This window comes from Arthrobacter sp. 1088 (genome assembly GCF_031455315.1).
In the GTDB taxonomy this organism is placed as follows: Bacteria; Actinomycetota; Actinomycetes; order Actinomycetales; family Micrococcaceae; genus Arthrobacter.
This window is the reverse complement of record NZ_JAVDSM010000002.1, coordinates 172,454-229,071: the sequence shown is the minus strand read 5'-3', so window position 1 is coordinate 229,071 and position 56,618 is coordinate 172,454. Positions and strand designations below refer to the sequence as shown.

The following is a 56,618-nucleotide window of genomic DNA, read 5'->3' as shown; positions in this document are numbered from 1 at the left end:
GCTTCAACCAGTCCGTGCATTCCACCCGCTGCACCAGCTTGCCCGGCCGAAAGCTGGCCTCCGGAGCTGTTGACCGGCAACTGGCGCGTGGCAATTCGGTGTTCGATGAAGTAGGCCGGGTCGTCCTGCTCTGAAAGAATGCCCAGGTCCGCCAATTGCGCGACCACCATGGCCGGGTAGTCGTCATAGACGCAGGCGAGACCTACGTCGCTGGGACCGATCCCCGCCTGCTCCCAGCCGCTGGTTGCGCAGGCTTGCAGGCCCGTAGCGAGGCCGTCGCCGGACTGTTGGTCGGAGTTGTACGAGGCCTTTGCGGAAAGCACCTTGGCGCGGGGAGTTCCCTTGCTACGATCTGCCATTAGGACAACCGCGTCCGCCCCGGTAACGGGAGGTACGCAGTCGTACCGGCCCAAGGGGGTGGCAACCATTGGAGCGTTAAGGTATTCGTCCATGCTCAGGGATGTGCGGTAGACAGCAGCTGGGTTATGCATGGCCCATTGGCGCTGCGCAACGGCGATGCGGCCGTAATCTTCCCGGCAGAGTCCCAAGTGCTCCATCTGGCGGGAAGTAAGCATTGCAAAGAGCGCATTCGGTCCGTTCATCGGCAGGGGCGTCAGATGGACTTCCGTCGCCTTGTTGTAACTGGCAACAAGGCGGGAGAACGCGGCCTGGTCCATGAGGTCACCGGCGGCCAGGACGATAACGTTTGCGTCGCCTGCTTCAATGGCACGGATGGCATGCTGGAGCATTCCACCTGCGCTGGCGCCGCCGTTGGTGTCCTGCATCAGCCAGGAGAGTCGAAGGCCCATGCGCCATGCCAGATCGATGGCGTGATCGGGTGCGAGCGTGAAGCTGGATACCGCAAACCCATCCACGTCACTGGTTTGGAGGCCGGCATCATGCAATGCCTTGCTCACGGCCCCGGCAATAAGCCGGGACGTGGTGGTACCTGGTGAAGGGTGCCTGGTGTAGGGGGACTGTCCCGTCCCGATGATGGAGACCGTCATGGCCATCCTTTCCAAAGAATGAAAGCAGTAGCAGAAGGACTTTGGGTGCCTACAAGAGAACCTGTGCCTGATGGCCAGCCTTTTCCTTCTGTGCGGCTTTGATGCCATGGCGCGAGAAGACCAGTGCTACGAGCGTGACCAGGACCAGGCCAATCACATAAAGGGACACCGGTATGGAGGAACCGTATTGCAGCAGCAAGGCTGTGGCGATCAAAGGGGCGAATCCGCCGGCGAAGACCGCTGCAAGCTCGTGGGCGATCGCCATCGCGGAATAGCGGACCTCGGCGGAGAACAGTTCGTGGAAGAATGCCGGCTGCGTTCCGATCATTGCTCCGTGGCAGAGGCCATTGCCCAGGAGGAAGGCAAACATGACGATGGCGGGAGTGTTGGAATCAATCATGGAAAAGAACGGGAAAGCCATGGCGCCCATGCCAACTGCCCCGAGGGCGTAGACAGGACGCCGTCCAATCCTGTCCGAGAGATGGCCGAAGAAGATGTACGTGCCAAATGAGACAAGCATGGATACTGCCACTGCCATCAACAGCAGGCCCTTGTCCACGCCCACGTGAACTCCATAGGCAATGGAGAAGGAGAGGAAGATGTACGAGCCGCCGTTCTCTGCCACACGAAGTCCCATGGCGACGAGGATTTCGCGGGGGTGGGTTTTGATGGCCGCAAGCACGGGGAGGCGGTGTTGTTTGCTGTGGCTGACGGCGGTGAACTCCTTGCTTTCCGGTAGCCGGAAGCGAATGTACGCGCCCACTGCCAGCAGCACAACGCTCAGGAGGAACGGAACGCGCCAGCCCCACGCCAGGAACTGGGCGTCCGGCATCAACTGGACCAGGAAGAAGACCATGGACGACAGCACGAAACCGAGCGAAATTCCTCCCTGGCTGAAGGCAGAGAGCATGCCCCGGCGGGCATTGGAGGAGTTCTCGCTGATCAGCAGGACGCCTCCGCCCCACTCACCACCGGCCGCGATGCCCTGAATGACCCTGAGCAGGATCAACAAGGCAGGGGCCCACAGCCCTACTTGCGCATATGTGGGTAGCAAGCCCATGAGGGCTGTGCTGATTCCCATGATGGATAGCGTCATGACCAGGGCGCGCTTGCGCCCCAGCCTGTCGCCGATGTGTCCGAAAATGATTCCGCCCAGAGGACGGGCTGCAAACCCGACGGCGAAGCCGGCGAAGGCGGCCATGGTACCAACCAGGGGGTCGACGTCGGAGGGGAAAAACAACCGTCCAAAGACGACTGCCGATGCAGTGGCGTAGAGGAAGAAGTCATACCACTCCAGCGCATTGCCCACGAGGGAGGCAACAACGTACCGACGGACTCCGGGACGTTGTCCGGGCAAGGTGTGCTGTGGATGGGACATTGTTGCTCCTTAGGGCGAAAGCTCCGGCAATCGTGCGGCCAATTGGACGTACCGTCCTGGCTGCAACTCTGCGGATCAGGTTGTCCGCTTCATGATCGAAACGGTCAATTGTGATGGGCGTTACAGCTGCTGATTTCAGTTTCCACCGAGGGCAGGGGAACGTCGAATGCCGGTTTTGCCAGGGGCTATGCCTTTCCGGGTAACCCTTGCAATTGGGATGAAAACGCTGTTCCGGTGCGTATGAATGTGCTGCTAATGTCGCAGCCACAAGTCCTGTTGCGCACCGCCACGGGACCCTCAACGCCCTCATCGACGGCGGACCCATCCCCAAGGAACTCTCATGGATACCAGCAGCAATATTGACGTGCGCCAAGGCAGCGTAGCCCAGGTGCTTGCCGGCCTCGCCGCGGGCCGGATCGATGTCATTGACCTGACCACCAGGCTCTCGAACAACACTCCAACCCTCGAACTACCCGAGCCCTTCGCAAACCTCATCGACTTCAGCCTCGAAGAGGTCTCCGCCTATAACAGCCCCGGGCCCTTCTGGAAGCATCACAATATCCACACCGGCGAACACATAGGCACCCATCTGGACGCGCCCGTGCACTGGATCACCGGGCGCAACGGCAAAGACGTCGCCCGGATAGAACCAAACCGGCTCGTGGGCCCGGCCATCGTCCTTGACGCGACCGGGGAAGCTACTGCGGACCCGGACTTCCTCCTGGACCTCCACCACATCCGCCGATGGGAGGAAACCTACGGACCACTGCCCGACGGCGGCTGGCTCCTCATTCGAACGGGATGGGACAAGCGCTCCCATGACCGACAGCTCTTCCTGAACAAGGACGAGTTTGGGCCACATTCTCCTGGGCTCACGGTCGAATGCGCTCGATGGATTGCCGAGGAGTCTGCGCTGTCCGGCATTGGCGTGGAAACCGTTGGTATCGATGCCGGGGCCGCCGGTGGACAGGAACCGCCCTTTCCGGCCCATCACTTCCTGCTGGGTAACGACAAGTACGGAATCACCTCACTGCAAAACCTCGACCAACTGCCCCCAATCGGAGCCGCGCTCATCGTTGCGCCCTTGCCAATCGTTGGCGGAACCGGAAGCCCGGCCCGCGTGTTCGCGCTCAAAGAAGGAGAAACACGATGACCGTCAGCACCAGCACCCCGGTTCTCAAAAAGGACTCCACCGCGTTGGCACCCGCATCCCGCTCCGTCAATGTTGCCGAACTCGTGGGGAACACCCTCGCCCGGCTTGGTATCGGCCACGTCTTCGGAGTAGTGGGCAGCGGAAACTTCGTCGTGACAAACGCACTGCGCAGGGCAGGAGTTCCCTATACCGCAGCAAGGCACGAAGGCGGCGCCGCCACCATGGCCGATGCCTACGGGAGGATGTCGGGCAAGGTCGGGGTCGTCACTACGCATCAGGGTTGCGGGCTGACCAATGCTGTAACTGGAATCGGGGAGGCAGCGAAGAGCCGAACTCCAATGATCGTCCTAACCGCGGACACGGCGGCATCCGCCGTCAGGTCCAACTTCACGATCGATCAGGATGCCCTTGCCCGAAGCGTCGGGGCAGTGGCTGAGCGGGTCCACTCGCCGCAAAGTGCAGTAGCAGACACCCTCCGCGCCTACCGGACGGCCGTAAATGAACGCCGCACGGTGGTCCTTTCACTGCCGACAGACATCCAAAGCGCAGAGGCGCCGGCTGGAACCGGCCACGTGGATCCTTTGGAACCCCGGCAGCGGATCAGGCCATCACGGGCGGCTGGCAGCAAACTGGCAGAACTCATCCAAGCTGCGAAGAAGCCCGTCTTTGTGGCTGGCCGTGGAGGCCGCGATGCAGGGCCGGACATCGCAGCGCTCGCCGAAACCGCGGGCGCGCTGCTGGCGACGTCCGCAGTCGCTCACGGACTCTTCAACGGCGATGCGTTCAATCTGGGAATTTCCGGTGGATTTTCCTCGCCATTCACTGCGGACACCGTGCGGGACGCAGACTTGCTTGTCGGTTGGGGTTGTGCGCTGAACATGTGGACGATGCGCCATGGTTCGCTCATTGGCCCTGGAACAAAAGTAGTGCAAGTGGATCTTGATGACTCGGCCCTGGGGGCGAACCGGCACATTGATCTGGGGGTTCTGGGGGATTGCGGCGAGACGGCCGTTGCTGTGCTCCATGAACTGCGCTCTGCCGGACACCAGGCGGTTGGCCTGCGTACCAACCAGATGGCTGACCGGATAGCCGTGCATGCGCGCTGGAACTCGGTGGCCACGGAAGACCTGTCCACTGCGGGGACCATCGATCCCCGGGTGCTCAGCCGCGAGCTGGACCGGATCCTGCCCCACAATCGAATCGTTTCCGTTGATTCCGGCAATTTCATGGGGTACCCGAGCGCCTACCTGTCCGTTCCCGATGAGTATGGCTTTTGCTTCACCCAGGCTTTTCAGTCCATTGGGCTGGGGTTGTCTACTGCGATCGGCGCGGCGGTCGCCCAACCCCTGCGCGTACCTGTCCTGGGCACCGGCGACGGTGGCTTCCTCATGGCCATTTCCGAATTGGAGACGCTGGTCCGTGAGCGGATTCCGATGGTGGTGATTGTTTACAACGATTCCGCGTACGGGGCCGAGGTCCATCACTTTGATGCAGATGATGAAGACCTGGAAGTGGTTCGATTCCCCACGACAGATATCGCCTCCATCGCCGCCGGCTACGGTGCTGCCACCGTGACGGTCCGAAGCGTCGCGGATTTGGCTCCAGTGGAGGAATGGGTTGCGGGTCCCCGGAATATGCCGCTCGTCATTGACGCCCGCATCGCTTCCGACGGTGGCGCGTGGTGGCTCGCCGAGGCCTTCAAAGGCCATTGAAGCCGACCGTCGCGCAGGGCATCAGGATCCTGGACGCCCTGGCCATTCCTTGCCGGCCCAGGGATCGTAGTCCGCGATGAGCTCCTCCTGGGCCGGGCGCTTTGCTTCGGGGATGTGCTGCAGGTTCACCCGGACCCGGTACCAGAGCGAACTCGAACCCCGCATCCCATCGATGAGTACATCGGCGGGGTGCAGGTCCGGGACAAGGTCCGCATGCCGGGCTTTCCATTCATCGAGGGCGGCCTGCGCTTCGGGCTTGGTCTTCGTGCGGGCTACCTCAATGAGTGGCATTGTTGAGACACGGCGGCCCGACCCATCGCCGGCGCGCGGTGCCTTCTCGGCGGGACCAAGTTCCTTGGCCAAGGCCAGCAGGCCCTCGAGGGATCCAACGGCGCCGTCGATTCCAGCGTGGGGATCGCCCAGCTCCGCGAAGCGTTCTGGCACTGAGCGGACGGTGAATTGTTCGGGCCTGGTGGTAGTGACCTCGGCCCATGTCAGGGGAGTAGAAACGCGGGCATCGGGCCGGGGCCGGACAGAGTAGGCGGAGGCGACAGTCCGATCCTTCGCGTTCTGGTTGAAGTCGACGAAGACGCTTTCGCCGCGTTCCTCCTTCCACCACCGCGCCGTGGCAAGCCCGGGGGCCCGGTTCTCGACCTCCCGGGCAAGGGTCTCCGCGGCGAGCCGCAGCTCGCTATAGGACCACTCCGGGGCGATCCGCACCAAAATGTGCAGTCCCCGGGACCCGCTTGTCTTGGGCCAACCAACCAGCCCGACGTCGTCAAGCACCTCGCGCGCCACATAGGCGACGTCGACGATCTGCGACCAATCCACACCGGGCATGGGATCAAGATCGATCCGGAGCTCATCGGGATGATCCAGATCCTCGGCACGGACGGGGTGGGGGTTGAGGTCCAGGCAGCCAAGATTCACCACCCACGCCAAACCGGCGGCGTCCCGGATTACAGTTTCTTCTGCTGATGTCCCCGATGAGTAGTGCAACGTTGCCGTATCAATGAACTCCGGATGGTTTTCGGGTACGCGCTTCTGAAAGAACGGCTCAGCGTCGATGCCCTTGGGGAAGCGCTTGAGCACCATGGGGCGGCCGCCCGCGCCCCGCAGCGCACCCTCCGCAACTGAAAGGTAGTAGCGGACCAAATCCAGCTTCGTTAGCCCGGGTTCGGGGAAAACCACCTTGTCCGGATTCGAGACGCGAACTTCGGCGTCGCCAATGTCCAGAATCTCTGCCGGAGTCTTCGACGGGTTCATGCCGCCACGCTAGCAACGATCGGCGGTCCCAGCCAGACCAAGGGCGAGGGCGCGACTATATTGACCATGTCAGTCCACCACCACAATCGCGGGAGTCTGCACACTATGGCCAAGGAACTTGCTACCCAGCTCATCGAACAACTCCAGGCTGCCGGTGTGCAGCGCATTTACGGAATCGTCGGTGACAGCCTCAATCCAATAGTGGATGCCGTACGTCAAACGGGAGGGTCGGCCAAAGGTGGTATCGATTGGATCCATGTCCGCCACGAAGAAGCGGCCGCTTTTGCTGCGGCCGCCGAGGCTCAACTGACTGGCAAGCTTGCAGTCTGTGCCGGCTCCTGTGGACCGGGCAACCTCCATCTGATCAACGGACTCTACGACGCCAACTGCACTGGCGCGCCCGTACTTGCCATCGCTTCGCACATCCCCAGCAAGCAGATCGGCAGCGGGTTCTTCCAGGAAACCCATCCTGACCGGCTCTTCACCGAATGCTCAGTGTATTCGGAACTGGTCAGCACGGCCGAGCAGGCACCCCGCGTAATGCACAGCGCCATCCAGAACGCTGTAGCCCTTGGGGGAGTCGCCGTCGTGACTCTTCCCGGCGATATCGCCGGACTTGAGGCCACCGCGCCGACGCCGTTACCCGCTACGTTTCGGCCCGCCCGCCTGATCCCGGACCAGTCGAGCGTCCAGGAACTGGCTGACGCCATCAACGACGCCGGAAAAGTCGCCATTTTCGCGGGGGCGGGCGTCCAGGGAGCCCACGACGAACTGATCGCTTTGGCGGAGCTGGTCAACGCCCCGATTGGCCACTCGCTGCGAGGCAAGGACTTCGTCCAGTACGACAACCCGTTCGACATCGGAATGACCGGGCTCCTGGGCTATGGTGCTGCTGCGGAGGGCATCGAGGACGCCGATCTGCTGATCCTTCTTGGAACCGATTTTCCCTACGACCAGTTCCTGCCGGACACCCGGACGGCACAGGTTGACCGGGCCGCACAGCGGCTGGGGAGGAGGACCGACGTCGACATTGCCGTCCATGGCGACGTCCTGCCTACCTTGGCCGCTCTTCTGCCCTTGGTCAATCCAAAGAAGAACCGCCGCTTCCTGGACCAGATGCTGAAGAAGCACGACCGCCTGATGAACAAGGCTGTGGGCGCGTACACGCGGAAGGTCGAAAAGAAGCAGCCCATTCATCCTGAGTATGCTGCTTCCCTGCTGGACCAGGTAGCGGCGGAAGACGCCATCTTCACCGCGGATACCGGAATGTGCAACGTCTGGACGGCTCGCTATATCAACCCCCTGGGCACGCGTCGGCTGATCGGTTCCTTCCTTCACGGGTCAATGGCCAACGCCCTTCCACACGCCATCGGTGCACAGATGGCCTATCCCGGGCGCCAGGTGGTTTCTGTCTCTGGTGATGGGGGCTTGTCCATGTTGCTTGGTGAGCTCATTACGGTGGCTGCACATCAACTGCCGGTCAATGTAGTGGTCTTCAACAACTCAACACTGGGCATGGTAAAGCTCGAAATGTTGGTGGACGGGCTGCCCGATTTCGGCGTCGACGTACCTGACGCAAACTATGCCGCCGTCGCGAAGGCCTTGGGCTTCCATGCTGTCCGGGTGACGGATCCTGCGGACATCGAGGAAGCGTACCGGGAGGCGTTCGCCCACCCGGGTCCTTCTCTGGTGGAGCTCATCACTGATCCGAATGCGCTGTCCATCCCGCCGAAGATTTCGGGGCAACAAGTCATCGGGTTCGCGACGGCCATGTCCAAAGTGGTCTTGAACCGCGGCGCCGGCGAAGCTGTGAGCATGGCCCGCAGCAATCTGCGCAACATTCCCCGGCGGTGACGGGAGTCTGTGCCGGCGGCAGTTTCAAACGGAACGCAGGAATTCCCTGGCTTACGGATGCTCGTCGAGTAGGGTGCCCAGGATAGCGAGGGCTTTTGACAGTTGGAGGTCGGACACTGCGCCATACCCGACGACCAAGCCGTTCACCGGTGGGCGCTCAGCGTAATATCCGGCAAGGGGGATGAGCCGTACACCCCGTTCCAGCGCCTTCCCAGCCAGATCCGCCGCGTCAGGGTGTTCGAAGCGGATCACGGCATGCAACCCGCCGTCGAGTCCTGCAAGCTCCACATCGGTCCGCGGGCCCAAGCGTTCAATGAGCAAGGACCGGCGGTGCGAATATTCCCTCCGGGCCCGGGCAATGTGTCGGGAGAGTCCGCCGCCCTGAAGGTAATGGGCGAGGGCCGACTGCAGGACCCCGGCCACCGGAGTGTCCAAGGCTTCACGTACGGCCTTGAGGCGCTGGCCGGCATCGCCCCGGACCACCAGATAACCGCAGCGCAGCCAAGGACTGAGGTTCTTTGAGAACGTTCCAAGAAGTACGACGTCGGCGGCTGCTGGCAGGGAGGCGACGGCAGGCAGGGGCATTCTGCTGTGACGGAATTCGCTGTCGTAGTCGTCCTCCAAAACGAGCACGCCATGGCGGTCCGCCCACTTCAGCAGGCCGAGCCGTTCCTGGACTGCCATCCTGCCACCGAGAGGGTACTGGTGGCTGGGGGTGATGAGGACGGCGTCGGGAATGACGTTGAGTCCGGCGAGTTGGGAGCTCTTCAGGCCGTCCTCGTCCACGGGAAGCAGCTGAAGATGGGCACCGGCCGCGCTCATCACCCGCCGCGCCGTGGGGTAGCCCGGGTCTTCAACCAGGATGCGCGGATTGTTCCTCCTGCCGCGAAGCATGGACACCACCAGATGCAGTGCATCACTGGTGCCGGCAGTAATGATGACGTCCTCCGGGTCGACGGCCAAACCCCTGGACACCGCCAGATGACCGGCCACGGCTTCCCGAAGCTCCAGCGTTCCAAGGGCTGGTGGCAGATGCGTGTTTCCTTGCTCCGCCAAGGCCCTCTTCCACGCGTTGCGCCACTCCCTGTCTTGGAACGGCGATCCCGAGGGGCGGCCGGGGGTCAGGTCAATCACCTCGGCGTTGGCAGGGCTGCTGCGCTGCGCTTTCACTTCGTCCGGGCGCTTTTGAATGTCCGGCCGGACAGCCACTCTGGTCCCACCAGTACCGTTGCTTTCCAGGAAACCTTCCCCGGAGAGCTGCTCGAAGGCCCGCACCACCACGCCACGGGATATCCCCAAGACCTTGGCCAGGCGTCGGGTTGCGGGGAGCGTGTGCTCAGGCTGGAGGAGTCCGCTGAGGATGGCGCTACGGAGCTGGCTTGCAACTTGGGCGGACAGGGAGGCCGGACTCTGCCTATCCAGCTCGATGGGTATTTCCGATTCGCTCATTGGACCTCCGGAGTTGTTCATTCTTGGATCTAGTGTAGGACCAAGCCCTTTGGCAGCATGAGACGCGTACTCACCCATTTGCTGTGCTCGCACCCGGCCACAGCCACAAGAAAGCAGGACTGTAGTGTTCAACGGCCTCAGCGCATTCCCCCTGACACCCATGAACGGTGAAAGTGTCGATCTGGACGCCGTTGCCCGGCTGGCGGCCCGCGCGGCACAGTCAGGGGCGGATTCACTCGGTGTTCTTGGCTCGACGGGGAACTACGCCTACCTCTCCCGTGAAGAACGACGCATGGTCCTTGAAGTGTCCGTTCAGGCTGCGGGGGGCGTGCCGGTTTTGGCCGGTGTTGGGGCAGTGCGTACCCGCGACGTCCTCACGCTTGCCGGCGATGCCCATGCCGCTGGCGCCTCGGCACTGCTCTTGGCCCCGGTGTCCTATCAACGCCTGTCGGAAGCGGAGGTTTTCGGGTTGTTTGAGGACCTTGCGTCGGAGTCAGACCTTCCGGTCGTCGTCTATGACAATCCCGGCACCACGGGCTTCACCTTCACGGACGAACTGCATGCCCGGATCGCACGTATCCCGGGAATAGCTTCCATCAAGATTCCGCCGCCGGCTGCCACTGACATTGAGAGCAAACTCGGCAAGCTCCGCGCAGCTTTGCCCGGGCAAACATTTGTGGGTATCAGCGGAGATTGGATTGCCGCCGAAGCACTGCTTGCTGGTTGCGATCTCTGGTACTCGGTGATTGGCGGGATCCTTCCCCGCCAGGCCCGGGAAATCGTTGATCACGCTTTGGCTGGCCGGCGCGATGATGCGATGGCAGCTTCCGCCGCGCTGGAACCTGTCTGGTCCCTGTTCCGAACCTATGGGAGCCTTCGGGTCACCGTCGCACTGGCTGAAGACCTGGGGCTTATTCCGTCGTCAGCCTTGCCGTTGCCGCTGCACGGCTTGGATACCGAAGGACGCACCAGAGTTACCGAAGCCATCCGCCAGTGTGGATTGGAGGCCTAGGTGGTTTGGAGGGCTGGCCACCTGGCTGGAAACAACGCAAATGAATGGGGTCGGGCCAAGAACGGGGGAGAGGGACATGAGCCTCATCGACGGGCGCACAACCAACCGTGCTGCCAGGGGTAAGGAGACGTCTCCGGGCGGATTGGCCCGCTATGTCGCTGCCGCCACCCTGGCCCGCAGCGCCGATGGGGGTGCGGTTGTCGCCATTGTCCTGCTGGTGACAACCAGTGGGGCGCCGGGTTGGCTGGCCGGAATCCTGGGTGCCTGCATCACGGCACCGCACCTTTTCGGTCCGTTCGTTGCCAGGACACTGGACACTGCCCGGGACGGCAGAACGGTGATCGCCTGGGCGTGCCTGATGCACGGCGTTACCCTGGCCGCCGCTGTCCTGCTGTACCCGCTGACTCCTCCAATCGTGCCGGGTCTTCTGCTCATTGCGTCCGGACTGGTCGGTCCATTATTGACGGGCGGCATTAGCAGCCGGCTCTCAGCGATCGCTGGGGGCAGCAGAACCAGTCAGCGACGCGCACATGGATGGGATGTAGCTACATATGGCATCAGCGGAACCATTGGTCCCTCTTTGGTCGCAGCTGTTTCGGGCTGGGCGAATCCGGCATTGGCGGCATTGATCCTAGCCGGACTAACGTTTGTCGCCGCCGCCCTGGTCAGGCTTTTGCCCTCTTCTCCTCAAACTTCAGCTCCCTCGGAGGTACCGCGCCCGGGTTCCACATTGCTAATGATGCTGTCCAGCGGTCCTTTGCGTCGCACGCTCTACCTGACGGTCGTCGTCGCCTTGTCGGTCGCTTCGCTGCCTGTCACCGCAGTGGCTTCGACGACACAACTGGGGGTCGGGCCAGCCGCGGCAGGGGTCCTGACTGCCGCATATGGTCTTGGCGGGCTTCTAGGATCCGCTGGTGTCATGATCCGGCCGTTGCGAAGCGATGCGGACCACCTCATGACCTGGCTGGGAGCTGCTGTTGGGGTTGCGCTGTGTGGGGCGGTCTTCGCCGGGATCTTCCCCGTGGCAGCGGTGGTCTATTCCCTGGCCGGAGTGCTCAACTCCTGCTTTTTCGCCGCAACATTGGCCGCCCGCAGCGAATATGCACCAGCCGGGGCACGAGGTCAGGTCTTCGTGTGGATTGGAGCCTTAAAGATCGCAGCGGGTTCTGCCGGCACAGCGTTGGCAGGGGCCATGGTTGTACCCATGACACACCTGCCCTTGCTTTTGGCGTCCGCCCTTATTGCGGTGGCCGTGAGCGCTTCCCTGTTTGACCGCCGTCGTGAACGGTCCCAAACAGCGGGATCGGCCCTGAGGCAGGCCAAGCCGTAAGACATATCAGTGTTCTACTGGAGCAGAAAGCGGGTCGCCGCACTGCTCCACAGCAGGGCACCTTCACCTTTTCGTGTCACCTTGACGCTCTTGGGTTCGGGGGACTGGACCAGGTCCGGCAGGCCCACACGAGCACCGAATAAGGTCCTGCCAACTATGCCCGAAGAAGCAACAGATCAATGGGATATGTTTGAACCGGCCAACTCGCCGGACACGGTAGCCGCAGCGGCATTCCTGCTTCGAAGGGCGTTGTCCCCAAACACATGTTCACATCCCCTCAGACAGGAGCGTCCGTGCCGAAGAGTCCACGTGATGAGATAGATGCGCAGATTCTGGCCGAGCTGCGGCGCAATGCCCGTATCAGCCTTGCCCAGTTGGGCGAGAAGGTGCTGCTCTCCCGAAACGCAGTGAGGCAACGGATTGAGCGGCTTGAACGGGACGGGTATATCCACGGGTACACCATCAAGGAATCAGCCGGGGAAGGCTCGGCCACGGTCAATGCGGTGCTCCTGATCCAACGGCATGACAGGATGCGGGGCGGAGACGTGATTGCCGGACTCAAGGCCATTCCTGAGATCGCCACTTGTGATGTCGTCAGCGGCGAACTGGATATCGTGGTCAGGGTGGAGGCCCCCGACGCTGCACGGATCCAGGAGATCTGGAGGCAGGTCTCAGAGTTTCCTGGAGTCCGCGACATCACCACTGCCTTGTCCCTCTCCACAGTCATCGACAGGCAGTCACCCCGCTAAGGCGGCGCGAACCATACCGGGCTTTAATGATTCCGGCGCTGCGGAACCGAGGAGGTTACGCAGCGCCGGACAGACACGGCCTGATTTATTGACGGTAACGCCAGGCGATCATCATGACGTGATCGCGATGACCTTGGGCTGCGTCATTTCTTCGTAGGCGAAGCGGACGCCTTCCCGGCCCATGCTGCCGTATTTCGAGCCGCCAAAAGGCATCGCATCGAGGCGGTAGTCCGAAGAATCGTTGATCATCACTCCGCCTGCGTCGATTGCCTTGGCGGTGGCCAGCGCCCGGGCCAGGTCCTTGGTGAATACCCCCGCCTGCAACGCGTATTCGCTGTCGTTGGCCAGTTCGATGGCTTCCTCGGCGGAGTCGAACGGTTCCACCAGGACCACGGGTGCGAACAGTTCCTCGCTCCATGCCTCACAACTGCGCGGTACTTCGGTAAGGACAGCAGGTGTCAGGAGCGCGCCGTCCAAGGTGCCGCCAGTGAGCAGTCGCGCACCGGCCGACACCGCTTCGTCGATCTTGCGCTTCGCTTCTGCGGCAGAGGAGGCGCTGATCATGGGTCCGACGTCGGTCTGCTCCCTTCGGGGATCTCCTGTCGTGAGGGCGGCCGTTCGGGCGACAAAAGCGTGAAGGAAGGTGTCGAAGACTGGCCGCTGGACGAGGATCCGCTGGGCGCCGATGCAGTTCTGTCCCGCGGCCCAGAAGGAACCGGAAGCACTGGCCTCGACGGCGGCAGGAATGTCCGCGTCGTCGAACACGATCACGGGCGCGTTGCCGCCAAGTTCCATCGACAGCCGTTTTATACCGGCGTTGGCGGCGATGGCCCGGCCGGTGGAAAAGCCGCCCGTGAAGGAGACCATCCGAACCAGTTTGGACGAGATGATGGTTTGCGCGATGGTGCGATCGCCCAGGACAACGGTGACGAACTCCGTCGGCAGGCCGGCCTCACGGAGTAGGTCCACGAGGAGGATGGCCGTCAAAGGTGTCAGCTGGGACGGCTTGAGGATGACGGTGTTCCCTCCGGCAATCGCCGGCCCCAACTTGTGCGCCACCAGGTTCAGGGCATCGTTGTAAGGGGTAATGGCAGCGATTAGACCCAACGGCTCGCGGGTGAACCATCCCTGGCGGTTTTCGGAGCCGGAGAAGGAGTCGAAGGGAACTACTTCGCCAACGTTACGGCGGGTTTCCGCTGCAGAGAGCTTCAGCGTATTCACTGCACGGGAGACCTCTTTGAGCGCCTGTGTGATGGTCTTCCCGGCCTCGGCGACGATTAGCCCGGCGACTTTCTGCGTCCGTTGCTGGAGAAGGTCTGCAGCCGTATCCAGAATCCGCCCACGTTCATGACGCGGCATAGCCGCTGCTGCCGGAGCGGAGGCCGCTGCGCGGATGATCTCCACGCGCACATCTGCCTCGGTGCACTGTGGAAGTGTCGCCAGGATGGAACCGTCAAACTTGTCGTAGACCGCCAGATCGGTGGTAGCGGCTGCGGTTGTGGCGTCGGCGATGGCTGACTCAGGCACGGACCGCTCCTTTGGCGAATTCGTTGACGGCGATGATGTCCGAGATGAGGGCGTAGGCAGTTTCCACGCGGCCGGCCCCAGGACCCGATACTGTGACGGCTCCCAGCAAATCCGTGCTGAAGGACACGGCATTGGTGGCACCGGAAATACCAGCCAGCGGGTGTTCACCCGGAAGGGCGATGGGCTGGACGGTAGCTACGATGCCGCCGTCCTCTTGCCGCCGGGCTTCGCCAATCAACTTCCAGCGGTAGCCGCTTGCCAGGGCCTGGGCCACGTCTTCGCTCTTGATGTCCTGAATACCGGTGGTTTCCACGTCATTGGGGTGGATGTTGGCACCGAGCAGCTCGTTGGCCAGGATGGCGACCTTCAACCGGACGTCCGAGCCGCCGATGTCAGCAGTGGGGTCCGCTTCGGCGTATCCGCGGTCCTGGGCTTCGGCAATCGCTTCCTCCAGGCCCAGCCCGGCCTCCATCCGGCCCAGGACGTAGTTGCTGGTTCCGTTCAGAATGCCTTGAACGGAGTTCAATTCGAGGCCGCCCAGCATTTTGTGTGCTAGTCGAATGACGGGCGTGCCACTCATGACTGAACCCTCGTACTCGAAACGGACACCATTGTCTGCCGCAAGCCGGCCCAGTTCCATGCCATGCAAGGCCACCGGGCCCTTGTTGGTGGTCACCACATGCTTGCCGGACTCGATGGCCCACTTGACGTGCGAAACTGCGGGTTCGCCGTCGATCGGACTGGTGAATGTAGCCTCAACGACGATGTCGGCCGGACTGTTCTTGATGACGTCTTCATTGCGGGGATCCGGGCTGCCACCTGGCAGTCCCTCGAACGAGGACCCACGGGGCATCGCCAACACGGCGGCGAGATCGATGCCGTCTACCTGTACGAGTGAGCCGAAGGCAAGATCGGTGATGGCCACGACGCGAAGCTCGAATCCGAGTGAGGCAAATCGCCGGGGTTCATCACGGATGAGTTCGGCCAAAGCGCGGTTGACGCCTCCGAAACCGATGAGGGCCAGGTTGTAGGTAGTCACGTGATCTCCTTGGTAGGGCGGTGGTGCTGTCCTATAAGCCTCGGTTCCAGGCGTGTCAGTTCCCTAGATGCGAATCGCCCGCCAAGGATGACGAAACGCCCAAAAAAGCCGCGAACCATGCCTAAACGCCCGCGGTGCTGCCCCCAGTTGGGATTGGATGGAGAATCTTCCAATGCAATGGCCTTCTTTACCGCTCGACGGCGGCTACCGCACTGATCTCCACCAGCGCCCCGGGAACGCCCAAACGGGAGACAAACGCTGCTGTCACGAGCGGCGGCTCGTCGGCGGCGAGGTCCGATGCAATGGCGCCATACCCTGCGGCGAGGTCCGCGCCGTCCACGAAGAGGACCGTCCACTGCACGACGTCGCGAAGGGTTGCCCCGGCAGCCGCGAGCGCGGTCTTTGCGTTCGCCAGGGCGCGGGCAGATTGCACTCCAACATCACCCTCGCCGACGAGCGAACCACCGCTGTCGACGGAGTTCTGGCCGCCGACGTAGATGGTGGTGGCGTTTGGAGGGACGACGGCTACATGGCTGAATGCCGGGCTGGAGACAAGTCCCTCGGGCCGGATGCGCTGGATAGGTGACATGACTGTATGCTGCCATCCCCGGCCAATTGCCAAAAGGGGGTGCACCCCAATGCTCCGGTTGGCCCCGCCTCGTCAGTCGCGTATTCGCACTCAGGTGCTTGTGACTCAGGTGTTCGTCACTCAGGCGAGGGCCGCCGTCGTTGCTGTTTCGTTGCTGCCCTCTGTACTTTTGCGGCGCGGTGCCGCTGGGCGGACCCGCGTGTGGGTTTCGTTGCCCTGCGGACAGTCCGTGGGGCAAGGCCCGTCACCACAATGCCAGCGAGCTTAGCCAGGGCGCTCTCGCGGTTGCGTAACTGCGAGCGCTGTTCGGAGGCTGTAACTGTGATGACTCCGTCGACGAGTCGCTTCTCCAGGCGACGCAGCAAGATCTCCCGCTGGCCTTCTGTTAATGCCTCAGACGTGGCTACGTTCCAGGAAAGCTCAGCCTTGCTGTCGGTCGTGTTGACGTGTTGACCGCCCGGTCCCGATGAACGCGAGAACCGCCAACCGAGTTCCGACGCCGGAATCGTGAGGGAGGGCGAGATTTCCAGGTCCATTGAACAAGCGTTGCACGTCGGGGCGGGTCTTCCCAGACGGGCGGTGCTTCGGCATGCGTGTCAGAGCAGGTTTGCTGCGAGAGCGGAGGCGATGAACCGGCCGTACCGCCAGGCGCTCCACCCTCGTTTCAGGACGAGGCTTTCGAACAGTTCGGGCGTGGTGCACGCGAACATGATGTCGGCGGCCTCTTCAGCGCCCAAGCCCGGACGGAGCAGGCCGCGGGCAATCAGTTGACGCGCGTTGTGCAGCATCCGGCGATGCCGGGCGTCGTCGATGTCCTTCAGGAGGCTGGCCATGTCGGCATCCCCTGTTGCGGCGGCGTCACGGATGAGCAGGCTGATTGGTGCCGCAAGGGGGCTGACTTCTGCAGTGAACCGGCCGAACTGTTCCATCAGTTCCCGTGGGTCGTCTGCCGCTACTTGTGCGAGGTCGGAGCGCTGCTCGGCTGGCGGCCCGCCCTTGCCGAGGAGACTCTGCTCGTGGAGAGCCCGGACGAGGCCGGCCTTGCCGCCGAATTTCTTGTAGATGGACTCCGTCGATACTGCGGACGCAGCGGCAATTTCGGAGATGGTGGTCGCGCCGAAGCCCTGCAGGAGGAACAGTTCGCGGGCGTGCGCGAGGATGGTGCGCCGCGACGCCTCGGCTGCTTGGCGGCGACGGCTGGCATCGTACGTGCGTTGACCCCCGGATGTTTCACCGGGAGTCTTGATTCCGGTTGCCATGACTCCTAGACTCCAATCAATACAGAGAACTGTATTGAATTCAAGATACCGCACCAAGGAGTCACCATGGAAACCGTGGAGGGCCTGGAGCGCCTTCCGGAAGGGCCCGTTCGCCGGATGTTCGCTGCGTCCGGCCGCCACGACCTTGACGCCTTGGTCGCCGAATTCGCCGACAACTACGTCAACATCACCCCGATTCATCCCGAACGTAATTTCACCGGCCGCGCCCAGGTCCGTGCCAACTGGACCAGCCTATTTGCTGGTATTCCTGACCTCACACCAGCAATCGCCGACGCCGCTGAAGGCCGGGACGGAACCGTTTGGGTTGAATGGGGCGCCCGGGGCACAAGACGCGATGGGACGCCGGTGGAACTTGTCGGAGTGGCGATTTTTACTGTGCGCCAGGAGCGGATCGCCTCCGTCCATTTCTATCTCGAACCTGTGGAACATTCTTCGGGTGACATCAACGACGCCGTCCGCGCCACCGCGGGCACGGGCCTTCAGGATGGGGCCGTACTTCCGACATCGCAGGGGTCATGATCCTCGTAGTGGGCGGCACGGGCCGCCTGGGTTCGCGGCTTACGGGGGAACTGGTTCGGCGCGGTGCTTCCGTACGGGTCATGGCCAGGGGTGAATCCCAGCCCTTCCCCAGGAAGAACGTCGACGGCGTCGAGCTTGTCCGCGGGACGCTCGCCTCGGGCAAGGACTGCGGACGGGCCGTTGCCGGATGCAGCCAAGTTGTGTTCGCGGCGTCGGGCTTTGGGCTGAAAAGAGGCGGCAACCCACGCAGTGTGGACCGCGACGGCGCACTTCGGGTCATCGATGCCGCGTCCCGGGCGGGCGTGGAGCACGTGGTGATGATGTCGATGCATGGGGCGGCTCCCGATGCCCCTCTGGATTTTCTGCGCATGAAGTACGCAGCGGAGGAGGCATTGAAGGCCTCGGGCATGGCATGGACAGTAATCCGGATGGGAGCGAACCTTGAGCAGTTCCTGGATTCAATGAGCCAGCCCCTCCACACGAAGGGCCGGGTGCTTGTCTTCGGTTCGGGACGGGCACCTGTGACATTTACGTCGACGCCGGACGCTGCTGCCGCTGTTCGGCTGGCCCTTTTCAGCCCTTTCTTGCGTGGAAGGATCGTTGAGTGGGGGTCCGAAACGCACCCCTTCAACACGCTCGCGGAAGCCATCCTCGAAGACGCTGGAAAGGGCTCGATCCAGCGGATACCAGTAGCGGCGTTACGGATGATGGCCGCCGTTGCAGGTCCGGTTTCGCCGTTCATGGCCCGGATGGCCAGGGCTGCGCTGTGGATGGAATCAGGCGCTGCGGCCTTCGATCCGGCTGTGGAACGTGCCGCGTTCCCTGAAATTCCCGTGATCGGACTGCGTGAGAGTTTGGACCGGATCAGGAGCACATGAGTCGTGGTGCAAACCGGCCTTCGGGAGGACAATGCTAGGCACAACCTGAAATCCCGTGAGGAGCAGCCGTGGGCGAGCCAACTACAGAAGCGACATCAGCGCAGTTGATGGTGGATTTGATCATTTCCCTGGATGGGTATGCCTCAGCGGAGGGGTGGCCCGGTTGGTGGGGACTTGAATCCCCGGAATACCTTGCCTGGCTTGAGGAAGAAGGGAAGAAGGATTTCACAACGCTGATGGGGGCCAACACCTATCGGGTGATGTCAAGCATGTCGGAACAGGCCGCAGGCGAAGACTCCGGGTTCTCCAAGGAAGAGGGAGAGGCCTTGACAGGGCTGGCGGCCCTGCCGAAGGTCGTCTTCTCGTCCACACTCCAGGAACCCCTGGCTTGGCCGAATTCCGAGCTGGTAAGCGGGGATGCTGTGGAAGCTGTCAAAGAGCTGAAGCGGACCCGGACCGGCACCCTGACCACACTGGGAAGCCTCAGCCTTTGCCGCTCTTTGTTGAGTGCCGGACTTGTGGACCGATACAGGATCGTCGTTTTTCCGGTGATCACTGGCCGCACTGGCAGGGAACGGATCTATGACGGCTATCCTGATGTTTCGCTTCAAATGGTGAACAGCAGGACCTTCGATGGTCAGCTGCAGTTGCTGGAGTACATACCCACGCTGATCAGCGGTCCGCCTGTCCGGCAGCCGTGAAAAGAGGCTCCAGCGAATCCGAATAGCCGGACATTATTTCGGCAAACGTGAGCAGCTGGAATCCTTCAGCGGGGCAGAGGAGTGGTTCGCTGGTGGTTCCATTGGCGGTGAGCGTAGCGATTCCCCATGGATGCGATGGTTCGCCGACCGAGATGCCGGCTGCGTCGAAGGTGTCCCGGAGCACGTACCGCGTGACGGTCCGCCACGACTGCAGGAACGGCGGCCGCAACTGCTCAACGAGTTCTTCATCGTTGGCCTGGTATGCCGTCCACAGATTCACGGACAGTTCGTCCCACTCCTTGGCGTCACGGACCATGAGGTGGGCCGCCCGGAGCCGGGCAATCGTTTCGTTCAACGTCATGGTCAGTCCCCAAACTTCCTGTCGTTATGTGTACGGCGGAAACGGCCGTTGTAGAGATGGCCGTTGTAGACATAACGGGCCGTTGTTCCGCATGATTCCCGGCCGCCGCGCGATGAAGGCCGGCGCTCACGCTGGGCCGGAAGTCTCTTGCAAACCTGCTTTGATTTTCCGCCACCCGCCTGCGCGATTGTTGGCGGCGATCTGTCGCAGCATAGCGATGAGGGGTGCGGTAGGTACATCGTCGTTGATGTAAAAGCTGATCATTCGGCCGGTCTTGTTATCGTGCCCTGCTGTGATGATCCCGGCAGGGTCAGGAACGATAGCGCCATCATAGAGAAAGAGGTTCACGTGGTTCCTGGCCCCGAGCAATGCACAGACGTTTCCATCCAGGACAAAGTAGGGCTGAACCCGTCTTTTGATTGTCTCCACGATGTCCGGTTCGGCCTCGTGGATCACGTCACGCAGTTCCTCACAAAGTGTTTGTTGCCAGTCCGGGAGGGCGTCTATGTAACTATCGACTCCGGGATTGTGCGAGTAGTTCCCCATCACGTTATTAGGGCACTACGCCCCACAGCTTGTCCAGACTGGATCTTGCCCAGACCGCGGGCGGGGCGATGGGTAGGCTTGCTCACATGGTCGACGTCGAGCGGTTCCGGGTTCTGCTGGAGGAGGAGCGGGGCCGGAAGCTTGCCCTGCTGAAGGCGCTGCGCAGTGACATCACATCGGTCAGCCTCGCCCGCCAGGACTCGAACGTCGACGACGAGCATGATCCTGAAGGCACCACCATCGCCTTTGAGCTCTCACAGGCCTCCGCGCTGCTTGACCAGAGCCGTGTGGGCCTTGAGCAGATTGAGGCCGCGTTGCAGCGGATTTCCGATGGAACTTACGGCATATGTGCGGTTTGTGGTGTCGCCATTCCGGAAGGCCGGCTCGAAGCGAGGCCGTGGACGCCCTATTGCGTCAATCACGCCTCAGGCAAGCATTAGAACCCGGACAAACAGGAAATCCAGGCAAACAGGAAAACCCGACGGGTAGAGACCAGCCAGGCAGGCTTCACGCCATGTCAGGTCTGATGGGCACGAACGCGATGCCCTGCTGGACCTTCTTTTTTGGTCCGCGGTCGAAGCCCTTGGCGTCCAGGTTGTTTCCCGCCCGGAACGCGGCCAAAGCGTCGTCAAAGATCTCGTTGAGCCGCTTGCCCGGGAAAACCTTCCGGGTGCCGTCGGCAAACGTGACGGACACAGAGGCGCTGGCGGGAAAATGCCTGCTCATCCGGATGAAGCCTTGGGAATCCTGCCTTAGGGAAATCATTGTTTGTCCACGCTTTCAGTATCTGGTTTCACCACATTTGCGTTTAAACACGTTCATGGAGTGAGTCCCACTGTGTCATGCCGACGGACTTGCCGCCTCATTCACCTTCCCCTGACCGGAAGATTGCCGACAATCCCTCGCTGCCGGCTCAAGGTGACTGAACGGCTTCGGTGTTGGCACGGTCTGCGGATGCCCCCTGCCTTCGGCTCGCCAGCAGGAACGGCACCGAAATGAGCTCAATAATGCCCGCCATTGCCAGCGACGCCGGGTAGCCGTAAAGGTCAGCCCCACGGCCAAGGAGTGGCTGTATCACCACACCGCCGCTGGATCCCATGAGCGAATCGAAGCTCAGCACTGTGGCGCGCTGCTTCGAGGGGATCATGTCATTGACGTACGCCTGCCGGACCGGAGTTGCCGCAGAGCCAACCACAGCCCACAGTGCCAGCAGCACCAGTGCCACCCAAAAGACACGGGTGAAACCGAGGACCAGCAAGATCACGAATCCCACCAGACCGCCCAGGATCATCACCGAGGTTCGTTTATGGAACAAGCGCCGGGCATGCGGGGCAAGCCAACCGCCCAGGATTTGCGAGCCAGCCACAATTGCAGCGGCGAGGCCCGCAATGGAATAGGCATGGGGGTCGCCAAACAGGTCCAGGAGGTATGGCTGCAGGGCGTAGAAAACATAGATCCCGACGCCGGCACTAAAGGGAGCGGCAAGCATGACGTACCGGACCGGCGGGTTTTTCAGACCGTTCTCGATCGAGGCAGTGAGCACTGCGCGGGTGGCACGGAGGGGGTGCGTGGACCGCTCAGGTGAGAATCCGACGTCGTGCATTAACCCAAACGCCACGGCGAACATGGCAACCAGAACGAAAACCCGTAAGAGGAACGGCACACCAAGGTTGGTGGCTTGGGCGATCACCCCACCTGCCACCGAACCCAGCAGCATAGCCACACCCTGCACCATCTGGCCGCGGCCCAGAACGGTTTCAAGACCGCCTTCGTAGCCTGAGAAGCGCAAGGCGTCCACAAGCCAGGCCTCCACAGCTCCGGAGAAGAACGTGAACCCGAGGCCAAGGAGCACCGAGACAACGGCCCACATCCAAAACGGTGCGGAGATCTGCCACAGCACAAAGTACAAGTATGTAGAGGCCGCCAACGTGATCGTGCCAAGCAGGAAAGAAGTACGGCGACCCCAGCCGTCCGCGATGACGCCGGTAGGTACCTCGAAAAGGACCATCCCCGCTGTGAAGAAAGCGTTGGCAGCGAAGGCCTCGAGGTTGCTCAAGCCTGCATCAAGCAGGAAAAGCGTGTTGATACCCCAGATGAAGGAAGCTGCCACCGTGTTGCCCAGCGTCAGCGTGAGATAGACACGTTGAATCTTTCTGGCGGCGTCGTTCAGGGTGTCGCCGCCAGCGCTGGCAGGTGTGACCACACGCTCATTCTCGTCCGCTTGCCCGGCCTCCGCCAGATCCCGGGGAAGGTTTCGCTGCCGGGAGCCTGGGCCGGCCCCCGGCAGTTGCATCCATCCCTACGCCTGGTGGCTGACCAGATCGGCGTCCGTTGTGTTCGACTTTTCCCGCTCCCCGGAATGCACGGTGGCAAAGAACGCACCGAGTTCCTCCGTCGCGGTCAGGGGGAGTACGTTGGCGACGTATTGGTCCGGGCGGACGACTACCACCACGCCGTCGCGGCTGAGTCCGCGCAGCTCAAAGATGTCTGCTGCCGGGTCCGTGCCGAAGACCTTCTCGAGGTAGGTGAGCTTGAATGGTCCAACGGTGGGTTTGAACGCTGCGGGGACGGCGTTGATGTCTACGTTGGTGTGGTCCTGCTGGTAGATCACCTTCACATCGAACCAGGCGTCGCGGTCAGCGTCCGACGGCGTGGCCGCCAGCGGCGAGTCCGGCGAGTTCGCGATCCACTCGGCGAAGTCCGCGACAGGGCCCGGGGCGCCGGCCTGCGCGGCATCGGCGAAGACGTAGATCCGCCAGCGGCCGTCTGCCTTGGCGTGGTGGCCCAGGTGCATCGGGTTCGTGTCGCAGACCCGCAGGACCGGGGCCGACTTGAAGCGCTTGCCGATGGGGAAGCCCGTGGCGAGTTCCTGGTGCGTGGGCTCGGCAACAAGCATGGACGGAGCGTACTGGGTCATGAAACCGGCAGGGAACTCGGCCGTACTTGTGTAGAAGTTTTCAAGCTCTGTGGGGTCTTCGAACTCTTCGGGTTTCTTGGCCATCAAGGTGGACCACTGCTTGTCGAAGTCGATCAGGTTCTTGGCCACCACCTGACGCTCAGCGGAGTACGTGTCCAGGAGGCTCTCAGGGCTTCGGCCTTCCAGGACATGCGCGAGTTTCCAGCCGATGTTGAAGCCGTCCTGCATGGAAACGTTCATTCCCTGGCCGGCCTTTGCGCTGTGCGTGTGGCAGGCATCGCCGGTGATGAACACCCTCGGCGTCCGCGTCCCGCGTTCCTCCGGCAGGACGTCGTCGAACCTGTCCGTGAGCCGGTGCCCCACCTCATAAACACTGTGCCAGGCGACGTTGCGGACATCCAGCGTGTAGGGGTGCAGGATGTCGTTGGCCTTCTGGATGATCTGCTCGATGGTCGTCTTCCGCACAGCGCCGTGATCCTCAGGCTTAACCTCACCAAGGTCCACATACATGCGGAACAAGTGCCCGCCCTCGCGGGGGATCAGCAGGATGCTGCCGCCCGCGCCGGACTGGATAGCGCATTTGGTGCGGATATCCGGGAAGTCGGTGACGGCCAGAACGTCCATGACACCCCAGGCATGGTTGGCCTGGTCACCTGCGAGATGGCACCCGATGGACTCGCGGACCTTGCTGCGGGCACCATCGGCACCAACGACGTACTTGGCCCGGATAGTGCGCTCCTGGCCTTCGTCCGGCCCCGCGGTGTGCCCAAGGGTGACGGTGACCGGGTAGTCACCGACACCAGTGACCTGGAGACTGCGGAACTCGTAGCCGTAGTCAGGCTTCATGCGGGTGGGGGAGTTGGCCATGAACTCCGCGAAGTAGTCCAGCACGCGGGCCTGGTTCACGATCAGGTGCGGGAATTCGCTGATGCCGGTGGGGTCATCCACTGTGCGGGCCGCGCGGACGATGCGCGAGTGGTCGGCGGGGTCCGGCTTCCAGAACGCCATTTCGGTGATGCGGTAGGCCTCAGCCGTGATGCGTTCGGCGAACCCGAACGCTTGGAAGGTCTCCACGCTGCGGGCCTGGATGCCGTCGGCTTGGCCGATGGCCAGACGACCGGGGCGCCGCTCGATGATACGCGTCGTGATATCCGGGAACTGAGCCAGTTGCGCGGCCGCCAGCATCCCTGCAGGGCCTGTACCGACGATGAGAACGTCGACTTCATCGGGAAGCTCGGCCGGGCGGTTGATTCCGACGCCGGCGGCTGGCTCGACCCGAGGGTCACCGGATACGTAACCGTGGTGGTGGAACTGCACGGGCTTTCCTCACTTCTTTGTGGGTTGAATTCTTATTGTGTTCTATAGTTGAACACCTTGTTCTATTATCGCTCACCCAATCGTAATGCGGCTCACAGTGAGGATCAAGTCTTTACGTAGCCCGCCGACGAGGCTTTGCGTAGGTTCACGGTGATTCCGGCCAGGACGTGTCAGGATCAGATATGCCTCGACTCATGCTCCTGGACACTGCCTCCTTGTACTTCCGCGCCTTTTACGGTGTTCCGGACTCCATCCGCCGCTCCGACGGCACACCCGTCAACGCCGTCCGCGGCCTGATGGACATGATTGCCCGCCTCACCACGGAGTATGAAGCGACCCACGTGGTCGCCTGCTGGGACAATGACTGGCGCCCGAAATGGCGTGTTGAGCTCATCCCCAGCTACAAGGCCCACAGGGTGGCCGAAATCGTGCCGGTGGGCCCCGACGTCGAAATCGTCCCCGATCCTCTCGAAGCGCAGATCCCGCTGATCCGCCACGTGCTGGACCTTGCGGGTATTGCTGTGGTGGGCATCGATGACCATGAAGCCGACGATGTCGTAGGAACATACGCCAGCCAGGCGCAGCTGCCCACCGATGTGGTCACGGGTGATCGGGACCTTTTCCAACTCGTCGACGATGATCGGGAAGTCCGCGTCATTTACACCGCTCGTGGCATGAAGAACCTGGAAGTGGTCACCGACGTCGTCGTCGTTGGCAAGTACCGCGTGCTGCCGCAACAATACGCGGACTACGCCACACTGCGCGGCGATTCATCCGATGGCCTGCCGGGCGTTGCCGGTATCGGCGAGAAAACGGCCGCGTCCCTGCTCGCGGAATACGGCTCCCTTGAGGGCCTCCTGGAGGCAGCAGAGGATCCCGACGGCGGACTCTCCAGTTCCGTACGCGCCAAGCTTTCCGCAGCGGCCGGATACCTTAAAGTAGCTCCCGCCGTCGTCAATGTGGTTCGCGACCTGAAGGTGCCCTCACTTGAGGAGGCAGGCGCCCAACTGCGTCCCGTGACCGGCGAGGCACGCGCTGAGCTTGAGCGCTTGGCCAACGAGTGGAACCTGGGCGGTTCAGTCAAACGATTGCTTGCGGCCTTGGACACCCAACCACACCTTCACAGCTGATTGACAGCTTCAGAACAGCGTGGGCTTGGGTGATCGCCTCACTGTAGTAACAGGACGATGTTTACAGATCGTCTGGAAGTTACCAGCCGTTCGGACGGCTCAGCACCGTTAAATTGACGGCGGATTGAGGAGAGGCACCATGTCAAAGACCAAGAGAATCACGCTGGGCATCACAGCCGGAGCGTTGGCGCTGGGCGCAGGGCTGGGTGTCACCAGTGTTGCTTCAGCCACCACGACGCCGACGCCTACACCGAGCGCAACGTCGTCAGCCGATGCCACAACGCCCGGGCAGGGCCACGGAAGGCCCGGAGGCCACGGTCCGGACCGCGGCCAGCTCGCAGCGGACCTTGCCGCCAAGTTGGGAGTGGACGAAGCCAAAGTCACCGACGCATTAAAGGCCTTCAGAGAAGCGAACAAGCCCACCACGCCACCAACCCAAGGCACCGAAGGAACCAAGCCGGACCGGGCGGCGCAGGAAGCAGCCTTGGCCAAGTCCCTGGCCGCAGCCCTGGGCATTGACGAATCCAAGGTCACTACCGCCTTGGAGGAAATCCGCGCTGCCGCCCAGCAGGAGCGAGCCGCTGCCCTCAAGACCCGGCTGGACAAGGCCGTGGCGGACGGCAAGCTCACACAGGCTGAAGCGGATGCCGTGACCAAAGCTGTTGAAGCTGGAGTCATCGGAGGCGGCGGCCACTAAGGCGCTGCCCCGGGCAGGAGTAACCACGACGCGATGCTCGGAACCAATAAGGATCCCCTGGACAGCTCCAGGGGATCCTTATCGTTGAGGCCATAGAGCTTCCGGAAGAACCAGGAAAATTCTTTTGAGAGGTTGTCGATTTTGCCTCGCACTGTTCGACCCATGAATGAGAAGGTCGAAGGGCGACCTTCCACAACACAGGAGATTGAGTGCAATGGCCAAGTACATGCTGATCATGCGGGCAACCGACGAATCGTTCGCCAAATTCGAGAACATTGACTTCAACGAAATCCTCGAAGCCATGGGCAAGTTCAATGATGAACTGATTCGCGCCGGGGTGCTTCTGGCTGCAGAAGGACTGGACGATGCAAAGGAAAGCGTCGTGGTCGACTTCACCGGCGACACCCCGGTGGTCACTGATGGTCCGTACGGTGAAACGAAGGAACTGTTTGCCGGTTACTACATCCTTGATGTTGCGTCCAAGCAGGAAGCCGTCGAGTGGGCCAAGCGTGCGCCGATGACCGCGGGCACCAAGACGGAGATCCGGCGGGTAACCAGCATCGACGAATTCCCCCAGGACAACGAATGGATCCAAAAGGAGCGGGCTTGGCGCGAACAGACCGGACAGCTCTAGACCGGACGGGCACTGCTTTGGGCAGCACTCAGTAACTGACGTGAGAAGCACCTGACGTGAGCAGTAACTGGCATGAGCAGTAACGAGGCAAGGGCCGCCGTCGAAGCGGTGTGGCGCAGCGAATCCGCCCGTATTGTCGGCGCCCTTGCCCGTTATACCGGAGACTTTCCACTGGCAGAGGACCTCGCACAGGAAGCACTCGCAGAGGCCCTCGTGTCATGGTCTGTCAACGGCGCACCTGCCAATCCCGTGGGATGGCTCCTCACAGCGGGTCGCCGTCGTGCCATCGATACTTTCCGGCGGCGGGCCGCCCTGGACGACAAGTACGCGTTGCTGGCACGCGACCTCACAGAGGAAGAAGCGGGCGTGGATGCGCTGTTCAACCCCCAAGCCATAGACGACGACGTCCTGGCCCTGATGTTCATTTCCTGCCACCCCGTGGTGTCCAGGGAAGCCCGGATAGCCATGACTCTTCGCGTTGTGGGCGGCATGACCACGGAAGAGATCGCCAAGGCATTCCTGGTCCCGGTGCCAACCATCCAGGCGCGCATCACCCGGGCCAAGAAGACGCTCGCTGCTGCGCGCGTCCCCTTCGCACTGCCCGAAGCCGATCAGGTCCCTGAGCGGCTTGGTTCGGTACTGAATGTCGTCTATCTGATCTTCAACGAAGGAGCCTACGCTTCCGGAGGAGAAAACTGGATGCGGACCGAGCTGGCCAGTGAAGCACGTCGACTTGCCCGAGTGCTGGTCCGCGTGGCACCGGAGCCCGAAGCATTCGGGTTGCTTGCACTCATGGAACTCACAGCGGCGCGGTTCCCGGCGAGGCTCAACGCGGATGGCCAGCCAATCCTGCTGGAAAACCAGGACCGACGTCGATGGGATCAGTCAGCAATCCGGCGCGGACGCGCAGCACTTTCGACGGCGGCTGGTTCCGGCCGTGGGCTCGGCGCCTACGGGCTGCAGGCTTCCATCGCCGAATGCCACGCTGTGGCGCACTCAGTGGAGGAGACGGACTGGGATCGAATCGTGGTTCTGTACGAGGCGCTCGGCCGACTCACGCCGTCGCCCATCATCGATTTGAACCGTGCCGTCGCCGTGTCCATGGCTTCCGGCCCTGCCGCCGCGCTGGACCTCGTTGACGAATTGGATCGCACGGGTGAACTCAAGGGCTCGCATCTCTTGCCGGCGGTAAGAGGCGAGCTGCTGTGGCGGCTTGGACACGATGAAGAAGCGAGGGATGCATTTCACCAAGCTCTTGAACTGTGCTCCAGCGGCGCCGAACGCGTGGTCCTTGAGCGAAAAATCAAGGACTTGCAACCCGGACAACGCCAGTAAGCGCTCAAACGGGTGCATGCTAGCCCCTCGATGTGCGCCGGGCACTTTTATAGCCGGGCATTTTTATAGCCGGGCACTCTTCATGTTCGGAGGCTCTCTTATGTTCTGAGGGGTGTGTGGTGGTGGTTGCGTCGTGGTGTTTGGTGGGGGTCGATGTGTGGGGGTGGGGTGAACCAGGGTACGCCGGTGGTGGTGGTGATGGTCCATTGTTCTTTGTGGATGAGGTGGTGGTGGTGGCTGCAGAGCAGGGTGCCGTTGTCGGTTGACGTGGTGCCGCCGTGTGACCAGTAGGTGATGTGGTGGGCTTCGCACCAGGGGGCGGGCATGGTGCAGTCGGGGAACGCGCAGCCTTGGTCCCGGGCGGTGATGGCTTTGCGGATGTGGGGTGGGAAGATCCGGGTGGTGCGGCCGATGTCCAGGATGCGGGAGTCGGTTCCGAGCAGGACGGGGAGGATGTCGGCGTCGCAGGCGATTTTGCGGATGGTGTTGGGGTGGATCGGGCCGGCGAAGGTGGCGGAGCCGGAGCTGAGCCGGGGGTGTTGCGGGTCAGGTCCGGTCCCTGTGCCTGTGGTCCGGGTGGGGGCCGTGCGCGTGAGTCGTTGAAAGAGGTCGCGTTCGTCGATGGTGACGGCGAGCTGGGGTCGGAGTCCGCCGTTGGAGGGCAGTATCCCTGTGGTCATGGCGACGGCGCAGGCTCCGACGAGGCCGTCGAGGAGTTTCTGGGCCCGGGAACGCCGGTCCAGCTCCGGACCCGCTGGTTCGTTCCCGCCGTCTCCGTTCCCGCCCCCGTTCCCGTTAACGCTGTCGTTGCTTTCGTCGGTGGTGTTGCTGGTTTCGGGCTCATTAGTGTGTGCGGAGGTGAGTCGGGGGTTGGTGGCGGTGTTCATGGCGGTGGTGAGTGTTTCGTATTGTTCGGTGGTGGCGAAGATTTCCAGGTGGTGCAGTCCGTGGCGGGGCTTGCGGATGAAGGTGCCTTGGAGCTGGCGGAGGATTTCTTCGCTGGGTTCCGGGCCGTCCTGGTCGATCAGGTCGTTCCAGCGTTTGGTCATTTTCAGGACGAAGTCGGGGTCGGACCCGGCGGCGGTGCGGGTGAGGGCGTGTTCCATCCGGGTGATGGTCTCCTCGTCGGTGAGGAGCCGTACTTTGTCCAGGGCGGCGCTGATGATGCTCGCAGACCGGGTGGGTATTTGCGTGGATTCGAGGGCTTGGGCCAGGATTTCGCGGCGGGCCGGGATGTGTTGCCCGGCGATTCCGGTCCCGGGGAGGACCTGGGAGGCCAGGGCGAGCCGGCGCCGGGCTTCGCTGATGCCGATCCTCAGGCGGGCCCGCAGGAATTCCGCGGCGTTGCGGTAGCCATCATCGGCCACCGCAGCAGCGTCCGCCGCAGCAACAGCACCGAACCCAGCAGCAGCATTGAAGCCAGCAGGGGTGGCGGATCCAGCAGAAGTATTGAAGCCAGCAGCGGCGGCGGATCCGCCGGCAGTGGAGAAGCCAGCAACAGCGGCGGATCCAGCAGCAGTATCGGATCCTGCAGCCGTGGCTGTGGCGGTGGCGGGGTTTGGTCCTGTGGGTGCGGGGTTGGTCCAGCCTGTCTGCCATCCCGTGCCCGCCGCGGAGGAGGGCCGTGCCTGCTGGGCCCGGGTGCGGGTCCGTTCCACGGCGTGCGCCGCGATGACCTGCAGGTATTCCACGGTGCGGGCGATCTCCTCCACCCGCCCGGCGAACCCTGCGGCTTCGGCAAACCCGAACCCCGGGGCACCGGCCACGGTGACGGAACGCAGACTTTCCAAGGCCCCAACGCTGTCCGCCAGCGCATCCCCAAGTCCCAGCGCATCCCCAAGTCCGAGCGTATCCTCGAGCCCGAGCGTATCCTCAAGCCCCGGCGCGCCCTGATGTCTTAGCGGACTCCCGAGTCCCAAGGAACCGCCCAGTCCTGGGGAAACAGGGCTGACTTCAGGATCGACCCTAATTCCTGGATCGACTTCAACTTCAGGATCGCCCTCAAGGCCGGCGCGGGGCAGTGGTTCCAGGCCGTGAACACGCTCGACTTCACGGTCCATTTCACTAAGGGTGGCGAAGGATTTCGGTTCAATGCCGCGAAGCAGCGCCATGGCCCTGAGCTTCTCCGAATCGCCGCCTGCCGCAGCCGCCGCCGTCGGGCTTTCACAGCCGGCATGGCCGCTGGCAGGACCGGTGTGGCTTCCTCGGGGAAGGCCCCGGGGGCGCACCACGACGCCAGGCATCGCTGCCCGTCGCGCCATGATTTCCCCAATGCTTCCCATGAACAAACCCTCTCACCAGGGTCTGACATTTTTAGGAAGCACCTCCAAGGGCTCAGCCGGGATAGCCATACTCCTCATCAGATACCAACTCGCCCCAGGTTGTTTCGGAACCGTCTGAGGCTCCGGTGGTTTCCCACATGGCAAGGTGGCTCATGAAATGGTCCGGAGCAGCACCGTGCCAGTGCCACTCGCCCGGCGGTGTGTAGATGGTGTCACCTTGACGGGCCACCTTCACCTCGCCTCCGCGCGCCTGCACCAGGCACACACCGTCGGTCACGTAGAGCGTCTGTCCAGCCGCGTGGGTGTGCCACGCCGTTCTCGCACACGGTGCGAAGCGGACGATGTTCACCCGCAGTCGGGAGGGCTCGTCTCCCTTGGCGATGACGTCGAAGTAGACTTCGCCGGTGAAGAGCCCTGATGGTCCCTTGGTGCTTGTGGTTTTGGCGGTAATGTCCATGGTTCCTTTTTCGTTGCGGAATTAATTGCGGTTCGCCTTGCGTTTCGTCGCGCGGAGGTCGTGGCCGGGTTCAGGCGTGCCAGGTTCAGAGGCAAGCGTGGTGGCAGCCCAACTCGCAAGCAGTTGCAGGGCATCCTCAGTCCCGGTGCCGGGCTCCGGGTTGTAGATGGTCATGGTCAGGCCGTCGTCAGCGGACAACTCAAACGCCTCGTAGAGCATGTGCAGGTCCCCGACGATCGGATGACGGAATTGTTTCTTGCCGGTGTAATGCTGCCGGACGTTGTGCGAAGCCCAGCGCACACGGAATTCTTCGCTGCGGGTGGACAGCTCGCCTACGAGGTCTGTGAGTCCACGGTCGTATGGGTCCCGCCCGGCCTCGGTCCGCATAATGGCCACCGTGTCGTTGGCGGCCCGTTCCCAATCGGTGTAGAAGTCATGGCTGCGGGGATCGAGGAAGAGGAAGCGGGCAAGGTTGGGTGGTCCGGAAGGGTTGTCGTAGCTTTCCGAGTACAGTGCCCTGCCCAAGGCGTTGGTAGCGAGGATATCGAGCCGGCCATTGCGCACGAATGCCGGTGAATGGGTGATTGCGTCCAATGTGAGTTGGACGCCCTGCCGGATGGATTGTTTCCGTACCGGCCGACGCCGCAACCGGCCGCCGTCGTTGGCCGCACGGGCGAGGTCCAAGAGATGCGCCCGTTCGGCGTCGTCCAGTTGCAGGGCATTGGCGAGCGATTCGAGGACGCTATCCGAGACGCCTGAGAGGTTCCCCCGCTCCAAGCGGGTGTAGTACTCAACACTGACGCCGGCAAGCATGGCAACTTCGCCTCGGCGGAGCCCCAGGACGCGCCGGTTGCCGCCATAGGCGGCAAGCCCAGCTTGTTCGGGGGTGATCTTCGCTCTTCGTGTCGAGAGGAAATCGCGCGTCTCGGTACGGTTGTCCATGTTTCCAACGGTAGGGGTTTTGGTCTCCCAAGGGAGTCCCTGTCAGTACCCCTAACAGCAGTAACTCCTTGCATTGTGGAAAAGAGGGTTAGATGGAAACATCCACTGATCTTCATCACGCAGGAGAAACATGCCTTCCGCTAACGCTTATGCTTCCCCCTCGGCCACGGGCGACCTGACCCTGACCACCATCGAACGTCGCGGGGTTGGACCTCACGATGTGCACATTGACATCAAATTCGCTGGCATCTGTCACTCGGACATCCACACTGTGCGCGGCGATTGGGGTCCCCAGCAGTACCCGCTGGTCCCTGGCCACGAGATTGCCGGCATCGTTACCGAAGTTGGCCCGAACGTCACCAAGCACAAAGTCGGCGACCGGGTTGGTGTTGGCTGCATGGTCAACTCGTGCAAGGAGTGCAGGAACTGCTTGGCGGGCGAGGAACAGTACTGCCTCAACGGCAACGTGGGCACTTACGGAGCAATTGACCGTGACGGTACCGTCACCCAGGGCGGTTACTCGAGCAGCGTGGTGGTGAACGAGGACTTTGTCGTCACCATCCCTGAAGCGCTGGATCTCGACGTCGCTGCACCGCTGCTGTGCGCAGGTATCACGACCTTCTCCCCGCTGCACCACTGGGAAGCCGGCCCTGGCAAGAAGGTCGCGATCGTGGGCCTTGGCGGCCTGGGCCACATGGGGGTCAAGATTGCCCACGCCATGGGTGCCGAGGTGACGGTTTTGTCTCAGTCCCTGAAGAAGATGGAAGATGGCCTCAATCTTGGCGCTGACCACTATTACGCCACCAGTGATCCTGCCACGTTCGAGCAACTGGCAGGTACCTTTGACCTCATCATCAACACGGTCAGTGCTTCCATCGATATCAGCGCCTACCTGCAACTGCTGAGCCTTGACGGCACGCTGGTGAACGTTGGCGCGCCGGCCGAGCCGCTGCCCGTGAATGCTTTCGCCCTCATCGGTGGGCGCCGCAGGTTCGCCGGCTCCATGATTGGCGGAATCCGCGAAACCCAGGAAATGCTGGACTTCTGCGCCGAGCACGGGCTCGGTGCCGAGATCGAGGTCATCCCCGCCAGCGAGATCAACGATGCTTATGAGCGCGTACTTGCCTCCGATGTGCGTTATCGCTTCGTCATCGACGCGTCCACCATTGGCTAGCACGCCGACCCAACAGCAAGACCACTGAAGGGGCCACGCATCCTCGCAGCCGTCAGGTTGATCGAGGGGCGTGGCCTTTTTAGTGCAGGCAAGCAGGGACAATGGTGTGGTGACTTTTAGACTGGAGACCATTGGTGCAGGGCTGGTCTTCGCTGATTCCCTGGGAAAGCTCACCGCCGCGCTTAAAAGCCAGGGCGACGGCGGAACGGTAGTCGTCCAGGCCCCACCCGGGACGGGAAAGACAACATTGGTTCCTCCACTGCTGGCCAACCTCGTGGAGGAGGCGCGCCCGGGCCAGCCCCGCGTTGTCGTCACCCAACCGCGCAGGGTGGCCGCGCGTTCAGCCGCCCGCCGCCTTGCCTCGCTCGACGGCAGCCGTCTGGGCAGCCGGGTGGGTTATACAGTCCGCGGCGAGAGCAAATCGGGCCCGGACACTGTGGTCGAATTCGTCACTCCCGGCATTCTCTTGCGGCGCCTCCTGGCTGATCCGGGACTTGAGGGCACGCAAGCGGTGATCCTGGATGAGGTCCACGAGCGGGGCCTCGAAACCGACCTGCTGGTGGGCATGCTCGCGGAAGTCCAGGAACTCCGGGGCGACCTCACGCTGGTGGCCATGTCGGCAACCGTTGACGCGAAGCGTTTCGCCAACCTGCTGGGGCAAAACGGGCTGGAGCGAGGCGGCTTGGGCGAGGCCGACGGCGGCGTGCCGGCTCCCGTCGTCGACTGTCCTTCCGTGCTGCACGCCCTGGAGGTCCAGTGGGTTCCGGCCCTGGGCCAGCGCTTGGACGATCGCGGCGTGGCATACAGCTTCCTTAACCATGTTGCCGAGACAACGGTGGCCGCCCACGAGGAAGCGCTCATGGAAAACCCCGACGTTGACGCTTTGGTCTTCCTCCCAGGCGTCCGTGAAGTGTCCGACGTCGCCAGCCGCCTCCGCGGGCGGGTCCAGGCCGGTGTTGAGGTACTTGAACTGCACGGCCAGATCGGTCCAGACGCCCAGGACCGGGCGGTTTCGGGCCGGGAACCCGGCGGCCCTCCTCGAATTATTGTGTCAACGGCGTTGGCCGAGTCGTCACTCACGGTGCCGGGCGTCCGGCTCGTTATTGATTCCGGCCTGTCACGTGAACCGCGTCGTGACGCGGGCAGAGGCATGTCCGGACTGGTGACGGTGTCCTGCTCGAAGGCTTCTGCGGAGCAGCGGGCCGGTCGCGCAGCCCGCCAAGGACCAGGCAGGGTGGTCCGGTGCTACGACCAACAGGCCTTCGCCGCTGCGCCAGCACATCAAACCCCCGAGATTTCGGTGGCCGACCTCACCAGCGCCGCTCTGGTTCTCGCTTGCTGGGGAGCACCCGGGGGCCGGGGGCTTGCACTGCCCGACGCACCACCGCGTGCCGCTATGGATGACGCCGTCGAGGTCCTTCGGGAACTCGGTGCAGTGACAGTGGAAGGAACGGTCACGGACCTGGGCAGGACACTCGCGAAGATCCCGGCAGACCCGCGGCTGGCCCGCGCGTTGCTGGACGGTTCCGCGCTGGTTGGCCGCCGCCTTGCCGCTGAAACCGTGGCACTGGTGGCCGGTGATCAACGCGCCCCTGGTGCCGATCTCACAAAACTCCTGGCGGCAGTCCGTTCCGGATCAGACCCGGCAGCCCGACGATTCGCCGAGGACGTCAAACGGATGGAATCGTTCGGGCGTCAGGAGACCTCCGACGTCGTGAAAGCGCCGATGGACGTTGCAGCGAGGGAGGCTCCGGGGTTCGTGGTCGCGTTGGCCTTCCCCGACCGTATTGCCAGGCGGGTTCCCGGCCAAGGGGCACCCACGTATCTGCTGACATCGGGCACCAGGGCTGGTTTGCCCGCGGGTAGCTCCCTGGCCGGTCATGACTGGTTGGCCGTGGCCGAGGTTTCCCGCGCCCAAGGCAGGGATGCCGCGGGCACGGGAGCCGTGATCCGATCGGCGGCGCCCCTGTCCGCCGAACTGGCGGTGGCTGCGGCGCCGGAGCTGTCGGTGGAGGAAGTAACGGCACGTTTCGCCCAAGGCCGGGTGACCGCCAGGCTTGAGCGGAGGCTGGGAGCCCTTGTGCTGTCCTCGACGCCCGTGCGCCCCAGCGTCGAGCAGGGCCGACATGCTGTTGCAATTGCGCTGGAAAAGGCAGGACTCTCGATGATCGGGTGGTCCGCTGGGGCAGATGCGCTGCGCCGGCGTCTGGCCTTGTTGCACCGGGAGCTGGGCGATCCGTGGCCGGATGTCAGCGAATCCGCCCTGTTGGCCAGGTTGGATGACTGGCTTGCCCCGGAGCTCGAATCCATGGCCACCGGTACCCCGGCCGCCACCATTGACCTCACCGATCCACTCCGGCGCCTGCTCCCGTGGCCCGAGGCTTCCACCTTGGACAGCCTGGTGCCTGAGCGCCTTCAGGTGCCCAGCGGCTCGCGGGTGAGGATCGAGTACCCAGAGGTCGCTGACGGCTCCGGGGGGCCGGATCGAAAGAATGCGGAGCACGACGGCGGTAGCCCGGTTGTAGCGGTCAAGCTGCAGGAATGCTTCGGCTGGGACCGCACGCCCCGCCTAATTGGCGGAAGGGTACCGGTGCTTTTCCACCTTTTGTCTCCCGCAGGCAGGCCGTTGGCAGTGACAGCCGATCTCGCTTCGTTCTGGTCCGGGCCCTACTCCCAGGTTCGGGCAGAGATGCGTGGGCGCTACCCCAGGCATCCCTGGCCCGAAGATCCGTGGACGGCACTGGCTACGGCCAAAACCAAGAACCGCATGTAACCCGACCGATGAGAAAAACTGCTAGGCAAGCCTTTCCAACATGAACTGGATCTCGCCGTCCACGAACGTGCCTATTACGCTGCTTGCCGCAAACTCATCCGGGGCCGTTGTCAGTGGGTCCCGCTCGAACGCGGTGAAGTCGGCGCGTTTGCCCACCGTGATGGAGCCCGAAACGTCCCACAGTCCTGCAGCCCGCGCCGCGTGCGAGGTGTAGCCCTCAAGCGCTTGGAGTGCGGTGAGCGCCTGGGCTGGTGCGATGGGTTCCTGCTCCGGATGTCCGGAACGGCGCCGCAACTGGGCGTCTGCAATGATCGGCAAGGGTGCGTACGGAGCGATCGGCCAGTCGGAGCCGATGCCCACGGTGACTCCGGCCTCGCGGAGGTCCCTGCAACGCCATGCGCGGTCGGCACGGACCTTGCCTAGCCGGGTGGACCAATTGTCACTGTGGTCAGCCACGGAATAATGCGTGCAGTGCGTCGGCTGCATACTCGCCACGACTCCGGCGTGCTGGAAGCGTTCCACCAGCTGGTCGGGCACCGTTTCGATATGTTCAATCCTGTGAACTGTCTGGCGGAGCACGTCCGAGGGCACAACACCGCGGAGCGACTCCAAGGCGTCCAGGACATGTTCCACGCCGGCATCGCCAATGGCGTGTGTCGCCGTCGGGATTCCCCGGGAGGCAAAGTAGCGTACCGCAGCTGTGTATTCTTCCGGCCGTGGCCAGAATGGCGCAGTGGATTGGCCGTACAGGTCCGGCTCGTAAAGCCACGCCGTCCCATTGTCCACGGTTCCATCAACGAACAGTTTGATGGCCTCGACCGACCAGCGGCGTCCGCCGGTGCCTACAGTGCGGGCAAGCTGCTTCCATTCGGCCACGCCAGTGCCCGGCATGCACCACGGCGCACTCCGCAACCGCAGCGGCAGCTCACCGTCGGCTTCCAAAGCCTGAAGTAGAGCCGTCGACTCCTCGTCATGGTCCATGACGTGCCCGCCGGTCAGGCCGGACCGGGCGAAGTCGCGGAGCAAGACACCCAGGCGGGTCTTGCGGTCCTCAAACGATTCCTTGGGAATGTGACGCTGCACCAGTTCAATGGCCGCCGCTTCGAGGAGCATCCCGGTGGGGACGCCGTCGGCGTCGCAGACCACCTCGGCGGACTGGTCGAATTCAACGCGGCCACTGATCCCGGCCAATTCCAGTGCCCGGCTGTTCGCCAACGCCGAATGCCCGTCGAACAAACGGATCATCGCCGGCCGGTCTCCGGAGACTTCGTCGAGCACCCTGCGGTGCAGGGGTACTGGGCCAAACGCGTTCGGATTCAGACCCCACGCACGCAACCAGCCGCCGTCGTCCGATGGCACTGGGCCCGTCATTGATTCTGGGCCGGTCGTTGATTCTGCGCCGTTCATTGATTCTGACTGCAGCAGCGCGCGTACTTCAGCCAAAGTCGACGCGCCGGACAGATCACAGCCGATGGTCAGGTCCAGGCCAAACACCGGGTGGATGTGGCAATCCACCAGGCCCGGCGTAAGTGTCGCACCGCCAAGGTCCACTACCCGTGTACTTGGCCCACGCCACTGCTGGGCATCCTCCCGGGTTCCGACGGCGGCAATCAACCCGTCGCGGACGGCAACGGCCTGAATGGCCGGTCGGGAACCGTTATCCGGGTGGTCGTCGAGTGTGTGGATGGTGTCGGCAAGGACAATGAGGTCAGGAGTCATGGGTTTCGAAGCTTCCAATCCGGGCGAAGATGTGAGGGCGGGCACTGCGCAATCTGCGGGCTGTCAGCAGGCCTGCCAGGAAAACAAGGGGGGTCACCAACAGGAGGATGGTGTTGGTAAGGGCATCGGCGAAAGTCAGCAGTTCGATGTTGATGGCGATGAGGGCAACCACACCGAAGAGCAGGATGGCTGAAGCGATGCTCAAAGGAATGAGCAGCCGGTTGGTCACAGCTTCCGGGTTGCGCCGAAGGTAGATGAAAGCTGCCACGGACACCAGTCCCTGCAACGCGACAATGCCGAAGATGCCGGGGGTGTTGACCCAGATCAGCAGCTGCTTGTAAGGATCGGCGCCGGCGATGGCGCAAATAATGATGACGACGGCTGCGAGGGCTGTCTGGATCTGTCCGGCGCGGTGCGGGGACTTGTACTTCGGATGGGTCCTCCCGAGGAAAGCGGGAAGGACGCCGTCCTTTGCCAGCATGTAAACGTAGCGGTTGATGGCATTGTGGAAGGCAAGCTGGGAGGCATAGACACTGGTCACGATCAGCACGTACATGACAACCTCGGCCCACGGACCCACGTAGTGATTGATCGTGGCGAAGAACATGCCGTCGGCCAACTCACCTGCAGCTGCCATCACGTCACCATCGCCGTAGGCCTGGATGACCGTCCACACGATGAACGCATAGAACACGGACATGAAGCCGACCGCGATGTAGGTTGCCCGCGGGACGGACTTGTCCGGGTTTCGGGCTTCACGGCGGTACAGCACGGTGGATTCAAAGCCCATGAAAGCGGCGAAGCAGATGGCAAGGATGGCCAGGACGCCAGGGGTGAACGCATGCTCGGGGGAGAAGGAGGCAAGGCTGATGCCTTGGGCGCCCCCATTCGCCAGGATGCCGGCGCCCATGACGGCAAGGATGGCGGTCTCGGCAATGAGCAGGACACCCAGGACCTTTGCCCCGACGTCGATGCCCCGATAGCCAAGGAACCAGACGGCGGCGACGGCCAGCAAGGCGACTGCCGGCCATGGGACGTCCAGGCCGAAGAGTGTTCGGAGCATGGCCTGGGTCTGGACTGCGAAGAGCCCGTAGACGCCGATCTGCAGGCAGTTATAGGAGACGATGGCGAGGATGGCGGAGGCCAGACCTACTGTTTTTCCCATGGCAAGAGTGATGTAGGTGTAGAAGCCGCCGGCTGCTTTGACGTGCTTGGTCATGGCCATGAAAGCCACAGCGAAAATCAAGAGAACGGCGCCGGCGATGACGTAGCCCATGGGGGCGCCAATGCCCCCGATGCCAATGGCCACGGGTGCCACGCCGGCCATCACGGTCAAGGGAGCTGCTGCGGAGATGACCAGGAAGGCAATGCCGCCTGTGCCGATGGCATTTTTCTTGAGCCCGTTTCCAGCATCCGCTGCAGGAGGGCGGGTTTCGATTTCAGACATGGTGTCCTCGGAGATCTAATGCGGGGAGATTTGGGGGGAGCCGATCGATAAGCGAAAGGCTTTCGTTTATCGTAGGGCCTTGTGATTGGGCGCACAATACCTTTGCCCAAACTTCTGGCTAGAGTCGTAACAACACATTGATTGGAGAACCCGAATGCCACGCCCGCTGGTTCCGCTGATATCCATCGACGCACTCGTCACGGCCGCCTTGGAACTGGTGGACGAGGCCGGGGACTTCAGCCTGCCCAAACTGGCCAAGAGGATCGGCGTCAGTCAATCGTCCATCTACAACCATGTCAGCGGCCGCGAACAAATACTGGAGCTGATGCGTGGACGGATCATCGCCCAGAGCCCTTACGCCCTCCATGAGGGGCAGGACTGGGAGGACGCCCTCAGGGTCATCGTCCGCGCCTACCGCGACGCCTTCGCCCGGCACCCCCGCCTGGCGCCCCTGCTGGTCTTGCAAACTGTGCAGGACGATCAGGTGCTGGCTCTCTATGAGAGTCTGGCGGTCGCCTTGGAAAATGCCGGTTTCCAGGGACAGGATGTGGTTTCGGCCATCTCCACGATCGACAGTTTTGCCTTGGGATTTGCATTGGACCTGGCCGCTCCCGACGTCGTGTGGGCCCCTCCGGTTGACGGCTACCCGGCCCTTACCCAGGCGTTAACGCACGCGGGTCCGCCGGACAAGCGGGGTGAAGCAGCCTTCGATTTCGGTTTGGAGATCCTGGTAGCAGGGCTCCGTTCACGCCTCAACTCCCCGGTGCCGTGAACAGCGCTGTGAACGGCGCTGTGAACGGCGCTGTGAATCCTTTACAAACCTGGTGGGCGGCTGTGGTCCGTGGCTTCACCGACGTCCACACGACGGCCGTGCCCCTATCTGCGTTGGTGGCGATTCTTGCCGCAGCAACCATTTTGAGCATCCCTCGAGCCACATGGCGATGGTTCGGTCTCTACGTCACCTTCGTCCATGAACTGGGCCACGCCTATGCCGCCCTCATGACGGGGCGATTCGTCCACAGCCTCCGCATCGGACTGGATCATTCGGGCCGCCTCGTCAGCAGCGGCCGGAGCCCCTTTGGTGCGGCCTGGTCGGGGTTCTGGGGATATCCTGCGCCCGCGGTAGTGGGACTTGCCTTGATTGCTGCGTTCGCCGCCGGCCGGTCAGGGGCCGCAATGTCCGTAGGCGCCCTCATCCTGCTGGTCTCCCTGATTTTCCTGCGCAACCTCACAGGGATCCTCGTGGCGGTGGTCAGCGCAGCTATCGCCCAGCTTTTGGTCTTCTTCGGATCTCCCACCATCGTTGACTACGCTGTGCTGGCCTTGGGGATCGCCCTGTCAGTGGGTGCCGTGCGCGACCTTTTCAAGCTTGCCGGTGTCCATACACGGCGCCGGAACCGGCTCGCAGCGTCGGACGCCTACATCCTGAGCCAAACCACGGGTGTCCCATCATTCCTGTGGCTGACAGGATTCTCTGTAGTCATCACAGGAAGCACTGTAACCTCAGCATGGTTGTTGTGGGGCATGGTGCCGGCCTAGTACGGGCTGGCCGCTTCGCCGCCGGCTCTTCGTCCGCAACTGGGTCTTGCCCTGTGGTCGCCTCAGGGTGTCCAATCCTCTTACACGTTCGAACCTTTCGACGCGTTCGAACTCCGAGCTTGGATACGACACCAGGAGGTGCTCATGTCCGCGAAGGGCACACGGGAGACGGCCAAAGCGGCCGGACCCGGTACACCCGAGTCCCGGCGAAGCGAGAACGGTACGGCTCTGGCGGCAAGCGATCCTGCCAAGATACGCAACGTGGCACTCGTGGGGCATTCAGGTGCAGGGAAGTCGATGCTGGTAGAGGCACTGTTGGCCGCGACCGGGGCCATCACCAGGATGGGCTCGATCACCGAGGGAACCACCGTCAGTGATTCAGACCCCTCAGCCATCCACCAGCAGAGGTCCGTCACAATGTCAGTGGCCCCGATACTGGTGGGCGAGGTCAAGGTGAACCTGATCGACACTCCGGGGTACACGGATTTCACAGGGGAATTACGAGCAGGGTTGAGGGCCGCCGATGCGGCCCTCTTTGTCGTGTCCGCCGTGGATGGCATCGACGGCGCCACCATCGCCTTGTGGGGTGAATGCGAGAAGATCCGCATGCCGAGGGCTGTCGTAGTCAGCCGCCTGGACCACCCCCGCGCAGACTTCAGTGCCGCCGTCGTGCGTTGCCAGGAAGCCTTCGGCGAGGCCGTTCTCCCGCTGTACCTGCCTTCCGGGGGAGAACTGGCAGGCGTGCTCCACGGAAGCAGCAATGATCCTGCAGTGGAGGAAGCCCGCGGTCCGTTGATTGAAGGGATCATTGCCGAGAGCGAAGACGAGACGTTGATGGACCGCTACCTGGGCGGTGAAGAGTTGCCGCTGGAGGACCTCATCAAGGACCTGGAGACCGCTGTGAGCAGAGGCTCCTTCTTCCCGGTGATGGCTACCTCGGCCGAAACGGGTTTGGGGCTTCCCGAGCTCATGGCGCTGATGATCGATGCGCTGCCGTCGCCGCTGGAACGAACCGCACCCCCGGTGATGAAGCTCGACGGTTCGTCCCTGAAACCGCTGGACTGCGACCCCGCAGGACGCCTGGCTGCCGAGGTGGTACGGACGACTGTGGACCCGTTCCTGGGCCGCGTGTGCCTGGTCCGTGTTTTTTCCGGAACCCTCCGTGAAGATACAGCCATCCACATCGGCGGCAGGGGATTGGCTGACAGGGGCCACGAGGACCACGACAGCGATGAACGCGTCACGCATCTGTACTCACCCGTCGGATCAAGCCTGAAGGCTGTCTCCCAGTGCATCGCAGGTGACATTTGCGCCCTCAGCAAGTTGGCAAACGCGGAAACCGGGGACACGGTATCTGACAAGGACGCCCCGCTGCTGATCGAAACCTGGAACATGCCTGAACCGCTGATGCCCATAGCGATCGAAGGAATGTCCCGTAGCGACGAGGACGCGCTGGCCAAAAGCATAGGAAAGGTAGTCGCGGCAGATCCGACGCTTCGGGTGGAACGAAACCAGGACACGCACCAGTTGATCCTGTGGTGCATGGGTGAAGCGCATGCCGAGGTGATCCTGGACAGGCTGCGCAACCAGGGCGTCAAACTTCAAACCGTGGAGGTCATCACACCGTTGCGGGAGACCTTCGCCAGCAAGGCAGCCGGGCACGGCCGGCACGTCAAGCAATCCGGCGGACATGGGCAGTTCGCTATCTGCGACATCGAGGTCGAGCCCCTGGCGCGCGGGGAGGGGTTTGAATTCGCTGACAAGACGGTGGGCGGTGTCATTCCCGGTACGTTCGTCACTTCCGTGGAAAAGGGCGTCCGCTCCCAGATGCTGAAGGGCGTTTCGGCCGGGTTCCCCGTGGTGGATATCAAAGTCACCTTGGTGGGCGGAAAAACCCACAGTGTGGATTCCTCGGACGCAGCCTTCCAGGCCGCCGGCGCCTTGGCCCTCCGCGAAGCCGCGGCAACGGCCAAAATCCAGTTGCTTGAGCCCGTGTCAGCCGTTGTGGTCAGTGTCCCGGACGAACATGTCGGGGCAGTGATGAGTGATTTGTCCGGCCGAAGGGGACGGGTGACAGGCACGACGGCAGCCAACGGCGAAGGCACTGAGATCACCGCCGAGGTCCCTGACCAGGAACTTCGGCGCTACGCCGTGGAACTTCGCGCCCTGACAGCGGGCACCGGCCGCTTCCGGAGATCCTACCTGCGCCACGAGCCGGTGCCGAAGTAGTTCCTCAACTGTTTTCCCTCATGAATCCTGCCACCGCGGGTGCAAGCGAGGCACCTATCTCGGCGGCACTGCGCTTGAGGCCCTTGACCACGAACGAATGGTCTGCATTTTCGCTCCACTGGAGAGTGGCCGTCGTGCCTATCCTGGCCACCACAGACTCCAGGAGTTCTGGTGTCGCGAAGGTATCGCGGGTGCCCTGGAGGAAGAGCATGGGCACCGTTATGCCGTAGAGGTGTTCATCGCGGAGCTTCTCCGGTTTGCCCGGCGCGTGGAGTGGATAACCGAGATACACCAGGCCACCCGCCGGCATTCCCTCAGCCACGGCCATGGAGGCCATCCGTCCGCCAAAGGATTTTCCCCCCGCCCACAACGGTTCATCGCCTGCCAGTTCCGCGGCCTTTTCCATGACAGCGCGCCACGTGGCTATGGCTGCCGGCGGGCGGTCAGGGAATCGTCGCCCGGCTTCCCGGTACGGAAAATTGAAGCGCAGCGTACTGACGCCTTCCTCCGCCATCGCTTCGGCAAATCCCTGCAGGAAGGGGTGTTCCTTTCCTGCTCCGGCGCCGTGGGCAACTACGAGGGTGGCGAACGACTTCTCCGGACGGACGTGGATTCCCGATACCTTGGTGTCTCCCATGGCAACAGTCAGGGCGGTTTCAGTGTTTGGCATGTATCCATCATGAAGCAGTTTGGCCTTGGAGCTGTCAGGCATACTCCCCGCCGCCCGAAAAAAGGGACGCGGGATGCTGACGTGAACACCCTTGACGGGGTAGCTTGTGGCCATGGCGAGCGAATCAGCAACAGTCTCCGTGCCCGGTCCCGAGGGCCCCCGAGAAGTTCGGATTTCAAGTCCAGGCCGCGTCATGTGGCCTGAGGCCGGGCTGACGAAACTGGACCTGGCAAACTACCTGGTGGACGTGGGGGACGCTTTTGTAGCGGCCAACGGCAACCGGCCCGTCAGTCTCCAGCGGTACTCGGGCAACATCGAGGGCGAGATGTTCTTCTCCAAGAACCCTCCCAAGGGTGCGCCGGACTACGTCCGCTCGGTCATGGTGACTTATCCGAGCGCACGGACGCATCCGCAGTTGGTGATCGATGAACCCGCGGCCGCGGTGTGGGCAGCGCAAATGAACACGGTCGTTTTCCACCCGTGGGCTTCCCGTGCCAACGATCCCGATAACCCCGACCAGCTGCGAATCGACCTCGATCCCCAGCCGGGAACCGACTTTGATGACGCCATACCGGCTGCGCAGGAACTCCGTGCGTTGTTGGACGAAGCGGGGCTGACGGCCTTCATCAAGACCTCGGGCAACAGGGGACTGCATGTGTATGCGCCCATCCACCCCAAGCATGAATTCCTGGAAGTGCGCCACGCGGTGATCGCTGCCGGCCGGGAGTTGGAGCGACGGATGCCCGAGAAGGTCACTACAGCATGGTGGAAAGAAGAACGCGGGACCAGGATCTTCGTGGACTTCAACCAGGCCAACCGCGACCGGACGATCGCCGGCGCATACAGCCCGCGTGCCGTACCAAATGCACAGGTATCGTGCCCGTTGGCGTGGGAAGAGCTGGAGAATTCCGATCCGGCCAAATACACCATCACCACTGTCCCGGACCGGCTGAAGACAACAGGTGACCCGTGGGCAACCATGCATGACAAGCCCGGAGACATCGACGTCCTGCTGCAATGGTGGGAGCGCGACGTCAAGAACGGCCAAGGCGAAATGCCGTTCCCACCGGAATTTCCCAAGATGCCGGGGGAGCCAATGCGGGTGCAGCCCAGCCGGGCGCGCAAGCAGGAGGAGTAAACCCAGGAGCGGGTGTGCATCCAGGTTCACGCGGGGGCATTGTGACCGCAACGCTTGTATGCGGCCTGTTCCTCGCTGGCTGCACGGGCGAACCGCGGCCCAACCCGCTGCCGTCGACGCCAGTGACAAGCTCGACGGCGGACCCTCCCACGGTCCCTGCGCCGCCGCCGACATCAACATCACAGTCACCACCGGTAACACCTGCCTTTCGCGAGCTGCAGGCAACTTTGGAACTCTTTAGTCGGGAGATGCTCCAGAACGGTGCGCCGGCGGTGCTGATGGAGGCCAGAGCCGGGCAACAAGTGTGGAGGCACGCGGCAGGTGTAAGGAGCCTTGACGGAGGGGCTCCCGCGCAGGCGGATGATCCGATCCGGGTGGGCGGGCTGACGCGGACCATGGTGGCAGTTTGCGTGTTGAAGCTGGTGGAAGAAGGCCGGCTGGTACTTGAGGATCCGATCGCCAGATACCTGCCGGGGATCGACGTCCTCCTGCCGCCGGGGCAAGAGTCAGTGACAGTCCGGCAATTGCTGGACCACACCTCGGGGACTCCCTATGCCAGCGGACTTTCGGATTATGCGGTCCTTGGCTTTTTGGTGGAGCGGCTGCGGGGGGCTCCACTGGGAACCGTGTTGCGAACGGACATCCTGGATCCCTTGAATTTGCATTCAACCATGGTGTTGGACGAGGGCCCCCTTCCGGCCGCGTTGGTCCATGGTTATGCAGTGCTGCGGGGTAAAACCGTGGACGTCACACATTCGGCGCAGCCTGGCGGCCCGGCTTCAGAGGGCGTGATCGCCAGCGTGGCGGACATCAACGCCTTCTATGCAGCGTTGCTCAAAGGGCGGCTGCTGTTACCGCAGAGCCTCCTGGAGATGAAGGGCCCGGTTTTCGCCGATTACGGATTGGGTCTGGACCACTGGAAGGACACGTGTACCAACGGCCTCTATTACGGCCATTCAGGTGACATACCTGGCTATGGCACCATCTCGATCAGCAGCGCTGATGGCAACCGTCAGCTCACCATTTCCTTGGCGTACCCGCCGCTGCCCCTTTCCACGCAACCCTCGGCCATCGCCTTGGAACTGACAGGGCTGGCCCAGGTCGCTTTGAACGCGAGCTGCCGCTTCCAGTTCCGCTGACGCCGGTCCTACGGAGGGCTGGGACCCTATTCGAACCGTGAAGGATCGCCCGTTCCGCGCCGCACTACCTCTGCCGTGCCGCTGGAGAAGTCGATCACTGTGGTGGGCTCTGAACCGGTATCGCCGGAATCGATCACTGCGTCCACTTCGTTGTCCAGCCGCTCCTTGATTTCCCAGCCCTGCGTCAGTGGCTCCTCCTGGTCAGGCAGCAGGAGCGTGCTGGACAGCAAGGGTTCACCGAGTTCCGCAAGGAGTGCCTGGACCACCTTGTGGTCCGGGATGCGTACGCCCACTGTCTTCTTTTTCGGGTGGAGCAGGCGTTTGGGGACCTCGCGGGTGGCCGGAAGGATGAAGGTGTAGCTGCCGGGGGTGACTGCCTTGATGCTGCGGAAAACATCGTTGTCGATCATCACGAACTGCCCCATTTGGGCAAAATCCTTGCAGACCAGGGTGAAGTGGTGTTTGTCGTCCAGTTGCCGGATGGTCCGGATGCGATCCAAGGCTTCCCTGTTGCCGATCTGGGCACCCAGGGCGTAACAGGAGTCGGTGGGGTAGGCGATCAGCCCGCCGCTTTGCAGCATATTAACCACTTGGCCGATGGCGCGTGGTTGGGGATCTTCAGGGTGGACGTCAAAGAATCTGGCCATGGAGAGAGCCTACGTCAAAGCTAGGACAGGATGTCTTTGGTAGTGAACTTCCCGTAGGCCAGCGCGCCGCAGACGGCAATATATCCAGCTTGGAGAAGCGCGTTTTCGCCAAACGATGTCCAGACAACCGGCTGCCGCAGGAGGTCGGCAAAGCCCAGCCAATGGTGGCTGAACAGCCAAGGATGCAGCCATTCCAGTTGTGGCAGGTTGTCCAGCACCTGCGATACCACCGAGAGGACGATCGTGGCGGCCATGGCGCCCACGGGTACGTCCGTGAAGGTCGAGATGAGCAGCCCGATCGCGGACAGGCCCAGCAGCGAGACCGTGATGTAGGCAGCGATCAGTAAGGAGCGCCATATTGACTCGCCAACCCCGATCGTGTCGCCGGAGAGCAGCGTGACAGGACCGATGGGGAAGAACACGACGCCGGCCAAGGTACCCGCCGCTGCCACCGTAGCCGTAGCGGCACAGCAGAAAGCAACGGCCCCGGCGTACTTGACCAGGAGCAGGCGGATGCGCCCCGACGGTGCCAGGAGCAGATACCGCAAGGTTCCCAGGTTGGCCTCTCCGGCGATGGTGTCTCCGGCCACCACGCCGACAGTGAGGGGGAGGAACAGCGGGACACACACCACGAGGGCCGTCACAGCAACAAAGAGGCCGTTCTGGGTGATCCGATCCAGGAACAGTGGCCCGCGGCCGGGTGTCGCCGGCCGGGACGAGAGCTTGACGGCAAGGGCAATCAGGATGGGAACGGCAGCGAGGGCCACCAGCATGGCCCAGGTCCGGAGGCGACGAAACAGCACGGATAACTCCGAGCCAAGCAACGCCCACCCCATCCCGGTATGGACAGCCTTGTCATTGGAAGTACTGGCTTTTCCAGCCCTTCCAACCCTCTCAAGAGTGCCACCAGTTTCAGCCGACAACGTCGAACCCCTCTCCGGTCAAGGACACGAACCGCTCTTCCAGGCTTGCGTTCTCCACAGAGAAGCCCCGGACCCGTACGCCGTCGGCTACCAAGGCCGCAACGATCTCCTCGGGCTCAACGCCGTCCAGTCCATTTCCCTGGATCACCCCGCGGCCAGGTGCTTCGCCGGGCACCAGCCCCAGCCGGGCCAGGACACGGGCAGCACGTTCGACGTCGGGCGTTCGTACCAGAACGTGCGCTTGCCCGGCAGACCGCAGTTCATCCAGCGGTCCTTGGGCCACCAGCCGTCCGGCACTCATCACCCCCACATGGGTACACATTTGTTCCACCTCGGCCAGGAGGTGGCTGGAAACGAAGACGGTGGTCCCGCCGGCGGCAAGTGAACGCACCAGGCTGCGAACCTCCCGGGTGCCTTGGGGGTCCAGCCCGTTCGTTGGTTCATCGAGCACCAGCAGTTCGCGCGGCCGGAGCATGGCGTTGGCCAGCCCGAGGCGCTGTTTCATGCCCAGTGAGTAGGCACGTACTTTCTTTCCGGCGGCGTGACCCAGCCCAACGCGGTCCAACGCTTCGTTGACGCGGTTGCGCCGGGTGGAAGACGATGCGTGGCGGTCCGCTGAATCCAGCCGCAGCAGATTGGCCGCTCCGGAAAGAAACGGATAGAACCCCGGCCCCTCCACCAGCGCGCCCACATCGGGCAACACCGAGGCCCACTGCCGGGGCATCTCCTTGCCCAGAACCCGTATCTCGCCGCTGTTCGCTGAAGCCAGTCCAAGTAAAACGCGGATCGTGGTGGTCTTTCCCGACCCATTGGGCCCCAGGAAGCCGTAAACCGCGCCACGGGGGACCGCAAGGTCAATGCCATCCACTGCGGAACGGTGCCCGAAGCGCTTCACGAGGCCATGGGTTTCTATGGCAAGGTCCATCGGTTGGGAGCCGGGAGCAGCTTCGCGGATCTCCGTCACAGGATGCCGATCATGGGGCGCTGTTCACAGGTTGCCCTTGGTTGTGCACCGATCATTGGGCACCGGTCATTGGGCATTCGCGGCTGATTCGAGCCGGTCCAAAGGCACCAAGCCGGCATACACGCGGCCGTCGTCGAGAATGAGGACGCTCACCAGGGCCGTGGTCAACGCCCGTCCGCCATTCACCGGTTGCAGGGCCTGGGCGAGTTGCGGGTTGGATGTGAGATCAGCGGGCGCCGTTCCAGCGGGCAACCCGATCACGGTGTCCCACCCTTCGCCGGTCACTGAAGGGCTGGGGCGGGGGAGCACGGGAATGGACGATCCCCCAGGTGTCGGAACAGGCTCATCCGGTGCCGGGACGGCAGGATCTCCCATCTCCCGCGGCATTGGCTTCATGGGGACCGGCTTCTCCGTGACAGTTGCACCGGCCGGAGGAGTGAAGTTAAACAAGGCCGCGTCAGGTGTGGAGAAGTTCACCTCGGTATAGGCAAGTGAATAAGCAGGCTCCGGCTGGCCCTTCGCGCGAACCTCGACGCCCAGCGGCAATCCAGTTTCGGAGTCGACGTTGATCGACAAAGAATCAACCAGTGTCCCGTCACTGCGCGGCACCAGGCTCAACCGGTAAGCGCTTCGACCCGCAACGGTGGAAGCTTCGCCCACCGTTACCTCTGTGCTGGAATCGATAGCTGACAGGAAGTGACGTGCCATTGCCTCCGGAGTGGGAATGTCAGGACGCGTTGATTCAGTCGGAAGGGACTTTCCCCGGTCTGCCAATGACGGCACAGGGACGCTCAGATGCGTAGCGCTGTTGTCAGCGGAATTGTAGAACCAGGCATCGCCGCCGTTGACCACAAAGTCACGCTCGGCCATCCTGTCCAGGATCTGCAGCTTGGCTTTGGAGGGTCCGTCCAGATAAATGCGGGCGGTGTGCGATCCTGTGAGCAATTCAAGTGCCGAGGTGGCCCCAGGTACGATTCCCGGGCCGGCAGTGGGAACCTCAGGCAGACCCAACTCAGCGGTTTGCACCACAGTGCCGGATAAAGCGCGCACCTCGGTACGGGCGATCATGGCCAGGATCTCGTCCGCTGTTTTGGGCGGCAGGGAAACACTCGCGCCAGCCTGAACGGAGCCGATGAGCGCCGCCAGCGCCAGTGCAAGGGGAACCAGGAGAGCTGGCAGCCACCGCTGCCTGGCCCACGCCATGACTACCGACCACCACACGTGAGAGGCATGAATCCAGACTACTCCGGTTACCTGTGCGGATCATCGGTGCGCGGCTGGATGCAGTGTGCACATCCAGCCGCCCACGCAACGGCGTCTACCAGGTCTCAGTCACCTTCATCAGGCCACGCGGAGCATCCGGATCGTTGCCGCGTTTCACCGACAACTGCAAGGCCAGCCGCTGGAGCGGCAGGATCTGCAGAATAGGAGAAAGCTCCTCCGAAACGCCCGCAGGCAAAGGAACAACCAAACTACCCGGAAGGGCGGCAGAGAGGTCACCCACCACGCACACGTGGGCACCCCGTTCTGCGAGCCTCTCCAGGACCGGGCGCATGGCCGTTCCCCCGATTCCCTCCGGTACAACGGCAATCACAGGATGCTGGGAGTCGATCATCGCAAACGGTCCATGCAGGAGGTCCGCGCCAGAGAATGCCTGCGCGGGAAGGTAGGAAGTTTCCATGAGCTTCAAGGCACCCTCCCTCGCAGTGGGATAGGAATAGCCGCGACCCGTAGTGATGATGCGCTCGGCAAAGCGGTAACTGCCGGCCACGTCCAACACGGCATCATCAGCCAGCACCGAAGCGGCCCAGTCAGGAATGCCCGCCGCGTTCGCGGACGTTCCACCACGCCACGCATCAACCAACAACCACAGAGCCAGAAGCTGTGCCGTGTAGCTCTTGGTAGCCGCCACCGCAGTTTCGCTCCCGGCCAGGATATCCACGTGATGCTCCGCAGCCCCGGCCAACGGGGACCCCGGAGAGTTGGTCACCGCCACGGTGAGGGCGCCAAGACGGCGGGCTGCCGCCGTCGACTCCACCAGGTCCGGTGAACCGCCGGACTGGCTTACCGCCAACCACAGCACACCTTCCAGTTGGGGCTTGGCTCCATACGCAGTAAGGGTCGACGGCGAGGCAAGGCCAACCGGCAACCCCAGACTGATTTCAATGAGGTACTTCGCATACAACGCCGCGTGGTCACTCGTGCCGCGGGCGGCAAGCAGGACAAACCGCGGGGACGTCCTCTTGATGATGTCCGCCATGGCAACGAACTGCTGGCGGCCCGAATCCAGGAGTCCGGCGAGTACCTGGGGCTGCTCGCTGATCTCATGGGCCATCTTGGCACCTGGAGTGGCCGGAACAGAGTGCGGGACGCCTGGGGAGGTAGGAGTGATGGTCATGGTTCCTGTCTGTTTTTCGAAGGGACAAAATCTCTGGGAATCAGGGATCGATCAATTGCCGGGCCAGCTTTACCGCGCCGTGCACCGGGGCTTGGCCCAGGATCCTGATCAGTGAGGGATCCTCCAAGGCAACCTTGCGGGCAACAGCGCCTGCCAGTTGTTCTTGATTGACCAGGAGACCACCAGCCATCACCAAAGGCAGGTCCAATCCAAGCTCGCCCAGTACTTGCCTGGCCAACGTGGCCAGGGAATGCGCGGCTTCGGCTTGAATCCTTAACGCAGCGGGATCACCCTCAACCGCAAGATCCAGGACCAACGGTGCAAAGCCAGCCCAATGGTCCGGCTCTGGCTTGGCATAGAAAAGATCCATGAGCTGCAGCGCGTCCGCGCTCGCCGTCGCAGCCAAAAGGGCGCTGACCATCGTGCCGGGTTCCAGCCCCGCGTAGTACTCGCGCAGGGCCTCCCGGACCGCGTCACGAACCACGGAGTACCCTCCGCCTTCATCGCCGAGCAAATAGCCGTAGCCTCCGCTGCGCGCCTCCCGTCCCTCCCGGTTCCGGCCCCAGGCTACCGAGCCGGTGCCTGCGACCAGGACCGCTCCGGCGTTGAGGTCTGCTGCGGCGAGGACGATGCGGGTGTCATGGACCACCTCGATCCTGGCACCCGGAAAGCGCTCGGTCAGCAAAGCACTCAGGACTGCCCTGCTGGCAGGCGTATCAGCCCCCGCGGCACCGGCGCAAACCGCCTGGACACCGTCACCGACAGCCGCCGCGATCCGCCGCAACACGGCGTCTGCTCCCTGGTGACCCACTGAGGACAGGTTGGCGCTCGCCTCGGTGATCTCAAGAGGTGCCTCGTTGCTTGGTTCCGTGCCCTGGCCTGGGTCCGAATCCAGCTCCGAACGGACAGCATGTGTCTTGGAACCTCCAATATGAAGGCCCAACACCGCCGGCGTCACCGGACAACCGCCGGTTCGGTGTCTTCCTGTGCGGGGATGTGTCCGGCCGCATCAGCCTCCGGCCACTTCCCACCGTTTTCCCAGTACTGCTGTATTTCCTCCAAGGGGCGGCCCTTCGTCTCGGGAGCGAACTTGCGGACAAACATAAAGCCGAGGATAGCCAGAACACCGAACACTGCGAAGGTGCCTGCACCACCCAACCGCTGGAGCATGGTCAGGAAGAACGCTGCCACCAGGACATTTGCCACCAGATCGGAGGTCAGCATCGCGCTTGCACCAAGCGAGCGGAGCCGGGAAGGGAAGCTCTCGCCGGCGTATACCCACACCAGTGCACCGAACCCGAACGTGAAGCCGACCGTGAAAAGAAGAACGCCAAGGAAGCCAAGGACGGTGAGCAGGCCGCCGAAGTCCTGGCCGGCCATGAAGACACCTACCAACAGGACATTGGCCACCACCATCATGCCTATGCCCGTCAACAACACCGGGCGGCGGCCCAGACGGTCCACCAATGACAGGGAAACAAAGACAGCGACGAGCGAGGCCACCTGCACTGCCGCGGGAAGCAACAGGAGCGCTGCATTGCCGCTGAAACCCATGGCTTCAAAGATCCTGGGGCTGTAGTAGACCACGGCATTGATGCCGGTGATTTGGATGAAGAAGCCCAGGCCAACCACGAACACCGTTGCGCGGAGGTAGGGAACGCGCAGCATTTCGCGCAGGCCGCCGCCGCGTTCTTCGCTGATGGCCCGCTGCATCTCTGCCAACTCGGCGTCCACGTCCTTCCCGGGCTCAATAGCGGACAGGGTCCGCCTGGCTTCCGCCGTCCTGCCCCGCATCATGTACCACCGGGCAGTGTCCGGCAGCTTGACCACCATGGCGAGCACAATGATTGCCGGGATCGCTGCAAGGCCAAGCATCCACCGCCATGAGCCAGTGCCTGCCAGGGTGTAGGCCGCCAGGTAGCCAACGATGATGCCGAGGACGGTGGCCACCTGGTACGCAACCAGCAGGGCGCCGCGGACCTTCGCCGGCGCCGACTCCGCGACGAACACGGGAACCACCACCACGGAGATGCCGATGGTGAGGCCCAGCAGTAGTCGGGCAATGAGCAGTGTCGGCACATCGTTGGACATGGCGCTGAGCACTGCGAAGAGCGCGTATCCGATCGCCAGGCCCACCATGCACGCTTTGCGGCCCACGCGGTTGGATAGCCAGCCACCCACCAGGGCTCCCAGCACCTCTCCGGCAACCACTGCGGTGGTCACAAGTTCCTGCTGGGATGTGGTGAGGCTGAACTGCTTGGTGATGAACAGCAGGGCGCCGGCAATGTTGGACATGTCGTAGCCGTAAATCACGCCGATGGTGGCGGCGGCGCCGCCCACCAGGAGCCCGAGCTTGGGTGTTTGCCGTAGGTCTTGCAGGATCGACATCTTTGTCCCTTGGATCTGTGGAAAAGTAGGGGTTTAGCGGAGATTCTCCGAAATTGGTTTAGACCAACCTGCACTAGATTGGCATAGACCAATCACCTTGTCTACAAGTAGGATGTCCAATATGTCCACAGATGTCGCGGCGGCAATGCCGAAGTACTACGTCCTCAAGACCGAGCTGCTTGCCTCGATCGCCGGACTCCAGCCGGGCACCCTCATCCCCACGGAACGGGCTCTGGCGGAGAAGTACAAGACGTCCCGCACCACCGTTCGGCAAGCCATCAGCGAGCTCGTCGCGGAGGGGAAACTGGGCCGCATCCAGGGCCATGGCACCTTTGTGGCGCCGCCAAAGATGACCCACGTGCGGCAGCTCACGTCCTTCTCCGACGACGCAAGGAACCAAGGCCTGCGGCCTGACTCCAACCTCCTGTCCCTGGCCGTGGCCAAGGCGGACGTCGACGTCGCAGCGCATTTGGGAATCGATCCTGGCGATGGCGTCACACGCCTTGAGCGAATTCGCTTGATCGACGGCGAACCCCTGGCCCACGAGGTCGCTTACCTACCGGGCAAGCTGCCACGCTTCAAGGCAAACCTGGAAAAGGCCGGTTCTCTCTATGCAGCCCTGGCCGACATTTACGGCATCCATATCTCCGACGTCGAGGACACCGTTGAGACAGCACTGGCTGGACCGGAGGACGTCCGGCTGCTCGGGATCGAAATGGGGGCGCCGTTGCTGGTGGTCCACCGCCTGGCGCGGGATGCTGCAGGGGTCCCTGTCGAATGGACGCGCAGCACGTTCCGCGGCGACCGGTTCCGCTTCGTCTCCCGGGTGAAGTCGGGCGCCTGAGATGGCCAATTCGCCGTCGGGGGAGTCCGTTATCCGTCGGGTAGTCCGCTTGGTGGAAGCCTTCGACGACGGACACCGCACCATGAGCGTGGCCACCCTTGCCCGCCGTTCAAAGCTCCCCGTCACCACGACGTACCGCTTGGTCGATGAGCTGCTCGCGGAGGGGCTGCTGGAACGCGAAGCCAACAGCGAGGTTCGCATCGGCACCCGGTTATGGGAACTCGTCTCCAGGAGTTCCCGGATGGTGGGGCTGCGTGAAGCCGCCCTGCCGTTCATGGAGGACGTCCAGTCCGTGGTTCAGCATTCAACAACGCTGGGGATCCTGGATTCGGATGAAGTGCTGTACATCGAGCGGATCGGTTCCAGGGATTCCATGGTGGACATCACCAAGGTCGCTGGGCGCCTCCCCGTGCACGGGACTTCGTCCGGATTGGTGCTGCTTGCCCACTCTCCGGCTGCCTACCAGGACCTCTTCCTGTCCAGGCCCCTGGAAAAGTTCACGGACTCGACACTTACCGATCCGGCTGTACTGCGCCGCCATCTGGCGGGCATCCGCCAGCGTGGTTTCGCTTCCATGCCCGGAATCATAGTTCCCGAGTCGAGCGGCATCGCAGTTCCTGTCTTTGACCGCGCCAATAAGGTGGTGGCAGCGCTGAGTGTCGTCGTCCCGCGGAATGAAGAAAATGCCGCCACCCGGGTACCCGTTTTGATGACGGCGGCCCGCGGCATCTCGCGTGCTTTGGGGTGGCGCGGCGAACTCAAAGGCGCCTTGCGGCAGAGCAACGGCAATATCTGATTCCCGTTCATCGGCAACGCTGTGGTTCCTCTCACAGGCGCGCTGGCACAGTGGAACCCAAGCAGGGCAACTCGCCCGGTAACCACAAAACGAAGCCCCAACGGGCAATTCCGTGCTGCCCTGCGTCGAAAACGGTATTGAGTCGAAACGATGTTGAGTCGAAACGATTTTGAGCAGCCGCAATGCCGCGGCAGGAGGAGCTGGTCATGGAGACAGCAACGCAGCCACTTCAAGGATTGACGGCACAACGCGTAGCCGGCAAGGTGGCCGTGGTCACGGGAGGCAGGGGAGACCTGGGCAGTGCAACGGCCCGCCTGTTGGCGGATCATGGAGCAGTGGTCGCCAGCCTTGACCGGGCAGGCACTGCCGGCGGGGCCAGCCACCCGGGCGTCAGGGAGTACGACGTCGATGTCACCGACGAATCGAGTGTCGCCGAGGTTGTCCGGCAACTCACCGCGGATCTCGGCACTGCGGACATTCTGGTCAACGCCGCAGGCATCATTGGACCAGCGGGAGCGAGCCACACCGCAAGCCTTGACGACTTCAACGTGATCTTTGACGTCAACGTCAAGGGCGTGTGGTTGATGACCAAGTACATCGTCCCGGGGATGATCGACAAGCAGTCGGGGAGCATCATCAACTTCTCATCCATCCACGGACTCACCGGTGGGCGTAATGTTCCGCTCTACCATGCGACCAAGGGTGCCGTCCGGCTCCTGAGCAAGTCCGATGCCGCAGCCTATGGCGTCCATGGCGTGCGGGTGAACTCTGTCCACCCGGGTTCCATGAACACCAGGATGAGCCGACGCTCGGCTGAGCAATCAGACATCGGACCGGAGGCCTACTACAGGCAGCTCGTGGGCGGCAACCCGCTCCCGCGCCAGGGTGAACCGGACGAAATTGCGTACGGAGTCCTCTACCTGGCTTCCGATGAATCCCGATTCACCACGGGCTCCGAGCTCGTCATCGATGGCGGTTACACAGCTGTCTGACCATCACCACCACAATTTTCCAGAGAGGCACCATCATGAAATTCCTGAACGGCACACGTTCCGATACCTACGACGTAGTAGTGGTTGGTTCCGGCGCGGGCGCTTTGACGGCAGCGGCGACTGCCGCGCGAGCCGGCAAGTCCGTCCTCGTGCTTGAAAAAACCCAGCTGCTGGGCGGTACGTCCGCCGTCTCGGGCGGCATGCTCTGGGTGGCCGACAACCACCATGCACGTGCGGCCGGACTGAACGATTCCAAGAGTGCGGCCGCCCGTTACGTCCGGGCTGTGGCCCGCGGCCGCGGCCGGGATGAACTGCTGGATGCAGCTTTGGATTACGGCGACACCATGCTCCGTTTCACAGAGGACGAGTGCGGCGTCAGGTTCATCTTCCTGGACAACTTTCCGGACTACCGCCAGGATCTCGCTGGCTCGGTGGAGGGCGGCAGGACGGTGGAGCCGGAGCTGTTCAACATCCGGGAGGCGCTCGGCGAACTCGCAGCCCACGTCCGTTCCGATGGCCGGGCACCGTTCACCATGCAGGAGTACGAGACGTGGGGCGCCTTCACCAAGTTCCCCTGGAAAGAACTCAACCAGCGGCAAGAGCGGGGCCTCGTGGCTAAGGGTCAGGCCCTGGTGGCGATGTTGCTGGCCAGCCTGGTCCGCGATGACGCTGCGCTTGTAGTCGGCGCACGCGGCCACCGGCTCCAGTACGACGGCGGCGGGGTAGCGGGCGTCGAACTCGAGTCGGGTGAAGTTTTCCACGCCAACGACGGCGTAG

General features: G+C 62.9%; 52 protein-coding genes (2 of these 52 running past the window's edge). 25 read left to right on the top strand and 27 right to left on the bottom strand.

Going from position 1 to position 56,618, the window contains the following annotated elements:
• Together J2Y41_RS04000 and J2Y41_RS03995 are read right to left on the bottom strand one after the other, a co-directional pair.
• Window positions 1-1,007, bottom strand: the 5' portion of a protein-coding gene (locus tag J2Y41_RS04000; protein WP_224090126.1) for a thiolase family protein. The gene continues 133 nt to the left of window position 1, outside the view; 1,007 of the gene's 1,140 nt are visible here — the first part of the coding sequence; it begins with the start codon at window positions 1,005-1,007; the stop codon falls past the left edge of the window.
• A 49-nt stretch (window positions 1,008-1,056) separates the two neighbouring features.
• The gene (locus tag J2Y41_RS03995; RefSeq protein WP_224090127.1) at window positions 1,057-2,385 is read right to left on the bottom strand and encodes an MFS transporter; all 1,329 of its coding nucleotides are present in this window, start codon (window positions 2,383-2,385) and stop codon (window positions 1,057-1,059) included.
• A 340-nt stretch (window positions 2,386-2,725) separates the two neighbouring features.
• On the opposite strand from J2Y41_RS03995, the gene J2Y41_RS03990 reads away from it, so the two are divergent.
• Together J2Y41_RS03990 and J2Y41_RS03985 are read left to right on the top strand one after the other, a co-directional pair.
• Window positions 2,726-3,538 (top strand): cyclase family protein, encoded by an 813-nt coding sequence (locus J2Y41_RS03990; RefSeq protein ID WP_309926325.1) that lies wholly within the window; start codon window positions 2,726-2,728, stop codon window positions 3,536-3,538.
• Entirely contained in the window at window positions 3,535-5,250 is a 1,716-nt protein-coding gene (locus J2Y41_RS03985) for a thiamine pyrophosphate-binding protein (RefSeq protein WP_309926322.1), read from the top strand. Before J2Y41_RS03990 ends, J2Y41_RS03985 begins: the two co-directional genes overlap by 4 nt.
• Window positions 5,251-5,271: 21 nt before the next feature.
• On the opposite strand, the gene ligD (J2Y41_RS03980) is transcribed toward J2Y41_RS03985, so the two are convergent.
• On the bottom strand, window positions 5,272-6,516 hold the full coding sequence (gene ligD / locus J2Y41_RS03980; RefSeq protein ID WP_224164301.1) for a non-homologous end-joining DNA ligase: 1,245 nt from the start codon (window positions 6,514-6,516) through the stop codon (window positions 5,272-5,274).
• A 105-nt stretch (window positions 6,517-6,621) separates the two neighbouring features.
• Here ligD (J2Y41_RS03980) and J2Y41_RS03975 point away from each other — a divergent pair, with 105 nt between their 5' ends.
• Window positions 6,622-8,370, top strand: a complete 1,749-nt coding sequence (locus J2Y41_RS03975) for a pyruvate dehydrogenase (RefSeq protein WP_309926320.1) — start codon at window positions 6,622-6,624, stop codon at window positions 8,368-8,370.
• A gap of 51 nt (window positions 8,371-8,421) precedes the next feature.
• On the opposite strand, the gene J2Y41_RS03970 is transcribed toward J2Y41_RS03975, so the two are convergent.
• On the bottom strand, window positions 8,422-9,819 hold the full coding sequence (locus J2Y41_RS03970; protein WP_309926318.1) for a PLP-dependent aminotransferase family protein: 1,398 nt from the start codon (window positions 9,817-9,819) through the stop codon (window positions 8,422-8,424).
• A 124-nt stretch (window positions 9,820-9,943) separates the two neighbouring features.
• Between J2Y41_RS03970 and J2Y41_RS03965 the strand changes: the two genes are divergently transcribed.
• From J2Y41_RS03965 to J2Y41_RS03955, 3 genes are all read left to right on the top strand, one after another.
• On the top strand, window positions 9,944-10,831 hold the full coding sequence (locus J2Y41_RS03965) for a dihydrodipicolinate synthase family protein (protein ID WP_309926314.1): 888 nt from the start codon (window positions 9,944-9,946) through the stop codon (window positions 10,829-10,831).
• A gap of 76 nt (window positions 10,832-10,907) precedes the next feature.
• Complete coding sequence (locus J2Y41_RS03960) at window positions 10,908-12,161, top strand: MFS transporter (protein WP_309926312.1); 1,254 nt, start codon at window positions 10,908-10,910, stop codon at window positions 12,159-12,161.
• Between the two features lie 293 nt (window positions 12,162-12,454).
• On the top strand, window positions 12,455-12,910 hold the full coding sequence (locus J2Y41_RS03955; RefSeq protein WP_224090134.1) for an Lrp/AsnC family transcriptional regulator: 456 nt from the start codon (window positions 12,455-12,457) through the stop codon (window positions 12,908-12,910).
• A gap of 111 nt (window positions 12,911-13,021) precedes the next feature.
• On the opposite strand, the gene J2Y41_RS03950 is transcribed toward J2Y41_RS03955, so the two are convergent.
• The 5 genes from J2Y41_RS03950 to J2Y41_RS03930 form a co-directional block, all read right to left on the bottom strand.
• The gene (locus tag J2Y41_RS03950) at window positions 13,022-14,437 is read right to left on the bottom strand and encodes an aldehyde dehydrogenase family protein (protein WP_309926307.1); all 1,416 of its coding nucleotides are present in this window, start codon (window positions 14,435-14,437) and stop codon (window positions 13,022-13,024) included.
• A complete protein-coding gene (locus J2Y41_RS03945) occupies window positions 14,430-15,476 on the bottom strand; it encodes a homoserine dehydrogenase (RefSeq protein ID WP_309926305.1) in 1,047 nt (348 codons plus the stop codon). Before J2Y41_RS03945 ends, J2Y41_RS03950 begins: the two co-directional genes overlap by 8 nt.
• Before the next feature lie 187 nt (window positions 15,477-15,663).
• Window positions 15,664-16,065 (bottom strand): RidA family protein, encoded by a 402-nt coding sequence (locus J2Y41_RS03940; RefSeq protein WP_224090137.1) that lies wholly within the window; start codon window positions 16,063-16,065, stop codon window positions 15,664-15,666.
• A gap of 116 nt (window positions 16,066-16,181) precedes the next feature.
• Window positions 16,182-16,601: an alternative ribosome rescue aminoacyl-tRNA hydrolase ArfB gene (gene arfB / locus J2Y41_RS03935; RefSeq protein WP_309926303.1), complete on the bottom strand. Its 420-nt coding sequence runs from the start codon at window positions 16,599-16,601 to the stop codon at window positions 16,182-16,184.
• A gap of 60 nt (window positions 16,602-16,661) precedes the next feature.
• Window positions 16,662-17,324, bottom strand: a complete 663-nt coding sequence (locus J2Y41_RS03930) for a helix-turn-helix domain-containing protein (RefSeq protein ID WP_309926301.1) — start codon at window positions 17,322-17,324, stop codon at window positions 16,662-16,664.
• A 66-nt stretch (window positions 17,325-17,390) separates the two neighbouring features.
• Between J2Y41_RS03930 and J2Y41_RS03925 the strand changes: the two genes are divergently transcribed.
• The 3 genes from J2Y41_RS03925 (at window position 17,391) to J2Y41_RS03915 (ending at window position 19,443) form a co-directional block, all read left to right on the top strand.
• Complete coding sequence (locus J2Y41_RS03925) at window positions 17,391-17,864, top strand: nuclear transport factor 2 family protein (RefSeq protein ID WP_309926300.1); 474 nt, start codon at window positions 17,391-17,393, stop codon at window positions 17,862-17,864.
• The gene (locus J2Y41_RS03920) at window positions 17,861-18,742 is read left to right on the top strand and encodes an NAD(P)H-binding protein (RefSeq protein WP_309926298.1); all 882 of its coding nucleotides are present in this window, start codon (window positions 17,861-17,863) and stop codon (window positions 18,740-18,742) included. Before J2Y41_RS03925 ends, J2Y41_RS03920 begins: the two co-directional genes overlap by 4 nt.
• A 107-nt stretch (window positions 18,743-18,849) precedes the next feature.
• Window positions 18,850-19,443: a dihydrofolate reductase family protein gene (locus J2Y41_RS03915; protein ID WP_224091001.1), complete on the top strand. Its 594-nt coding sequence runs from the start codon at window positions 18,850-18,852 to the stop codon at window positions 19,441-19,443.
• Here J2Y41_RS03915 and J2Y41_RS03910 read toward each other — a convergent pair.
• Complete coding sequence (locus J2Y41_RS03910) at window positions 19,415-19,804, bottom strand: hypothetical protein (protein ID WP_224164313.1); 390 nt, start codon at window positions 19,802-19,804, stop codon at window positions 19,415-19,417. The two genes, J2Y41_RS03915 and J2Y41_RS03910, sit on opposite strands and share 29 nt — an antisense overlap.
• A 126-nt stretch (window positions 19,805-19,930) precedes the next feature.
• Window positions 19,931-20,350, bottom strand: a complete 420-nt coding sequence (locus J2Y41_RS03905; protein ID WP_309926295.1) for a DUF1801 domain-containing protein — start codon at window positions 20,348-20,350, stop codon at window positions 19,931-19,933.
• A gap of 86 nt (window positions 20,351-20,436) precedes the next feature.
• On the opposite strand from J2Y41_RS03905, the gene J2Y41_RS03900 reads away from it, so the two are divergent.
• On the top strand, window positions 20,437-20,790 hold the full coding sequence (locus J2Y41_RS03900) for a TraR/DksA C4-type zinc finger protein (protein WP_309926293.1): 354 nt from the start codon (window positions 20,437-20,439) through the stop codon (window positions 20,788-20,790).
• A 67-nt stretch (window positions 20,791-20,857) separates the two neighbouring features.
• Here the strand turns inward: J2Y41_RS03900 and J2Y41_RS03895 are convergent, their stop codons facing one another.
• From J2Y41_RS03895 to J2Y41_RS03885, 3 genes are all read right to left on the bottom strand, one after another.
• The gene (locus J2Y41_RS03895; RefSeq protein WP_309926292.1) at window positions 20,858-21,076 is read right to left on the bottom strand and encodes a hypothetical protein; all 219 of its coding nucleotides are present in this window, start codon (window positions 21,074-21,076) and stop codon (window positions 20,858-20,860) included.
• Window positions 21,077-21,263: 187 nt separating this feature from the next.
• On the bottom strand, window positions 21,264-22,520 hold the full coding sequence (locus J2Y41_RS03890) for an MFS transporter (protein WP_396133456.1): 1,257 nt from the start codon (window positions 22,518-22,520) through the stop codon (window positions 21,264-21,266).
• Between the two features lie 129 nt (window positions 22,521-22,649).
• Window positions 22,650-24,584, bottom strand: a complete 1,935-nt coding sequence (locus J2Y41_RS03885) for an FAD-binding monooxygenase (RefSeq protein ID WP_309926288.1) — start codon at window positions 24,582-24,584, stop codon at window positions 22,650-22,652.
• 182 nt (window positions 24,585-24,766) lie between these two features.
• On the opposite strand from J2Y41_RS03885, the gene J2Y41_RS03880 reads away from it, so the two are divergent.
• The 4 genes from J2Y41_RS03880 (at window position 24,767) to J2Y41_RS03865 (ending at window position 28,380) form a co-directional block, all read left to right on the top strand.
• Window positions 24,767-25,714 (top strand): 5'-3' exonuclease, encoded by a 948-nt coding sequence (locus J2Y41_RS03880; protein ID WP_309926286.1) that lies wholly within the window; start codon window positions 24,767-24,769, stop codon window positions 25,712-25,714.
• Between the two features lie 139 nt (window positions 25,715-25,853).
• A complete protein-coding gene (locus J2Y41_RS03875) occupies window positions 25,854-26,411 on the top strand; it encodes a hypothetical protein (protein WP_224164319.1) in 558 nt (185 codons plus the stop codon).
• A gap of 214 nt (window positions 26,412-26,625) precedes the next feature.
• Window positions 26,626-27,045 (top strand): YciI family protein, encoded by a 420-nt coding sequence (locus tag J2Y41_RS03870; protein ID WP_224090154.1) that lies wholly within the window; start codon window positions 26,626-26,628, stop codon window positions 27,043-27,045.
• Window positions 27,046-27,117: 72 nt separating this feature from the next.
• Window positions 27,118-28,380, top strand: a complete 1,263-nt coding sequence (locus J2Y41_RS03865) for an RNA polymerase sigma factor (RefSeq protein ID WP_309926284.1) — start codon at window positions 27,118-27,120, stop codon at window positions 28,378-28,380.
• 98 nt (window positions 28,381-28,478) lie between these two features.
• Here J2Y41_RS03865 and J2Y41_RS03860 read toward each other — a convergent pair whose 3' ends face one another.
• From J2Y41_RS03860 to J2Y41_RS03850, 3 genes are read right to left on the bottom strand one after another with little or no spacing between them, the layout of a single operon-like run.
• Complete coding sequence (locus J2Y41_RS03860; RefSeq protein ID WP_309926282.1) at window positions 28,479-30,662, bottom strand: DUF222 domain-containing protein; 2,184 nt, start codon at window positions 30,660-30,662, stop codon at window positions 28,479-28,481.
• A 52-nt stretch (window positions 30,663-30,714) separates the two neighbouring features.
• Entirely contained in the window at window positions 30,715-31,119 is a 405-nt protein-coding gene (locus tag J2Y41_RS03855) for a cupin domain-containing protein (protein ID WP_309926280.1), read from the bottom strand.
• 21 nt (window positions 31,120-31,140) lie between these two features.
• Window positions 31,141-32,061, bottom strand: a complete 921-nt coding sequence (locus J2Y41_RS03850) for a helix-turn-helix transcriptional regulator (protein WP_309926278.1) — start codon at window positions 32,059-32,061, stop codon at window positions 31,141-31,143.
• Between the two features lie 130 nt (window positions 32,062-32,191).
• Here J2Y41_RS03850 and J2Y41_RS03845 point away from each other — a divergent pair, with 130 nt between their 5' ends.
• Together J2Y41_RS03845 and hrpB are read left to right on the top strand one after the other, a co-directional pair.
• A complete protein-coding gene (locus J2Y41_RS03845; protein ID WP_309926276.1) occupies window positions 32,192-33,235 on the top strand; it encodes an NAD(P)-dependent alcohol dehydrogenase in 1,044 nt (347 codons plus the stop codon).
• An 82-nt stretch (window positions 33,236-33,317) separates the two neighbouring features.
• Entirely contained in the window at window positions 33,318-36,008 is a 2,691-nt protein-coding gene (gene hrpB, locus J2Y41_RS03840) for an ATP-dependent helicase HrpB (protein ID WP_309926718.1), read from the top strand.
• A gap of 21 nt (window positions 36,009-36,029) precedes the next feature.
• On the opposite strand, the gene J2Y41_RS03835 is transcribed toward hrpB, so the two are convergent.
• Both J2Y41_RS03835 and J2Y41_RS03830 read right to left on the bottom strand, forming a co-directional pair.
• Window positions 36,030-37,727 carry an amidohydrolase family protein gene (locus J2Y41_RS03835; protein ID WP_309926274.1) on the bottom strand — a complete coding sequence of 566 codons (1,698 nt, stop codon included), beginning with the start codon at window positions 37,725-37,727 and terminating at the stop codon, window positions 36,030-36,032.
• Complete coding sequence (locus J2Y41_RS03830) at window positions 37,717-39,174, bottom strand: APC family permease (RefSeq protein WP_309926273.1); 1,458 nt, start codon at window positions 39,172-39,174, stop codon at window positions 37,717-37,719. The genes J2Y41_RS03835 and J2Y41_RS03830 overlap by 11 nt, the downstream gene beginning before the upstream one ends.
• 154 nt (window positions 39,175-39,328) lie before the next feature.
• On the opposite strand from J2Y41_RS03830, the gene J2Y41_RS03825 reads away from it, so the two are divergent.
• The 3 genes from J2Y41_RS03825 to J2Y41_RS03815 all read left to right on the top strand — a co-directional run bounded on the left by J2Y41_RS03825 (window position 39,329) and on the right by J2Y41_RS03815 (window position 42,942).
• Window positions 39,329-39,946: a TetR/AcrR family transcriptional regulator C-terminal domain-containing protein gene (locus J2Y41_RS03825; protein ID WP_224090165.1), complete on the top strand. Its 618-nt coding sequence runs from the start codon at window positions 39,329-39,331 to the stop codon at window positions 39,944-39,946.
• Entirely contained in the window at window positions 39,943-40,713 is a 771-nt protein-coding gene (locus J2Y41_RS03820) for a M50 family metallopeptidase (RefSeq protein ID WP_309926269.1), read from the top strand. The genes J2Y41_RS03825 and J2Y41_RS03820 overlap by 4 nt, the downstream gene beginning before the upstream one ends.
• Before the next feature lie 144 nt (window positions 40,714-40,857).
• Entirely contained in the window at window positions 40,858-42,942 is a 2,085-nt protein-coding gene (locus tag J2Y41_RS03815) for an elongation factor G-like protein EF-G2 (protein WP_309926267.1), read from the top strand.
• Window positions 42,943-42,946: 4 nt separating this feature from the next.
• On the opposite strand, the gene J2Y41_RS03810 is transcribed toward J2Y41_RS03815, so the two are convergent.
• Window positions 42,947-43,612 carry an alpha/beta family hydrolase gene (locus J2Y41_RS03810; RefSeq protein ID WP_224164330.1) on the bottom strand — a complete coding sequence of 222 codons (666 nt, stop codon included), beginning with the start codon at window positions 43,610-43,612 and terminating at the stop codon, window positions 42,947-42,949.
• Between the two features lie 112 nt (window positions 43,613-43,724).
• Between J2Y41_RS03810 and ligD (J2Y41_RS03805) the strand changes: the two genes are divergently transcribed.
• Window positions 43,725-44,750 carry a non-homologous end-joining DNA ligase gene (gene ligD / locus J2Y41_RS03805; protein WP_309926265.1) on the top strand — a complete coding sequence of 342 codons (1,026 nt, stop codon included), beginning with the start codon at window positions 43,725-43,727 and terminating at the stop codon, window positions 44,748-44,750.
• A 248-nt stretch (window positions 44,751-44,998) separates the two neighbouring features.
• The gene (locus J2Y41_RS03800; RefSeq protein ID WP_309926263.1) at window positions 44,999-45,889 is read left to right on the top strand and encodes a serine hydrolase domain-containing protein; all 891 of its coding nucleotides are present in this window, start codon (window positions 44,999-45,001) and stop codon (window positions 45,887-45,889) included.
• A gap of 26 nt (window positions 45,890-45,915) precedes the next feature.
• On the opposite strand, the gene J2Y41_RS03795 is transcribed toward J2Y41_RS03800, so the two are convergent.
• The 7 genes from J2Y41_RS03795 to J2Y41_RS03765 all read right to left on the bottom strand — a co-directional run bounded on the left by J2Y41_RS03795 (window position 45,916) and on the right by J2Y41_RS03765 (window position 53,209).
• The gene (locus J2Y41_RS03795) at window positions 45,916-46,536 is read right to left on the bottom strand and encodes an L-threonylcarbamoyladenylate synthase (protein WP_216925826.1); all 621 of its coding nucleotides are present in this window, start codon (window positions 46,534-46,536) and stop codon (window positions 45,916-45,918) included.
• Between the two features lie 20 nt (window positions 46,537-46,556).
• Entirely contained in the window at window positions 46,557-47,372 is an 816-nt protein-coding gene (locus J2Y41_RS03790; protein ID WP_309926260.1) for an ABC transporter permease, read from the bottom strand.
• Between the two features lie 76 nt (window positions 47,373-47,448).
• Entirely contained in the window at window positions 47,449-48,423 is a 975-nt protein-coding gene (locus J2Y41_RS03785; protein WP_396133435.1) for an ABC transporter ATP-binding protein, read from the bottom strand.
• Window positions 48,424-48,489: 66 nt separating this feature from the next.
• Window positions 48,490-49,626 carry a DUF2092 domain-containing protein gene (locus J2Y41_RS03780; RefSeq protein WP_309926258.1) on the bottom strand — a complete coding sequence of 379 codons (1,137 nt, stop codon included), beginning with the start codon at window positions 49,624-49,626 and terminating at the stop codon, window positions 48,490-48,492.
• A 115-nt stretch (window positions 49,627-49,741) separates the two neighbouring features.
• Window positions 49,742-50,821: an SIS domain-containing protein gene (locus J2Y41_RS03775; RefSeq protein ID WP_309926256.1), complete on the bottom strand. Its 1,080-nt coding sequence runs from the start codon at window positions 50,819-50,821 to the stop codon at window positions 49,742-49,744.
• Window positions 50,822-50,861: 40 nt separating this feature from the next.
• A complete protein-coding gene (locus tag J2Y41_RS03770; RefSeq protein ID WP_309926254.1) occupies window positions 50,862-51,779 on the bottom strand; it encodes a BadF/BadG/BcrA/BcrD ATPase family protein in 918 nt (305 codons plus the stop codon).
• Window positions 51,776-53,209: a sugar porter family MFS transporter gene (locus J2Y41_RS03765; protein WP_309926252.1), complete on the bottom strand. Its 1,434-nt coding sequence runs from the start codon at window positions 53,207-53,209 to the stop codon at window positions 51,776-51,778. The genes J2Y41_RS03770 and J2Y41_RS03765 overlap by 4 nt, the downstream gene beginning before the upstream one ends.
• A gap of 112 nt (window positions 53,210-53,321) precedes the next feature.
• Here J2Y41_RS03765 and J2Y41_RS03760 point away from each other — a divergent pair, with 112 nt between their 5' ends.
• The 4 genes from J2Y41_RS03760 to J2Y41_RS03745 all read left to right on the top strand — a co-directional run.
• Window positions 53,322-54,053 carry a GntR family transcriptional regulator gene (locus J2Y41_RS03760; protein WP_224091008.1) on the top strand — a complete coding sequence of 244 codons (732 nt, stop codon included), beginning with the start codon at window positions 53,322-53,324 and terminating at the stop codon, window positions 54,051-54,053.
• A gap of 1 nt (window position 54,054) precedes the next feature.
• A complete protein-coding gene (locus J2Y41_RS03755) occupies window positions 54,055-54,849 on the top strand; it encodes an IclR family transcriptional regulator (RefSeq protein ID WP_309926249.1) in 795 nt (264 codons plus the stop codon).
• 206 nt (window positions 54,850-55,055) lie between these two features.
• Complete coding sequence (locus J2Y41_RS03750; RefSeq protein ID WP_309926247.1) at window positions 55,056-55,841, top strand: SDR family oxidoreductase; 786 nt, start codon at window positions 55,056-55,058, stop codon at window positions 55,839-55,841.
• Window positions 55,842-55,876: 35 nt separating this feature from the next.
• Window positions 55,877-56,618, top strand: partial view of an FAD-dependent oxidoreductase gene (locus J2Y41_RS03745; protein WP_309926245.1) — the 5' end (the start) only. It continues 917 nt past the right edge of the window; only the first 742 of its 1,659 coding nucleotides appear in the window; it begins with the start codon at window positions 55,877-55,879; its stop codon lies beyond the right edge, outside the window.

Bases quoted from the DNA above. Each gene is read 5' to 3' on its own strand.
- J2Y41_RS03900 (WP_309926293.1), top strand. From the start codon at position 20,437: ATGGTCGACGTCGAGCGGTTCCGGGTTCTGCTGGAGGAGGAGCGGGGC.
- J2Y41_RS03780 (WP_309926258.1), bottom strand. From the start codon at position 49,626: ATGGCGTGGGCCAGGCAGCGGTGGCTGCCAGCTCTCCTGGTTCCCCTT.
- J2Y41_RS03855 (WP_309926280.1), bottom strand. From the start codon at position 31,119: ATGGACATTACCGCCAAAACCACAAGCACCAAGGGACCATCAGGGCTC.
- J2Y41_RS03880 (WP_309926286.1), top strand. From the start codon at position 24,767: ATGCCTCGACTCATGCTCCTGGACACTGCCTCCTTGTACTTCCGCGCC.
- J2Y41_RS03875 (WP_224164319.1), top strand. From the start codon at position 25,854: ATGTCAAAGACCAAGAGAATCACGCTGGGCATCACAGCCGGAGCGTTG.
- J2Y41_RS03975 (WP_309926320.1), top strand. From the start codon at position 6,622: ATGGCCAAGGAACTTGCTACCCAGCTCATCGAACAACTCCAGGCTGCC.
- J2Y41_RS03905 (WP_309926295.1), bottom strand. From the start codon at position 20,350: ATGGGGAACTACTCGCACAATCCCGGAGTCGATAGTTACATAGACGCC.
- J2Y41_RS03835 (WP_309926274.1), bottom strand. From the start codon at position 37,727: ATGACTCCTGACCTCATTGTCCTTGCCGACACCATCCACACACTCGAC.
- J2Y41_RS03920 (WP_309926298.1), top strand. From the start codon at position 17,861: ATGATCCTCGTAGTGGGCGGCACGGGCCGCCTGGGTTCGCGGCTTACG.
- J2Y41_RS03995 (WP_224090127.1), bottom strand. From the start codon at position 2,385: ATGTCCCATCCACAGCACACCTTGCCCGGACAACGTCCCGGAGTCCGT.
- J2Y41_RS03775 (WP_309926256.1), bottom strand. From the start codon at position 50,821: ATGACCATCACTCCTACCTCCCCAGGCGTCCCGCACTCTGTTCCGGCC.
- J2Y41_RS03790 (WP_309926260.1), bottom strand. From the start codon at position 47,372: ATGGGGTGGGCGTTGCTTGGCTCGGAGTTATCCGTGCTGTTTCGTCGC.
- J2Y41_RS03825 (WP_224090165.1), top strand. From the start codon at position 39,329: ATGCCACGCCCGCTGGTTCCGCTGATATCCATCGACGCACTCGTCACG.
- J2Y41_RS03750 (WP_309926247.1), top strand. From the start codon at position 55,056: ATGGAGACAGCAACGCAGCCACTTCAAGGATTGACGGCACAACGCGTA.
- J2Y41_RS03970 (WP_309926318.1), bottom strand. From the start codon at position 9,819: ATGAGCGAATCGGAAATACCCATCGAGCTGGATAGGCAGAGTCCGGCC.
- J2Y41_RS03895 (WP_309926292.1), bottom strand. From the start codon at position 21,076: ATGAGCAGGCATTTTCCCGCCAGCGCCTCTGTGTCCGTCACGTTTGCC.
- arfB (WP_309926303.1), bottom strand. From the start codon at position 16,601: ATGGACCTGGAAATCTCGCCCTCCCTCACGATTCCGGCGTCGGAACTC.
- J2Y41_RS03940 (WP_224090137.1), bottom strand. From the start codon at position 16,065: ATGTCACCTATCCAGCGCATCCGGCCCGAGGGACTTGTCTCCAGCCCG.
- J2Y41_RS03985 (WP_309926322.1), top strand. From the start codon at position 3,535: ATGACCGTCAGCACCAGCACCCCGGTTCTCAAAAAGGACTCCACCGCG.
- J2Y41_RS03925 (WP_309926300.1), top strand. From the start codon at position 17,391: ATGGAAACCGTGGAGGGCCTGGAGCGCCTTCCGGAAGGGCCCGTTCGC.
- J2Y41_RS03845 (WP_309926276.1), top strand. From the start codon at position 32,192: ATGCCTTCCGCTAACGCTTATGCTTCCCCCTCGGCCACGGGCGACCTG.
- J2Y41_RS03765 (WP_309926252.1), bottom strand. From the start codon at position 53,209: ATGTCGATCCTGCAAGACCTACGGCAAACACCCAAGCTCGGGCTCCTG.
- J2Y41_RS03960 (WP_309926312.1), top strand. From the start codon at position 10,908: ATGAGCCTCATCGACGGGCGCACAACCAACCGTGCTGCCAGGGGTAAG.
- J2Y41_RS03830 (WP_309926273.1), bottom strand. From the start codon at position 39,174: ATGTCTGAAATCGAAACCCGCCCTCCTGCAGCGGATGCTGGAAACGGG.
- J2Y41_RS03795 (WP_216925826.1), bottom strand. From the start codon at position 46,536: ATGGCCAGATTCTTTGACGTCCACCCTGAAGATCCCCAACCACGCGCC.
- J2Y41_RS03760 (WP_224091008.1), top strand. From the start codon at position 53,322: ATGTCCAATATGTCCACAGATGTCGCGGCGGCAATGCCGAAGTACTAC.
- J2Y41_RS03865 (WP_309926284.1), top strand. From the start codon at position 27,118: ATGAGCAGTAACGAGGCAAGGGCCGCCGTCGAAGCGGTGTGGCGCAGC.
- J2Y41_RS03930 (WP_309926301.1), bottom strand. From the start codon at position 17,324: ATGGCAACCGGAATCAAGACTCCCGGTGAAACATCCGGGGGTCAACGC.
- J2Y41_RS03990 (WP_309926325.1), top strand. From the start codon at position 2,726: ATGGATACCAGCAGCAATATTGACGTGCGCCAAGGCAGCGTAGCCCAG.
- J2Y41_RS03910 (WP_224164313.1), bottom strand. From the start codon at position 19,804: ATGACGTTGAACGAAACGATTGCCCGGCTCCGGGCGGCCCACCTCATG.
- J2Y41_RS03800 (WP_309926263.1), top strand. From the start codon at position 44,999: ATGCTCCAGAACGGTGCGCCGGCGGTGCTGATGGAGGCCAGAGCCGGG.
- J2Y41_RS03915 (WP_224091001.1), top strand. From the start codon at position 18,850: ATGGTGGATTTGATCATTTCCCTGGATGGGTATGCCTCAGCGGAGGGG.
- J2Y41_RS03870 (WP_224090154.1), top strand. From the start codon at position 26,626: ATGGCCAAGTACATGCTGATCATGCGGGCAACCGACGAATCGTTCGCC.
- J2Y41_RS03810 (WP_224164330.1), bottom strand. From the start codon at position 43,612: ATGCCAAACACTGAAACCGCCCTGACTGTTGCCATGGGAGACACCAAG.
- ligD (WP_309926265.1), top strand. From the start codon at position 43,725: ATGGCGAGCGAATCAGCAACAGTCTCCGTGCCCGGTCCCGAGGGCCCC.
- J2Y41_RS03755 (WP_309926249.1), top strand. From the start codon at position 54,055: ATGGCCAATTCGCCGTCGGGGGAGTCCGTTATCCGTCGGGTAGTCCGC.
- J2Y41_RS03815 (WP_309926267.1), top strand. From the start codon at position 40,858: ATGTCCGCGAAGGGCACACGGGAGACGGCCAAAGCGGCCGGACCCGGT.
- ligD (WP_224164301.1), bottom strand. From the start codon at position 6,516: ATGAACCCGTCGAAGACTCCGGCAGAGATTCTGGACATTGGCGACGCC.
- J2Y41_RS03860 (WP_309926282.1), bottom strand. From the start codon at position 30,662: ATGGGAAGCATTGGGGAAATCATGGCGCGACGGGCAGCGATGCCTGGC.
- J2Y41_RS03850 (WP_309926278.1), bottom strand. From the start codon at position 32,061: ATGGACAACCGTACCGAGACGCGCGATTTCCTCTCGACACGAAGAGCG.